Below are 56,181 nucleotides of genomic sequence, written 5' to 3'. Positions count from 1 at the left end.
ATGTGCTTTGTTATTTTCCGACATTGGAACGGATGAAGGCATTCACTGCATGGCTTTCAAAGAAAATGAAGAACGTGAACTTAAGCTCCCAACGTTTTTACGGCACGGCCCGCGAACTCCAGCAATATGTGAAAGAACAGGAGGGCATCTTTATTCCCGCCCATGTTTTCACTCCATTTAAAAGCCTTTATGGAAAAGGAGTGAAACAAACCTTAAAAGAAGTTCTCGATCCAGACAAAATCGATGCTATTGAACTTGGATTGAGCGCTGACACAGAGATGGCTGATGGGATCGATGAACTTGAACCGTACACCTATGTGACCAACTCGGATGCTCATTCCTTAGGAAAGCTTGCCCGGGAGTATCAGCGGATGGCATTGAGGGCATTGAACTTTGAAGAATTGCGGATGGCTCTACACAAGAGAGAGGGAAGAAAAGTCCTCACGAATTACGGGATGAGTCCAGCCATGGGAAAATACCATCAGACGGTTTGTGCTGAGTGTCTTTTCCCTGCAGAAGTTTCTGCATCCCAGTGTGAACAGTGTGGATCCAAAAAGATCGTCAAAGGGGTCAAGGATCGTGTGGAGGAGTTGAAATCTAGCAACCGAATGAAAGAAAGACCTCCGTATATCTATCAAGTGCCTCTATCATCTCTCCCTGGAGTAGGAACGCGTACCTATGAAAAGTTAATCGATGCTTTTGGTACCGAGATGGCAGTCATCCATGAAGTATCAAGGGAAGACTTGAAGACCGTCATTCCTGAACAAGTGTCTGAGCGGATCATGGCCATGAGGAACGGTACACTTACCATTGAGGCTGGCGGTGGAGGACGGTATGGAAGAATTCAATAGAAACTGAGCTGGATCTGGTCTACTTTTTCCATCTCTCTCATAGATTGGTCATAGACCGGTGAAGAGAAAGGTGGAGAAAAGATGCAGCAGGGAATGCGAATGGTTAAAAACGACGTTCAAACACATATGAACATTTTCGTGTTTATTTTCGTTCTATTTATTATGGGAATGATTTTCGGGGCTGTGATCGTAAACAGTATGAACTTTGTCCAGAAGCAGGATCTCTTCTTTTATCTGAAGCAGTTTTTTGAGCAGCAGACGATGATGGGGGGAACGGGAAAAGCTACCCTGTGGAAAGACAGCGTTCTTTACCATCTCAAGTATATGCTTCTCTTATTTTTGCTGGGGATCTCTGTCATCGGGATGCCGATCATTACGGTGTTATTATTTCTGAAAGGGTTGGTCATCGGATTTTCCGTGGGTTTCCTGGTCAATCAGATGGGCTGGTACGGATTGTTGATTTCCTCCGTTTCCATCGCTCCTCAAAATGTCATTATTATTCCTGTATATCTGATTGCCGGTTCCCTTGCTTTGATTTTTTCACTGACTCTGTGTAAGCAGCTTTTCATCCGCCGGGTTCACCAGCCAATCATGAAGGGCTTTGTAAGATATAGTGCGCTGTTCGGAGCGTTGATTGCGATTCTTATGGTTTCTTCGGTCGTAGAAGTCTTTCTAAGCAACACATTTTTGGAATATGTGTTGAAATGGATTTACAAGTAAATTATATTAAATAATAATGATTATCGTTAACAGATTAAAATAATTATAATTTGACACTCGTTCTGTCTCTGATTATAATGAAATTGGTATTACGAGGGAGGGACGAACGATATGGAACATCGTATAGATAAAATAAAAAAACAGCTGCATTCCCAGAGTTATAAGCTGACCCCGCAGCGTGAAGCCACAGTACGGGTACTTTTGGAAAATGAAGAAGACCACTTAAGTGCGGAAGATGTTTACCTCCTCGTAAAAGAGAAAGCACCAGAAATTGGTCTAGCAACCGTCTATCGAACATTAGAATTACTATCAGAACTAAAAGTTGTCGATAAAATTAATTTTGGAGATGGCGTCTCCCGATATGACTTGAGAAAAGAAGGTGCCGAACACTTTCACCATCATCTCGTATGTATCGAGTGTGGATCAGTGGAAGAAATCGATGAAGATCTCTTAGGGGATGTAGAAAAAATCGTTGAAAGTCAGTGGGGTTTTGAAGTGAAAGATCACCGCTTGACGTTCCATGGCATTTGCCGTGTGTGCCAGAAACAGGCTGTTACGACCTCATCTGCAAAATCAAACGAAGAATGAAAAGACCGCCGCTATGAAGGACATAGTGGCTTTTTATTTTGCGCACGTTGAAACATCCAAGGGGAAGCGTGGAGGAAGGACGGTACAGGCTCATTCTGTGTATACGTTTTCTAAAATCTCTGACTCTTGTATTTTTATTTACAAATGAACGAAAATCGTGTACGTTAAACCTAGATGGGGCTTGTGCTGTTTTTTAAAGCGCTTCGTCATCCGTTTCTCTCATCATTCTACGTATATTTGTAAGGAATTTAGGCATATCCTTTACAAAAAGGTACGGAAGTGAGGGGAGTGCCATGACTCGTTTAAAGCACAGTTTAAGAGATTTAATTAAAGTCCTGGTTGTATTCACCGTTTGTACATGTGTTTTTTATATGGCCTTACGAATGGTACATGAAGAATACGAGCGCCAGCATCGATACGACCCGCCAGGTGGTACGGCTATTAAAGTCTATCAACCCCTGGAACAACCATGGACGGATCGGCTGTCGATATTTTTTCGGTTAGGAGAGTAGATGGAAGATGCAGCATGCGCTGGAAGATTTTTTTCATTATTTGACCGTAGAGCGCGGGTTATCACCTAACACGATTCAGTCTTACAAGCGGGACCTTTCTCAGTACGATCGCTTCCTGCAGCAGGAATTAGGCGTGAAAAGTTGGGATGAAATGACCCGTTCGCATATTATGAAATACTTGCATCACCTCAATGACCAGGGGCGTTCATCCGCAACCATTGCCCGGTTGTTGTCTTCCATTCGTCTCTTTCACCAGTTCCTGATCCGGGAGAAGGTGACAGAGCAGGATCCGAGCTTACATATCGAGACTCCGAAGAAAGAAAGAAAGCTTCCGAAAGTGCTTTCTTCAGATGATGTGGACAAGCTTTTGAACATACACGCCAAAGACCCGCTTTCAGCGAGGAATAAAGCGATGTTTGAAATGCTGTATGCCACTGGCCTGAGGGTAACGGAGCTTGTTTCTCTTAAAGTGACGGACCTGCATTTGACGATGGGTTTTGTCCGTTGTCTGGGAAAAGGGTCAAAAGAGAGGATCATTCCACTTGGTGACATGGCTAAAGATGCGGTTGAAAACTATTTGGAAGTCGGTCGCGATGCACTCGTCAAGCAAAAACAGACCGAAGAGCTTTTTGTTAATCATCACGGGAATGCCCTATCACGGCAAGGTTTTTGGAAGATATTGAAAGCGGTTGCTCGGGGCATGGGTGTCAATAAAGAACTGACCCCGCATACCCTGCGCCATTCATTTGCTACACATCTTCTTGAAAACGGAGCCGATCTCAGGGCGGTCCAGGAAATGCTTGGACATGCAGACATCTCAACAACTCAAATTTATACCCATGTCTCGAAGACAAGGTTGAAAGACGTTTATCGCTCGTATCATCCACGGGCATAAACTCTTTTGTGTTTTTAGTTGTCTGACATCCTACATCTTAAGAATGTAGGGTAGTTTTTCACGAATTTGGGAAATTAAACATTAGGAGGGATCTTTGATGAATTCATTCAAACGTGTATTTTTAGTAGTTATGGACTCTGTAGGAATAGGTGAAGCACCAGATGCGGAAAAATTCGATGATAAAGGGGCAGACACCCTCGGGCACATCGCCGAACATATGAACGGCTTGGATATGCCGCACATGGGATCGCTTGGGCTCAGCAATATTCGTCAGATTCAGGGCATTGATAAGGCTGACAATCCGAAAGCGCACTATACAACGATGGTGGAAGCGTCGAACGGAAAAGATACGATGACCGGCCACTGGGAAATCATGGGCCTTTATATCGACCAGCCTTTCCGTACATTCCCGGATGGTTTTCCCGATGAGCTGCTGGATCAGATCAAAGAAAAGACCGGCCGCGGCATTGTCGGAAATAAGCCGGCATCAGGGACGGAAATCCTGAAGGAACTTGGGGAGCATCATATGGAAACGGGAGACTTGATCATTTATACGTCTGCCGATTCTGTTCTGCAGATTGCTGCCCATGAAGATGTGATTCCACCGGAAGAGCTTTATGAAATCTGTGAGTTCTGCCGTGAAATCACGAAAGATGAGAAATATATGGTCGGACGCGTTATCGCTCGTCCGTTCATCGGGGAGCCGGGAGCCTTTGAACGTACATCCAATCGTCATGATTATGCGTTGAAGCCATTCGGGCGCACAGTCATGAATGAGATGGCTGATGAAGGACTCGATGTGGTCGCCATCGGTAAAATTTCTGATATCTATGACGGAGAAGGTGTCACAGAAGCCATCCGCACGAAAGACAACATGGATGGGATGGACCAATTGGTGAACTCGCTGGATAAAGACTTTAACGGTATGAGCTTCTTGAACCTTGTCGATTTCGATGCGAAATTCGGTCACCGCCGTGACCCTCAAGGGTACGGGGAAGCCTTACAGGAATACGACGCGCGTCTGCCAGAAGTGCTGGAAAAAATGAACGATGACGATTTATTGATCATCACAGCAGACCACGGGAATGATCCCGTGCATCATGGGACAGATCACACACGGGAACTTGTTCCATTGATTGTCTATCATAATGGCATAAAAGAAGGACAGGAATTGGATCAGCGTCAAACGTTTGCGGATATCGGTGCGACCGTTTCTGAAAACTTCTCAATTCAAATGCCTGAACACGGCAAAAGCTTTTTGAAAGATATTCAATAAGGGAGGAGAAACAATCATGAACCAAACACAAGTGAAAGAAGCAGCTCAATTTATCCAAGGAAAATTAACGCATGAACCAAGTGTTGGACTGATTCTAGGATCAGGTCTTGGCGTACTTGCCGAGGAGATTCAAAATCCGACAACCATTCCCTATACGGAAATTCCTCACTTCCCTGAATCAACGGTTTCCGGCCATAAAGGGCAGCTGGTCGTTGGTGAATTGGAAGGGCGGCAAGTGATCGCGATGCAAGGACGCTTCCACTATTATGAAGGTTATGATATGAAACAGGTGACTTTCCCGGTCCGCGTCATGAAAGCGCTGGGTGTAGAAACCCTTTTCGTTACAAACGCTGCGGGCGGCATCAATGAAACCTTCAAGCCGGGCAACTTGATGATCATTACCGACCATATCAACAATATGGGAGACAGCCCGCTGATCGGACCGAATGATGAGGAGCTTGGACCACGTTTTCCTGACATGTCTGAAGCGTATGATCGTGCTTTGATCGATCACGCGAAGCAGTCTGCCGAGCGTTTGGACCTTCAGGTGCAGGAAGGAGTTTATGTTGGGAACACAGGACCTGCCTATGAGACAGGTGCAGAAGTACGTATGCTTCGTACACTCGGTGGAGATGCCGTCGGAATGTCCACGGTTCCAGAAGTGGTGGTCGCGAACCATGCAGGCATCCGAGTACTTGGGATTTCTTGTATTTCCAATATGGCTGCAGGAATTCTGGACCAGCCACTTACACACGATGAAGTTATCGAAACGACAGCTCAAGTGCGTGAAGATTTCCTAGGATTCGTTAAAGAGCTCCTAAAGACATTACCAGCATAAATAAGAGAGCGTCTCGCGGGACGCTTTCTCTCTTAAACTTAAGTAAAGGGTGATCGAGATGAGAATGTATGACATTATAGTAAAAAAACGTGATGGCGGGGAATTGACTAAGGAAGAAATCGAATTCTTCGTTGAAGGTTACACAAAAGGGGAGATTCCTGATTACCAGGCCTCTGCCTTTACGATGGCGATTTATTTTCAGGGCATGACTGCTGAAGAAACAGCGACGTTGACTCAAGCAATGGTTGACTCAGGTGAAACCATCGACCTCTCAGCGATTGAAGGGAAGAAAGTCGATAAGCACTCCACAGGCGGCGTCGGCGATAAAGTAACATTCATCGTAGGACCATTGGTCGCTTCTGTCGGCATCCCTGTCGCGAAAATGTCAGGTCGTGGACTTGGACATACAGGCGGAACGCTTGATAAATTAGAGTCCATCAAAGGTCTTGAGATCGAGATGACGAAAGAAAAGTTCATCGAGAATGTCAATACTCATAAACTTGCGGTAGCAGGCCAAACCGGAAACCTTGCACCTGCAGATAAAAAGCTTTATGCACTTAGAGACGTAACGGGTACCGTAAATTCCTTGCCATTGATCGCTGGTTCCATCATGAGTAAAAAGATAGCATCCGGAGCAGACAGTATTGTCCTTGATGTGAAAACAGGTTCTGGCGCGTTCATGAAAACGCTTGAAGACTCTGAAGCACTTGCTCGTGAGATGGTGAATATCGGAAACAACCTGGGACGTAATACCGTAGCTGTCATAAGTGACATGAATCAGCCGCTTGGTTATGAGGTCGGAAATGCCAATGAAATTAAAGAAGCAGCGGAAATCCTTCAAGGGAAGAACGTCGAAGACTTGCGTCTGCTTTCTCTTGAAATCGCTTCACATATGGCTGTTCTTGCTGAAAAGTTCTCTTCTTATGAAGAAGCGTATAAAGCCATCGAAGCGAATATCGAAAACGGAAAAGCCTTCCAGTCCCTTCGTACGCTCATTGAGGCGCAGGGTGGAGACGTTTCTATGATTGATGATCTTGATCGTCTACCTAGAGCGGCTCATGAAATTGAAGTCACGGCTGATCAGGATGGCTACGTATCTGCGATCGACGCAGAATCCATCGGCATAGCCGCTATGTATCTTGGCGCCGGTCGTGCGACGAAAGAGGATGAAATCAATCACGGCGTAGGAATCAGTCTGAAGAAGAAAATCGGCGATCCTGTCAAAGCAGGCGAAGCTCTGGTCGTATTGATCAGTGATGACGAGCAGCCGAACGACTCGATCCAGAAAGTGAAAGAAGCGTACACGATTTCTGGTGAAAAAGTCGAAAAACCAACATTGATCCACAACATCATTAAATAAAAATTTCTATTTAGGTTGAAAAGCGAACCGACCACACTCCGTGGGCGGTTCGTTTTTTTTATTTCACATCAGCGAGTGATATGGAGGGGAACAGAGGAATTTTAGAGTGTTTTGGATTGGATATTCATATGAGAATTGGTTCATGGTATCATTCTTGTAGAAGGAGGAATAAGGATGTTCCGGATTTTGGAGATCATGGTCGCCTCAGTTGCTCTTATTCTTTTATTTTCCCATTGGTTTTTCTCTTTCCATGTAAACTTTGATCTCATAGCACTCGTGTCTGCTTTTTTGTATGTCTTCATAGGCGTTCGTTTTTTAAAGGAGGATCGCGTTATCAGAGGAACAATCATTCTTGTGCTTTCCTCCATGATGGCGTTTATCTTTATTGAAAGTTTCATTCCAATTACATAGGAGGGAAAGCATGGACCCATGCATTTTGTGCTCACCAGAAGCGGATGAAGAACAGAAAATCATTTTTGAGAACGGCTCCTGCTACTTTGTTCAGAAAGACCAGCGGATCTTAAAAGGATCGGGCTTAATCGTTCCCAAATCGCACCGGACAACGGTATTCGACCTTTCCAAGGAGGAATGGATCGATACGCAGGAAATGATTCAGCAAGTGAAAAGCTGGCTCGATGAAACACTTCAACCGGATGGGTATAACATCGGATACAATTGTTACGAAACCGGTGGGCAGCATATCTTTCACGCTCACATGCACATCATCCCCCGCTTCCAAGACGAACCCCACGCAGGAAAAGGCATCCGCCACTGGCTCAAACAAGAAGAAAACAAACGCCATATCTAAAACACGGCCTCCCCAGGTTGTGTTTTTTTTATGATCGACCTCATACTGATAAAAGCAGCAAAGTCACCGATAAATGTATGAATTCCACCGATAACATGCTCCAACTCACCGATAAAACTCCAAAAGTCACTGATAAAAACCCTAAACCCACTGATAAAGAAGTTTTTGAAAAGATTCTTCTCCTTTCCGCCCAGCACCCGTGTCATGACCTTAGGTTATGTATAGAAGATGATGGTAAGGGAAAGATAGGGTCACTTAAAGCAATGGGAGGTTTAGGTTATGAAAAAAGTGATGGGTGTGTGTCTCGCTCTTTGTTTAGTTGTCTCACTACTTCCGTTAAACATGACTTTTGCAGAAGAAAGGGAGTCAACAGAGGTCATCAATTCGGCGAAATCAGCGATATTGATGGAAAAGAACAGCGGGATGACGCTTTATGATAAGGATTCAAATAAAAAGCTGCCCCCTGCGAGTATGACAAAGGTCATGACGCTGTTGTTGATCATGGAAGAGCTTGATAAAGGCGGCATCAAACTCGATGAAAAAGTCCGTATCAGTGAACATGCTGCTTCTATGGGCGGTTCTCAAATCTTCCTTGAAGCTGGAGAAGAAATGACCGTTGAAGATTTGCTCAAAGGAATAGCTGTGGCTTCTGGAAATGATGCGAGTGTCGCAATGGCAGAACGAATTGCCGGAAGTGAAAAAGAGTTTGTCGCTCAAATGAACCAAAAAGCAAAAGATCTGGGTTTGAAGAATACACAGTTCCAAAACCCGACAGGTCTGCCGGCTGAAGGACATTTTAGTACAGCTCATGATATGGCCGTCATGGCGAGGGAACTACTCCTTCACGATGAAGTGACGAAGTACACGAAGATTTATGAGGATTATTTGCGGAAGGGCCAGGATAATGAATTCTGGTTAGTCAATACGAACAAATTGATCAAAAATTATCCGGGAATGGATGGACTGAAAACCGGTTACACAAGTGAGGCGAAATACTGTCTTACGGCTTCTGCTAAACGGGATGATATGCATATGATTGCGGTTGTTATGGGTGCGGAAAATCCGAAAATGAGGAACTCGGATGTGACGAGTCTATTGGATTATGGGTTCAGTCAGTATGAGGGTGTGAAGCTTTATTCTAAAGATGACACCATGAAAACGATGAAAATGACAAGAGGGAACCCATTAGAGTTGAAGCTGTCCCCGGAAAAAGACGTCGTCGTTCTTAAAAAGAAAAATGACAAGAAGAGTGAATATGAAACGGAACTGAAGATTGCGAAGAATACCAACCTTCCATTGGAAAAAGGGGCCCATATGGGATGGGTGATCGTGAAGAATGGTGATCAGGAAGTCGCTAAAGTGCGTCTTGAAACGTCGGAGACTGTGGAGAAGGCGGGATTCCCTGCTCTATGGCAGCGCTCATGGAAGAATTTGACGAGCTTTCAGAGGTTTTAGCATTTTCTCACTAGTTATGTTTTTGAGCAGGAAATGACAGCGAAAAGTACGAAAAGACATAGTGACTCTTATAAAGTCAGAGGAGGTAATTCACTTGAGTCTTCAAGTTAATTTTGCTGTCAGAGAGAATGTTTTGCTCGTCCGTTTGAATGGGGAGCTGGATCATCATGAAGCTACAACGCTTCGGGAAGCTTGGCAGAAGGAGCTCGCGAACAACGCGGTCGAACATGTGATTGTCAATTTACAAAAATTGTCCTTCATGGATAGTTCAGGCCTTGGTGTGATGCTCGGTCGTTATAAAGAGGTACAAGCGAAAGGGAACGAAATGGTGCTTTGTTCGATTTCGCCTGAGGTTCGGAGATTGTTTGATATGTCGGGAATGTTCAAAATCATGAAACTCGTGGATGATGAGGCATCCGCGCTTGAGATGTTGGGGGTGGCATCATGCGAAATGAAATGACGCTGGAGTTTACGAGTGTGAGTGAAAATGAATCCCTTGCCCGTGTATCGGTGGCTGCTTTTGTCAGTCAAATCAATCCGACGATGGAAGAATTGACAGATATTAAAACCGTCGTCTCAGAAGCCGTCACGAATGCCATCATTCATGGTTACGAAGAGAAAAGTGATGAAAAAGTCATGCTTACGTGCGCCATTGATGACGGAGAAATCGAATTGATCATCCAGGATCGTGGTCAGGGTATTGAGAACATTGATATTGCAAAAGAACCACTGTACACATCGAAACCGGAATGGGAACGCTCGGGAATGGGTTTTACTATCATGGAGAATTTCATGGATCGCGTAGACATTACATCAGAGCCCGGGGTCGGAACGACGATCCGAATGACGAAGCAGTTGACGTCAACCCGCGCTTTGTGTAATTGAGGCGCCGCCTATGAGCGATACGACAAAAGAACGTCTGTCCGACAAAGATGTCAAAGAGCTGATCAAAAAGAGTCAGGCGGGCGATCAAGAGGCGAGGGACTACCTGGTGGAAAAAAACACCCGTCTCGTATGGTCGGTCGTCCAGCGATATCTCAGACGTGGATACGATCAGGATGATCTGTATCAGATCGGCTGTATCGGCCTGCTTAAATCGATCGACAAGTTCGATTTGAGCTATGATGTCCGTTTTTCTACGTATGCCGTCCCCATGATCATTGGTGAAATCCAGCGTTTCATTCGTGATGATGGCAGTGTGAAAGTGAGCCGCAGTTTGAAAGAACTGAATCATAAAGTTCGAGCCAAAAAAGAAGAGCTGTTAAAAGAATATGGACGCTCTCCCACAGTGAACGAGCTCGCAGATGCCTTAGGTCTTACGAGGGAGGAAATCGTCCAGGCGGAGGAAGTTGGACGAACCCCTCAGTCCATTTATGAAACGGTTTATGAGAACGAAGGCGATCCCATCACACTCGTCGATCAGATTGCCGAAGAGGAGAGCAACTGGTTCGACCATCTCACACTCCAGGATGTGATGAGTAAACTGGATAAGAGGGAAAGGCTCATTATTTACTTGCGCTATTACAAAGATCAAACGCAGACCGAAGTGGCGGAACGTTTAGGGATTTCGCAGGTACAAGTCTCACGTTTGGAGAAGAAAATCCTTGCTGACATGAAAGAAACCATGAATGATACAAGCTGATCGCTGTACCTAAAAAGGTACAGCTTTTTTTATGTTCATCGAAAAGTCGTAGGATGCTTGCTCGTGCACCTTTGGTTACACTGTTTCTTCCTGATCTTAATATCCGAGGACTCTTCGTATGATATTTCTGATCTCACACATAATAAGTCTAAGAAAATTTACACAGGGGAGGCGGTAGGGTTGGCGACTCCTGTCTACATTCGTACAAAACAATCGATTTATGTTCCACCTTTGTCAAAAATCCGTTTGCAGGATGTGGCTCGTGTGACAGGGCAAAAGCGTCATAAGCCTGTCTTGGAACAGATGGTGTTACATCAAGTGACCGAAGAGGATCAAAACATCGTGGTCATCGACTCTTTCATGATCATTGAACAAGTGATTGAGAAGTTTCCGGAGCTTGAGGTCGAACTGATCGGACCGAATCAATGTGTGGTTCATGTGGAGAAACATCAAAAACAGCCGTCCCCTCTTTTAATCAGCGGCATATGGGTCTTGCTTTTTATAGGAGCGGCGATGGCCATTATGAATTTTCACTACGATGTGAGCATGCAGGCCGTTCAACAGAAGTTACATTTCATGTTGACGGGGAAGGAAGAGGAACATCCTTTATGGATTCAGATTCCTTATTCCATCGGCCTTGGAATTGGAATGATATTATTTTTTAACCATTGGTTTCAGAAACGATTCAATGAAGAACCGAGTCCGATGGAGGTAGAGATATTCAATTATCAGGAAGACCTGGACCATTACGTGGCCATTAAAGAGAATAAGGTGGAAAAACAGGATGTGGATCGTTGAAGTACTCATAGGGCTTGCAGCCGGCATTGCTGTCGGAACCGGTTTCGTCGCATTCTTGACAGTCCTTGGTATTGTTCCGAGGCTCATGCAGTTGAGTCATTCGGAATCAAAACTTCGCAGTTACGAGATGGCCGTGATCTTAGGTGTTTTTGCCGGAATTTATCTTTCTTTCGGGGACGGACCAGTGAAGATGACGTTGATCGGTCTTGTTATATGGGGCCTTTTCCATGGGATTTTTGTAGGCATGTTAGCGGCTGCTCTTACAGAGGTCCTCAATGTTTTTCCGCTCTTATTTAAACGGATCGGGGTGGATGGTTTTCTATTCACCCTCTTAATGGCACTTGTGCTTGGTAAGATTGCGGGTTCTTTGTTTCAATGGATTATTTTTGTCAGGTGAATGATATGGGATTAGGAGGGAAACAGTGTGGATAAACAACCACTGAACGAAAAGAATTTTGATAAAGCGAGAAAATCGTACCAGCCGAAACCGCCTTATGTGATGAATTGTATCAAAGCATTTATCGTGGGTGGATTGATTTGCGTGTTTGGTGAACTTCTCACACAAATGTACATCCACTGGTTCGATTATAGCGAAAAGAATGCCATCAACCCGACGGTCGCAACGTTGATTCTTCTATCTGCGCTCGCTACAGGGTTTGGTGTTTATGATAAACTCGGACAGTTTGCCGGAGCTGGATCTGCGGTTCCTGTCACTGGATTTGCCAATTCAATTACCTCAGCTGCCCTAGAGCATAAATCCGAAGGTCTTGTGCTTGGGGTTGCGACCAATTTGTTCAAGTTGGCTGGGTCGGTCATTGTATTTGGTGTGGTTGCTGCTTATGTACTGGGTATCATTCGTTACGTGTGGGCGCTTATTTTTTAGGAGGAAATGCATATGGCTAAAACTGGAACACAATCATGGACATTTACGGAACCCGTTTACTTACAATCCACAGGGACAGCTGTCGGACCGATGGAGGGTGAAGGTCCCCTTAAAGATACGTTCGATGTCATTCATGAAGAACTTCATTGCGGGGAATCCAACTGGGAGCTTGCTGAACGCAAATTAATGACGGATGCGGTGTACACGTGTTTGCAAAAAGCAGGGGTCGACCAGTCCAATATCGATTTATTTTTAGCGGGGGATCTGTTAAACCAGAACGTCACAGGGAACTATGTGGCAAGACAGTTGGGCATTCCCGTACTAGGGATGTTCGGGGCGTGTTCGACCAGTATGGAAACTCTGGCAACAGGTGCTGCGCTTGTTTCATCTGGCTACGCAAAACAAGCTTTGGTAGCTGTTAGTTCTCACAACTGTACGGCTGAGCGTCAGTTTCGTTACCCAACGGAGTACGGAGGGCAAAAGCCGAAAACCGCAACATTTACTGTCACAGGAAGCGGAGCGGCCATCCTTTCGAAAACTCCTTCGAAAATCCAGGTGGAAGCGGCAACTATTGGGAAAGTCATGGATTACAGTGTCAAAGACCCGTTTGATATGGGCTCTGCGATGGCACCCGCCGCATGGGATACGATTAAAACACATCTGGAAGACATGGGTCGTGTGCCGGGCGATTATGATGTCATCGCTACGGGTGACTTGTCTGCAGTAGGTACGCCTATTCTCAAAGATTTGATGAAACAGGATGGCTATGACATTAGTGACGTGCACAAAGACTGTGGACTGCTTGTCTACCACAGTGATCAACCAGTGTTCGCAGGCGGAAGCGGATGCGCATGCTCAGCGGTCGTCACTTATGGGAAAATTGTGCAGGATTTGATTAGTGGAAAATACAAGCGTGTGTTAATCGTTGCCACAGGTGCCCTGATGAGTCCGATGATGCTTCAACAGAAGGAATCGATTCCAGGGATCGCTCATGCCGTTGTTCTTACCAGAGGGGAGGGGGAAGCATGACCTTTTTATGGGCATTTATCGTCGGAGGAAGCATTTGTGTAGTCGGACAGATTTTATTGGATGTCTTCAAATTGACTCCAGCCCATGTGATGTCCTCCTTCGTTGTCGCTGGAGCGGTACTGGACGCGTTCGACCTCTATGACAACCTTATTGAATTTGCCGGGGCAGGAGCGACGGTCCCTATTACAAGTTTCGGGCATTCCCTTTTGCATGGGGCGATGGAACAAGCGGATGAACATGGTTTTATCGGAGTAGCTGTCGGGATTTTTGAATTAACATCTGCAGGTATTGCATCGGCGATATTGTTTGGCTTTATCGTGGCTGTGATTTTCAAGCCTAAAGGATAAATCGAGATCAAGGAGTGGAGGTTTATGCCTGAGAATGAGAAGAAAAAAGAAACACCCATCGTCATGAAACTCGAGCAAAACCGGAAGACGATGAATGAACGCATTGGCGTAGACCAATCATTTGATACCGGTTTCCGTACGCTGACCTTATTGGGTGTTGAAGTGAACTTCTATTATGTCACGGGTTTGGTAGAGACACCCATCGTTGTAGAAGTGATGCGACAATTGATGGAAATGAATGAAACAGAAGACCACGTCGATTCTGTATTTAAATCCATAAAAGATGAAATCCCTCATCAACAAGTAGAGACGACTTCCGACCTTGATAAGTGTATCACCCAGATGCTATCCGGGTTGATGGTCATTTTCGTCGATGGAGAAACAGAGGCCTTCATCGTCGATGTGCGGACCTATCCCGGGAGGACTCCGGAGGAACCGGATACGGAAAAGGTCATTCGTGGGTCGAGGGACGGTTATACAGAAAATATCATAGAGAATACGGCCCTCACACGACGCCGTATCAGAGATGAACGTTTGAGAAATGAGATCATGCAGGTGGGTAATCGTTCGAAAACAGATGTTTGTATTACTTACATTAAAGACGTTGCTGATCCAGGTCTCGTACAGTTATTAAAAGAAGAAATCCAAAAAATCGATATCGACGGCCTTTCCATGGCGGATAAAAGCCTGGAAGAGTACATTGTCAAGCAGGGAAGGAACCCGTTTCCTCTTGTAAGATATACGGAACGTCCGGATGTCGTCGCTTCTCATTTGTTTGAAGGCCATGTGGTCATCATGACGGACACGTCACCGAGCACGATCATTACGCCTACCACTTATTTTCATCATGTTCAACATGCGGAGGAATTCCGACAATCTCCTCCAGTCGGGACTTTTGTACGGTGGGTTCGTTTTTTTGGGATTTTTGCATCTGTCTTTCTTCTGCCATTATGGATGCTGTTTGTTATGCAACCGGATTTGCTCCCAGAACCTTTTGCTTTTATTGGACCCAATGAGGAAAGCTCCATCCCTATCATCTATCAAATTTTAATTGCTGATTTAGGTTTGGAGATGTTAAGAATCGCAGCCATCCATACGCCAACGCCATTATCGACGGCTATGGGACTTATTGCCGCAGTGCTTATAGGCCAAATAGCCATTGACGTAGGAATGTTTGTACCAGAAGTCATCCTTTACGTAGCTGTTGCAGCTATTGGGTCTTATTCCACGCCAAGTTATGAATTATCGGTGGCCAATAAAATGGCACGTATTTTGTTTGTGATTTTAGTGGCATTATTCGGAATCAAAGGGTTGATGTTCGGATTTTTGGCTTATGTTCTGCTTTTAGCCAATACAAAGTCATTGAATACGCCTTATTTGTGGCCGTTCCTTCCGTTCAACGGAAAAGCGGCAGTCCAAATCATCCTCCGTCTCAGTATGCCATCGTTGAAAGTGCGTCCGAGTGTTGTTCATCCTCAAAACAATACACGTCAGAAATAATCGTATTGCCCGTTCTTTAGCAATGTGATAAATTAAAATAAATCTTAATGTCCTTTGACTTCCAAAGGGCATTTTCTTTTTATCATTTCTCCGTTTGAAGAAAAGGTGGGTTACGATGAATCATGATGTTAATGAAAGCGGGCAATTGTTGATCGGACAAGTTCCTGCACAGGAACTTGCCGAACAATATGGCACCCCTCTTTATGTATATGATGTAGGTGAAATCAGACAAAAGGCTCGGGCATTCGTGCAGACTTTCAAAGAAAATCAGGTGGCGGCTCAAGTCGCGTATGCCAGTAAAGCTTTTTCTTCTGTCGCTATGCTCCAGGTTGCGAACCAGGAGGGTCTTAGTTTAGACGTCGTTTCGGAAGGAGAGTTACATACAGCTCTTGAAGCGGGTTTTCCAGTAGAGAAGATCCATATGCACGGAAACAACAAAAGTATCCGTGAATTGGAAATGGCCGTCGAACATGGAATCGGCTGTGTCGTCGTCGATAACTTTTATGAAATCGAACTTCTTCATGCGATTCTTAAAGAACAGAAGAAAGAGATGGATGTATTATTGAGGGTAACACCGGGGATAGAAGCCCATACCCACGATTATATATTGACCGGGCAGGAAGACTCCAAATTCGGCTTCGATTTGGCCAGTGGCCAGGCTGAGGAGGCATTCATGAAAGTCCGTGAAGATGCCAATATCCGCTTAATCGGACTTCACTGCCATATCGGCTCACAAATCTTCGAGACGAGTGGTTTCGAGATGGCGACAAGAAAGCTCTTTACTACTTTGATCGATTGGCGGGACCGCTACGGATATGAAGCGACCGTACTGAATTTAGGTGGCGGTTTTGGTATTCAATATACGAAAGAAGACGAACCGCTTGATCTCGATCAATATGCCCACGCCCTCATCCGTGAAGTAAAAACTCTTTCTTCTCAGTACCATTATCCTATGCCCGAGATTTGGATCGAGCCGGGGCGAGCGATTGTTGGGGAAGCAGGTACAACGATCTACACCATCGGTTCCATCAAAGAAGTCCCTGATGTAAGGACCTATGTATCTGTAGATGGTGGGATGACTGATAATATCCGTCCCGCCCTTTACCAGGCGAAATATGAAGCAGCGCTGGTAGAAAAAATGGATCAAGATCCGGAAAAAGAGTACTCCATAGCTGGAAAGTGCTGTGAATCCGGAGATATGCTAATATGGGACGTGGCGCTTCCTACAGTTGAGCATGGAGACAGACTTGCAGTTTTCAGCACAGGAGCGTATGGTTATGCTATGGCTAATAATTATAACCGCTTTCAAAAAGCGGCCGTCGTGTTTGTCGAAGACGGAAAGCATCAGCTTGTCGTCAGAAGAGAGAGCTATCAGGAGATGACACGACTTGACTTATCTTATGAAAAATGAAAAGGGGTATGAGAAATGAAACAAGCAACGATTGAATTTGAAAATGGAGAAAAAATGCTGATTGAACTATACGAGGAAGCAGCACCCAATACGGTTGCGAATTTTGAGAAACTTGCCAATGATGAATTTTACGATGGTTTGACTTTCCACCGTGTCATCCCTGACTTCGTCATCCAGGGAGGATGTCCGAATGGAACAGGCGCAGGTGGTCCAGGCTATACAATCAAATGCGAAACAGAAGGCAATCCTCATAAGCATGAACGGGGAACCCTTTCTATGGCCCACGCTGGTAAAGATACAGGAGGAAGCCAATTCTTCGTGTGTCATTCTCCTCAGCCGCACTTAGACGGGCGTCACACCGTATTTGGAAAAGTGGTCGAAGGTGTGGACACGGTTGATCGTGTTCGTGTCGGAGATGTGATGCAGAAGGTCCGCGTCGAGGACAAATAATCACTAGAAGAGCCCTTCATGATTGTCACATTACTGTTATTGATTTTTCTAGTGGCCCCTATAAGTCTATTCATCCATGAGCTTGGTCACCTCTTCCCCGGTCGGTACTTTCGGGCAGATCAAAGTGTTCTTCACCTTGGCCGTGGGAAAGTGATCGGGCGGTGGAGGAAAAGTGGGGTCCACGTATATATTCACCTTTTTTTCTTCCAGGGAGCTTACTCGTTGAACGAACGGAAACCTCCGTTCAAGGATCGGGAGAAAGCTTGGATCAGTATGGGCGGTCCTATATTCAATACCATTACAGCGTTTATTTTGTTCCTATGGTTCAAGGACCAGGGCGGTGACCTGCTCCGTATCGCTTTTCTTTTCAATACTTATCTTGCCATCATGAATCTTATTCCCTTTTCTATCAAAGGAAAAGATTCTGATGGATATCGGCTCTGGTCAATTGTGAAACGTCGGTTTTTAAACAGGCTTGAATAATCACAGGCTTTGCTATATTCTATGTAGCGGGGCAAATCACAAAAAAACCGGGGGCCACGTATAATGAAAATGAAAAATTGGATGCTGTTTACGTTTTTAACGGTGTTCAGCATCGGTTGGGGTTTATACTACTGGTTCGTAATCGTCATGTAAGCTTGACATATCAGGAGAATTGGACAATGATTGAAAGTAACCATTTTCTTTTTTCGATCCAACGGTCGGACATCTGGAACTCTAGGAAAGTTATTTTCATAATTGAGGGGTTAATATGTTAATTCGATATAAAAAATCATTTGAAAAGATTGCGATGGGTTTGCTTTCTTTCATGCCTGAAGTTACAGACGTGAAGACACTTCAGGAAATTATAAGGGAATACGATTCCAATCCGGATTGGAATCTATTTTTGTGGAAAGAGGAAGATATCCTCGGAGCGGTCGGAGTCCGTTTGGAAGATGGCAGGGCCGTCATCCAGCACGTATCCGTCAACCCTTCCCACCGTAACACAGGGATTGGAAGACAGATGATTCATCGTGTCCGTGATCACTTTAAAGATGTATGTGACGTGTGTGCTGATGTGGCAACAGAATCATTCATCGAGAAATGTGATGAAGAAAGTGCCTCTTCACAGTTATAAATAAGAAGGAGGTGTCGATTCACGACACCTCCTTTGTTTCGTTTTATTATTGAATTCATAATGACTTTTTTCTTTTTTTGTGTTTGAGTACAAGGTGTTCGTCAGACATGTCACTTGGAGATCCATAAGCAACGCCCCACTGTTGGCACAACAGATGGACCTCTTTCAGAAGTTCCATATCAATGATAGGCATATTCCAGCTGCGATAGGGAACCTCTTCGTCCAAACGCGCATTGAATTCTTCCAGCTGTTTTACGAGGCGTTCTCCATCCAGGCCGAGGAGCGGGAGCTCTTTTTCGTGTTCTGATTTGTTTTTTAAACAGCGTTTAACTAGAGTCCTTGCCCCATTCGGATTGCCTCGGCGATCATGATACATAGCTACAGCGATTTGGATCAGCCATACCCAGATGGAAGACCGGTTTCGAGGATCTACTTCTTTCCAGTACTCCTCGAGGACCTCATGACACTCAAAATAATCTCTTGTACCGTGGAAGTGAGCAAGGAATTCAATATAGGCTTTCGGATACATATAAACCATCCATTCCTTTGAGTCAACCATGAGAATCATGGTTGTTTATTAAAATAGTTCCTGACTTATAACTATAGTATAACGTAACCGAAGACAGAAGACATGCATCGTTATGAAATACATGCTGTCACAGCAGTATATTTTTTGATACCATTATAGAAAGAACATTGGAACGTAAAGGAAGAATGATATGAAAAAAAGCTACCAAGTGAAAGTGGAAGGTTTTGAAGGACCTCTTGATCTTCTTTTACACCTGATCAATCGATATGAAATCGACATCTATAATATACCCGTTTCTCAAATTACGGATCAATACATGAACTATATCCATACAATGCAGGAGCTTGAGCTGGACCTGGCGAGCGAATACCTGGTGATGGCAGCTACTTTACTGGCTATGAAAAGTCAGATGCTCCTTCCCAATCAAAACATGGAAGATGAATATGAAGATGGAGAGCTTGAGGATGATCCGCGCGAAGATTTGATGCGGCGGTTGATTGAATACCGTAAATATAAACAGGCAGCAGAGGAACTTAAGGAAAAAGAACTCGATGCCAACCGGATCTATACCCGACCTCCTTTGAATATGGAAGGCTGGGAAGAAGAGATGCCGGAAGTCCGCCCTGGCGAAGCTTCTGTTTACGATATGATTCAAGCGATGGGCAATCTATTAAAACGGGCCAAAACAGAAAAACCACAGGAAGCGAAAGTCCGGAGAGATGAGATTCCTATCCAAATGAGAATGGAAGAAATACTCGGTAAAATTGATGTGCAAGCAGGTGGCACTCCTTTTCATCAATTATTTGAAAAAAGAACCCGACCGCATATCGTCGTAACCTTCATCGCTTTGCTGGAACTGATGAAGAGTAACGACATCGTGTGTGTCCAACAACAACACTTTGATGAACTAATCGTATATAAGATGGAGGATGCACCATGGAGTTAGAAGAATACAAAGCCATAACCGAAGGCCTGCTTTTTGCTGCCGGAGAAGAAGGAATCACCAAAAAGAAACTGACGAACCTGCTGGAATTGGATACTAAAACGTTCCAGTCCTTGTTGGAAAAAATGATAAAAGACTATCAATCCAAGAATAGAGGTCTCACCATCATGGATTCACAAGGAACCTTGCACTTGACTACGAAACCGGAGCATGCTTCCTATTACAAGCGTCTTCTGGATTCACCAGGTTCAACAAGGCTTTCCCAGGCGGCTCTTGAAACGCTCGCTATCATTGCCTATCAACAACCTATTACCAGAATAGAAGTGGATGACTTGAGAGGGGTCAAAAGCGACCGTGCCATCCAGACCCTGGTCAATCGCAGTTTGATTGAAGAAAAAGGCCGGAAAGATGCCATCGGACGACCAATCCTATATGGAACGACCAAGGATTTTCTTATCTATTTCGGTTTGACGTCAATTGAAGAGCTCCCGCCACTTTCTGAACTCAAGCAGGGCGAGGGGGAAGAAGAAGGCGATGCCGACCTCTTTTTCGAAAAATTCAACGAAGATCCCTTCGGTGACGACTAAAAAGCTGTTCCTCACCAGGAACAGCTTTTTTTCTATATAACCATTCGAATGTGGAAGACTTGATTTATAGATAAGCGCTCCCGCGGAAAGCGATTCATTCTCCGCAGCCCCATCCATTCATCAAACTCATCACTAACTTAGTTTTCTACCGCAATCCTCTTGTATTGGGATTTTTCTATTACTCATAAGCTTGTACGTTTTTGCATAAGTTGAAGCAAATGATGTGAATAGGAGGAAGTCCTCTTGAGAAGGTTCTTTTATGTAGCTGTGGCAATGACTTTACTACTCCCAACCTTTATGGTGGAGAAGGTAAAAGCGAATCCTAATATATCGGTATCTGCTGAGCGTGCTGTTCTGATGGATGCAGAATCGGGACGGGTCTTATACGAAAAGAATGCCTATGATCCTACACTGATTGCCAGCACCACAAAAATCATGACTGCGATCATAGCGATAGAATCAGGAATGTTGGAAGAAAAAGTGAAAGTGAGTAAAAGGGCCGTTTATACAGAAGGGTCCTCCATTTATTTGACAGAGAAAGAAAAAATTCCTCTGAAGGATTTGGTATATGGATTGATGCTTAGGTCTGGAAATGATTCAGCTGTAGCGATTGCTGAACATGTAGGCGGAAGCGTCGAAGGTTTTGTACAGATGATGAACGAAAAAGCGGCTTGGCTTGGAATGAACAACAGCCATTTTGAGAACCCTCATGGCCTGGATGGAGAAACCCATTATTCCAGTGCGTATGATTTGGGGCTGCTCATGGCTTACTCCATGAAAAACGATACGTTCCGCGAAGTGACAGGCAGTGAAATGTATCGTTCTGAGAATCGGGAATACTCCTGGAAGAATAAAAATAAGATGCTGACCCAGTATTATGAGCCTACAAACGGTGGGAAAACAGGATTCACTAAAGCCGCTGGACGGACGTTGGTGACAAGTGCCCAAAAAGATGGCATGGAGCTGATTGCTGTAACTTTAAATGCTCCTGATGATTGGAATGATCATACGAGGATGTTCGAGTGGGGATTCGATAATTTTGAAACGGTAAAACTTCAAAGTGAAGGTACCGTGGAAGTGAACGGTCAATCGTTATACATTCCTAGAGATATCTATTATCCTCTGACTTTATCTGAAAAAGATGATCTTCAAGCGACGTTTTATCGCTATGAACAAGAAGGGGATTCGAATTTAGCAGGTGTGACATACTTCATGGTCGGAAAAACACCAGTAGTAGAAGCGCCTGTGTGGAATGAGCGTCCTTCTCAATCCTTCTTTTCAGAAGTGAAGAACTTTCTGAATAGGATGATGGGGGTTGCGCCATGGTCAACTTGATTTGGGCGTTTCTTGCGGTGACGGGCATCATCTTTGCCATGTTTAATGGTACGATGGACGAAGTGAACAAGGCGATTTTTTCTACTTTGGATGAAGCGATTATGATTACGCTGAGCCTTGCAGGGGTTCTTATCTTTTGGTTGGGACTGATGAAAATCGCTGAAGAGGCAGGACTCCTTGCCGGCCTTGCGAAAATCTTCCGGCCCTTTGTGAAACGGATCTTTCCTGAAATTCCGGATGACCACCCGGCGCTCGGTTACATCCTGTCTAATATGACGGCAAACATGTTCGGTCTTGGAAATGCTGCCACACCAATGGGATTAAAAGCGATGAAGGAATTGAAAGAGTTATCAGGCTCCGATAAAGCGAGCCGGTCGATGATTACACTACTTGCCATCAACACTTCCTCCCTGACGCTCGTCCCGACCACCGTCATTGCCATTCGGATGAAGTATGGCTCTCAGGATCCGACTTCCATCGTCGGAGCTACCATTCTGGCAACTATTATTTCTACCATTGCCGCTTTATTGATCGACCGTTATTTCCATTATAAAAGGGAGAGGGCGATGCGCTTATGATCAGCATATGGCTCATCCCATCCATCATCCTGCTTGTATTGGTGACGGCAACCCTCAAAAAGGTTCCTTCGTATGAAGTTTTCGTGGAAGGAAGTAAAGAAGGAATCCAAATAGCGATCAGTCTGCTTCCTTTTTTGCTGGGGATGATGGTGTCGATTGCTGTGTTCCAAGCCTCAGGTGCCATGGGTGCGATTGTAAAACTGTTCGAACCTCTCATGTCCTTGTTTGGAGCCCCGGCTGAAATTCTCCCTTTGGCCTTCATACGACCCATTTCAGGCACGGCCGCCCTCAGTATGACGACAGAGCTGATCCGTACGTTCGGTCCTGACTCATTCATAGGCCAGCTCGCCTCTGTCATGCAGGGAAGTACGGATACAACGCTGTATATTATCACCGTCTATTTTGGTGCTGTAGGTATTAAAAGAATGGGAGATGCTTTGAAAGTTGGACTCCTGGCCGATTTGGTTGGTATAATAGCATCAATTATCATTGTCATCATCCTATTTAGTTAATAGGATGATTTTTTGTTCAAAACTTTATAGAATGTGTATAATGTAGATGAACGGAAGAGCCGCGCTTTGTGAGCGTGGCTCCGTTTCATGAAAAAAAGTGATTTCAAAGAAAGTTGGTGACGGTCGTATGGCAGATATGGAACGACTACAAAAGGTGATCGCCCACGCAGGTGTCGCATCACGAAGAAAAGCAGAAAAGTTGATTGTTGACGGCAAGGTTACGGTCAATGGAGAAGTTGTAACAGAATTAGGAACAAAGGTTGGTAAAAACGATGATATAGAAGTAGAAGGAGTACCGATTGATAAAGAAGCGCCTGTCTACTATTTGCTATATAAACCACGCGGAGTCATCTCAAGCGTCAGTGATGATAAGGGACGTAAAGTAGTCACAGACTTTTTACCTGAAGTTCAAGAGCGGATTTTCCCAATCGGCAGACTGGACTATGATACATCTGGATTGATTTTGTTAACAAACGATGGGGAGTTTGCGAATTTACTTATGCATCCAAGTCATGAAGTGGACAAAGTGTACATCGCAAAGACGAAAGGCATTCCTACCAAAGATCAATTGAAACAGTTGAAGAAAGGGATGACTGTAGACGGGGAATACCTGAAGGCCGTTCACGCGAAAGTCACATCCACCGATTCGAAGAAGAATACGGCGATTGTGCAGATCGTTCTTCATGAAGGAAAGAACCGTCAAGTACGCCGGATGTTTGAAGCCCTTGGCTACCCTGTCGACAAATTGAAGCGTGAGCGTTACGGGACACTGGACTTACATGGAATGAATGCTGGTGATTCTCGACCTTTAAAACCGTTTGAAGTGAAACAGCTTCGTGCACTTGCTGAAAAAACTGTTGAATAACGTTCAAATTTACAGCCTTCAATCAATGTTATAATGGGTTGGGAGTGAGTCAATATGAAGGAATCAACCATTAGAAAAAAAAGAAAGCGCCTTATTTTCAGAACAGCTATGCTTGCCGTCATGGTCGGGCTTGTCGTGTTCGCTCTCGTCGCTAACGGCAAGGATGAACAGGCGGTGATCGCCAAAGGGGAAAAAGCCCCCGATTTTCAATTGAAAAAGTTCGGTACAGATGAGACGGTTCAATTGAGTGATTTGCGAGGAAAAGGCGTCATGGTCAATTTTTGGGCGACGTATTGTAAGCCATGTAAAGATGAAATGCCTTATATGGAAGAATTGTATCCCGAGTATAAAGAGAAAGGTGTCGAAATTCTGGCTGTCAATTTGGATTCAACCGAACTTGTGGTGAAGAATTTTGTGAACGAATACAATCTGACCTTTCCAATTCTCCAGGACAAAAATGGAGAAGTGATGGATCTTTATAACATCGGTCCGATTCCTTCTACGCTGTTCATCAATCCTGAAGGTGAAATTGAAGAGCAAGTCATCGGCCCTCTGACCTTGGACAAACTCGAAGGCCACTTGCAAAAGATTGCACCGGCGGAATAGAGTCTACTTGACATTGTGAGGTTTTACTATGAAAGAGATTACCTGTGAATGTGGTCATGTGAATCCTGAAGGCACGGTTCTTTGTGAAGCTTGCGGAAAGCCGGTCGAGCAGAACCAGCATATTGATGGGAATGAGGATAAAAAACTCCTCAACATGCGTTACGATGGAAGTGCCCGTCGCTCCCAAACGTATAATCGTACGATCGTTGATAAGATATGGAACTTCTTTTCTTCCGTGAAGGTCGGGGTCACCCTGATCTTTATCACCGTCGTGGCATCTGCGATCGGAACGATCTTCCCTCAATCCGTGTTTATTGGCGGGGCAGATCCTGCCACCCACTACAAGGATCAATACGGGATAGCCGGACAGATTTATTATCAACTCGGATTTCATGACCTTTTCAGTTCGTGGTGGTACATGCTATTAATCGCGATGATTGGCATATCCATTGTCATTGCATCCATCGATCGTTTCTTCCCGCTATATAAAACTTTGAAAAGGCAGAAGCCGAAGCGTCATGAACTGTTCATGAAAAAACAGCGGGTGTTCGGAGAGACGAAATCGGATTCTATCGCTTATGAAACATTCAAAAGCAACTTAAAGAAAAGACGCTTCAACGTTTATGAACAAGATGGACATATACTGGCAGAGAAGAACCGTTTTGCGAGATGGGGACCTTATGTCAATCATATCGGTCTTATTATTTTCCTATTAGGTGCAATTCTCCGGTTTATCCCTGCTTTTTATGTCGATGAACACGTCTGGGTGAGGGAAGGGGAGACTACCCTGATCCCTGGAACAGAAGGCGAGTACTATATTAAAAATGAGGCATTCACTCTAGAAACCTATGATAAAGACAATCCTGAAGATGCGAAGTTTAAGGAAGCCATTGAAAATCAGGATGGAGCGATTCCGAAAACCTTCCGGACAGACGCTGTTATTTATGAGCGGACCAATCAGGGAGTCGCCGGCGCAGATCCTGAGCTTGAGACGATCAAGGAAGGGGCTGCTACATTAAACAATCCATTAAAGTTTGAGGACTTTGCTCTTTATCAGGCGAGCTATCAGTTGGATGAGTTCAGTGAAATGTCTTTCAAAATCCATGACAAGGATGATGAAGAGACCAACTACGGCGAATTTACAGTCGATTTGACGGACCCCCAATCTACATATGAGCTGGACGGAGGGTTCCGGGTAGAGGTCGTCAACTATTTTCCAGAGTATGAAATGCAGGATGGCCAGCCGGCTTCCGTATCCAAGTATCCGAAAAACCCAGCTTTCGTATTCAATTTATATGCACCAGATAAAGAAACGCCTGAAACTAGTTTCCTGGGGATAGGCGCGAATATCGATGCCGGAGAGAATAACCAATACAAACTAGGCCTTACAGGTTTCGATACCCGGGATGTCACAGGTTTGACTGTGAAAAAGGATCATACACTAGGGATCATTTCTCTTGGTGGCGCGATTTTCATGATCGGTGTGATCCAGGGGATGTATTGGAACCATCGTCGAATCTGGCTGCAACCTAGGTCAGACGGAGTATGGATTGCAGGACATACGAATAAAAACTGGTATGCCTTGAGAATGGAAATTGAGAAATCCATTGAAGGCACTCAAATCGAGGCCCCTCAGGACCAGTATGAAATGAAATCATAGAGTCAGGAGGATGAAACAATGGGAGATTGGACAACCATAAGCGGCAATCTGCTCTATGCTGCTTTTTTCATCTATTTAATAGCGACCTTTTTCTTCGGAGGCACGATCCGCGATAAAAAGAGAGGGAAGAGCCGCATTGCAGGGAATATTGGAATTTCGCTTGCGATCATCGGGTTTCTCACTCAAGTCGGGTATTTTATTACGAGGTGGTTCGCCAGTGGTCATGCCCCGATCAGTAACTTGTTTGAGTACACGACATTTTTTGGAATGATGCTTGTATTCGCATTCATCGTTCTCTACTTTATTTACAGAGTGGATCTCTTAGGATTATTCGCTTTGCCGATTGCATTATTGCTCATTGCTTTCGCAAGCATGTTTCCAACGGAAATATCACCACTTGTACCATCTTTGCAGTCGCACTGGTTGTACATCCACGTAACGACAGCATCCCTTGGCCAAGGGATTTTATCGGTTAGTTTTGTGGCAGGATTGATTTTCCTGATCAGCCAGGTGGACCAGAGCAAACGTTCCAAACATACGGTTTGGCTAGAGTTTGTCATCTATATCATTGCTGTGACACTCGCTTTCATTATCGTTTCTTCATCATTCAGCGCGATGAATTACGAAGCGACTTTCGAAGCTCCGATTGAAGGACAACAAGCAGAGATCACTTATAACATGCCGGCCATTACGGGACCTTATAATGGGGAATTGATGAATGATGAAGCCATGTCTCCATTGTTCCAGGCACCAGAATGGATGCGCGGGGAGGATGCGGCTAAGAAATTCAACACCTTCCTCTGGGCTCTTCTAGGCGGGGTAATCCTGTACTGGGGGACAAGACTTATTTTAAGAAAGCGGATAGCTGCGGCTATTCAACCACTTCTTAACAAAAAAGTGAACCCTGAACTTGTAGATGAGGTATCCTACCGCGCCGTGGCCATCGGGTTCCCGGTATTTACTTTGGGAGCGCTCATTTTTGCGATGATATGGGCACAGCAAGCGTGGGATAGGTTCTGGGGTTGGGACCCGAAAGAAGTTTGGGCCCTGATTACTTTCTTCTTCTATGCAGCCTACCTTCATTTGCGACTGTCCAGAGGCTGGCAGGGAATGAAATCCGCGTGGCTTGCCGTTGGTGGTTTCGGGATCATCATGTTCAATTTAATTGCGGTCAACTTAATTATTTCAGGCTTACATTCTTATGCATAAAAACAAAAGGCAGGCGAGAATTTTTAAAACTCCGCCTGCCCTTTGTGTAAAGGATACGATGTAATGAAACCATAGGAGTAGAATTCTATGATTTGGAGGTTTTTAAATGGATCAAGAAGCCAAAGTGTTAGTAGTAGATGATGAAGAACGCATTCGACGACTGATTCGCATGTATCTGGAAAGGGAAGATTATGTCATTGATGAAGCAGAAGATGGGGAAGAAGCTTTGCAAAAAGCGCTTCACAATGAATATGATGTGATTTTGCTTGATTTGATGCTCCCGGGAAAAGACGGGATTGAAGTGTGTAAAGAGTTGCGTGAGAAGAAAGCCACTCCTGTAATCATGCTTACAGCAAAAGGGGAAGAAGCTAATCGCGTGCAAGGGTTTGAAGTAGGCACGGACGACTATATCGTGAAACCCTTCAGTCCAAGGGAAGTTGTTTTGCGTGTGAAGGCACTCCTGCGCCGCTCTTCTTCAACGAAGTTCTTAGAAACGGAAACATCTGCCCGTAACGTCCTTGTTTTCCCTCATATGACAATTGACAATGATGCTCACCGTGTAACGGCGGCTGGGAAAGAAGTAGCGTTGACACCAAAAGAGTACGAGCTCCTTCACTATATGGCTCAGTCTCCAGATAAAGTTTTTGACAGGGAACAACTGCTTAAGGAAGTCTGGCAGTATGAATTTTTCGGCGATCTTCGGACGGTGGATACGCATGTCAAACGACTCCGCGAAAAATTAAGCAAAGTTTCTGCAGAGGCAGCAGGGATGATTGTGACGGTATGGGGCATCGGCTATAAATTCGAGGTCTCTGGTGACTGATGTTCTGGCGTAGTGTAGTCGGGAAGTTATGGTTCACCATCTTACTATTGGTTTGCTTTGTCCTCTTTATTTTAACTGTTCTTCTTCTTGAGTTCTTTCAAAACTATCACGTAGTGGAAGCAGAACGGCATCTTTTGCAGACGGCGGACCGGATTTCAGATGTCGTAGACCGCTATGAACAAGAGGAAGACCTCTTACTTTCAACAACAGCCCTTGTCAAAGATCCGGCAAGTCGTGCGGTCATCGTATTGAGTGAAGAGGAGCAGTTGGTTTCTGAGAGTGATTCCGATTCTCTGCCCGTGCTTGATTATGCGTGGTTTGAAAATGATGAGGACACAAAAACCGTTTTGAATGAGGGGTCAGATGTTAAAAAAGTTGCCGATCTAGGAAATGGCGAGACAGGAGTAATGGTTGTCGGCACCCCTCTTGATAACCGTGACGGAGCTGTTTTTGTCTATCAATCACTGGATACGATTGAAGAAACGTCCGAGCAGACAACGAAAATCATCTTCCTGGGTGCTGGAATTGCCATCGTCCTGACAACCATTTTCGCTTTCTTCCTGTCCACTAGAATCACAGCTCCTTTAATTAAAATGAGAGAAGGGGCATTGGAACTTGCTAAAGGCGAGTTCAACACGAAAATCCCCATACGTACCCATGATGAAATCGGAGAATTGGCGATGGCGTTTAATCGGATGGGACGGGAGTTGAAGTTTCATATCAACGCCTTGAATCAGGAAAAAGAACAGCTTTCAGGCATTTTGAGGTCGATGGCGGATGGCGTTATTACGTTTAACCGTGAAGGGGCTGTGCTCATTTCCAATCCTCCGGCCCAACAATATTTAGAGGCCTACGAGTTTGAAAGGAATGCTGCCTCTGCTTCTGCTGATCAAACGTCCCTTCCAGAACCACTGATGGATCTGTTTAATGATGTCATTACAGATGAGAATGAATCCATGATCGAGATGACACTGCAAGGCAGGTCCTGGGTCATCATCATGACACCTTTGTATGACAAAGAAAAAGTACGGGGAGCTGTCGCTGTCCTTCGGGATATGACAGAGGAAAGAAGACTGAATAAGCTCCGTAAAGACTTTATCGCAAATGTGTCCCATGAACTGCGAACCCCCATATCCATGCTCCAAGGGTATAGTGAAGCCATCGTGGATGATATTGCAGAGTCAAAAGAAGACAAAAATGAACTCGCTCAAATTATCCATGATGAATCTCTCAGGATTGGCCGGCTTGTCAACGAGTTGCTGGATATCGCGCGCATGGAAGCAGGGCATATTCAGTTAAACGAAGAATCCGTTGAAATGGAGCCGTTTTTAAACAGAATCATCAGGAAGTTCAGTGGAATCGCCAATGAAAAATCTGTAGATCTTAACTTGAAGGTAGAGGGAGAGTTCGGGCTTATCGAATTCGACCCTGATCGTATTGAACAAGTATTTACGAATCTGATTGATAATGCGATCCGCCATTCTGATCCAGGCAGTGAGGTCCAGGTGATTCTGGAAAAAGAAGAAAATGAATGGATAGCAAGTGTCAAAGACTCCGGTTACGGAATCGCTGAGGAAGACCTTCCTTTTGTATTTGAGCGTTTTTATAAAGCTGACAAATCAAGAAAACGTGAGAATAAAAATTATAAAAAAGGCACAGGTCTCGGACTAGCCATCGCGAAAAATATTGTAGAAGCTCACGAAGGGACCATCAGCGTTCATAGCAAGTTGAGAGAAGGAACAACCTTCACTTTCAAAATCCCTTTTTCCCATAAGGAAAAATAAAGTTGCTATATTCGAAAAATTGATGTAATCTTGTTTATGGAAACTTCATATGAAGAGGATTCAGGTGTCTGAAAAGACTTGATAGGGAATCTGGTGCGAAACCAGAACTGTCCTCGCAACTGTAAGTGTAGACGAAAGGGAAATTCCACTGTACCTATTGGTATGGGAAGGATCCTGATTAGGATGACGCACGAGTCAGTAGACCTGCCTGATCCAATGTTTCAAAGCTTCGGGGATTGAGCATTTGAGACAACCGATCGGTATGACGTGTAACGTAAATCTTATCCTTTCGTTTGTCTTAAGCTTACCCTTGTAGAAGGGTAAGCTTTTTTTGGTAGGAAAGATTATTGGATTTCTACAGACACGTCACTTGGTTGTCTTTGCTTTTCTCTCCTCCTGGCCGTGAAATAATAAGAAAAAAGGGAGAGATTGTCATGAAAAAGTGGAGCACGTTTTTTACAGCCATGATTCTTGCTGTTGCCGTACTGGCAGGGTGTGGGACACAAGAGGAAAAGGAAACATCAGCGACTCAGGAAGAACAAGTACAGGAAGTCACTGTAGAGGTGCAGGTTTCTAAAAACAATGGCGAAGAAATGATGGCAGAAGATGAAATAACGGTAGAAGAAGGTACCACGCTTATGGAAGTCATGGAAGAGAACTATGAAGTTGAACAATCAGAAGGCTTTATCAACAGCATAGAAGGAATTGCTGGTAACCAAGAGGAAAAAATGGCTTGGATGTACACCATAAATGGAGACGAAGCAATGGTTGGAGCCAATGAGTACGAAGTAGAGGATGGAGACGAAATCGTTTTTGACTATCAATCTTGGGAATGATGAATGATGAACACATATAAGCTTACACTGATTGCCATGCTCGCATCTTTAGCCGTAGCAGGAAGAATGGCATTAGCTCATCTACCGAACATCCAGCCGGTGACTGCGATCATCATTATTGCTGGTTTCTGGCTTGGACCTAGTGCCGGCATTCTCATTGCTCTGCTCACGACTTTTGTATCGAATGTGCTGCTGGGCATGGGCATATGGACAATCTGGCAGGTAATCGCCTGGTCAATCATAGGAATCGTTGCTGGTCTATTAGGGAAGTATTGGTCGAACATGCCATCATGGGGTCTTTCCATCTATGGATTCATCAGTGGGCTTATGTTCGGTGTCATTCTATCATTGACCATGCGGGCAGCGGGACAACCCTTTTGGGCCTATTATTTAGCCGGCCTCCCGATGGATTTCAATCATGCAGTATCTAGTACTGTGTTCATATTGGCTCTTTCTCCAATACTCGGAACACTTTTCCAACGCTACGAAAAAAGAAACGCCATATCAAAAGTATCTTAGCTACCCGAACCAAGGGTAGCTTTTTTGTTACTGCTACCTCTATATTTTGTTAAAGATAATGGCAGGATTGTGGAAGACTCAGTTTCGAGGCTTTCCCGGGTTCGTTGCCCGGGTTGAGCGTCAGGGGTGGCTGGGAAGCTACTCGTCTAGCTCCATCGCCCAGACACTCGCGTCATAAGCAGAACAGCAAAGGAATGAAAAGCACATTCCGTTGCTGTTCTGCTTATGCAAGTCGTGTCTACCAGGGCGATTCCGCATTTGGACACTTTCCTATGGGGGAGTGGCGAGCTTCCTCGGGCTACGCCCTGCGGGATCTCGCCGATCTCCTTTCTCCCACGGGAGTCTCCCAGCTTCCCAACCACCCCATACGATTATTGTTAGAAACGAATCCCTTTGCCCAGTATGAGTGTCTTTCACAAATCCTGAATCAATAGTGATAAAGCGCTCTATAACAGGCTTTATCATTCATAATGAGGTTGGAGGATCCAGATTGCTTCACTTTCCTTAGGAGTAAAAGCTTCCTTTTCCGGAAGTTCTTTCGAGATACTTATATGGCAAAGGGGCGGAGGGGAATGGCGAGACTCCTATCTTAAGTGTGCAGGCGCCTTGGTCAGCGGCGTATGGACTGGACTGAGCTGGCGTAGATAAAGGAAACACGGAGAGCGTAGCGATTCGATGTTGACTTATCGTACAGAAGCGAGGGAAGTCTCACTAGCCGCTAGGTGCCGGAACCGGATATCTAGGAGGAAAAAAGTGCATGGTGAGACCCCACAGGACGCAGTCCGAGGAGGCTCACCGCGCTCCCACGGAAAGCGAGCTATTCCCCGCAGCCCCCATCCACACAACAAAAGTCTCGAAACTTAGTCTTCAACTAAAGGCAGCATTAGTTAAAGGTGGGATGGAGGGAGCTGCTGGTGATTTTGTTTGGAAAACGAGGTTCCTTTTTCTTTTTTTGCATATTAAGATAGATAGTGTAACTTTTTCATACATAAGACGACTATTAAAGTGACCCAGGAGGTACCACCATTGCGAACGTTCTTTGATGAACTATACGACAACTATCACCATGACCTGTTTCAGTTCCTGGTCTATATGGTCAAGGACAGAAGTCTTGCCGAGGACCTGGTTCAGGATGTCTATGTAAGGGTCATGAAATCCTATGAATCATTTAATGGTAAAAGCTCAGAGAAAACATGGTTGTTTTCAATAGCCAGGCACGTAGCCATTGATTATTTCCGTAAACAGAAAAGAAAAAGAAACCGCTTCATGGAATTCTTTGATTGGACGGAAAAAGGGGAACAAATCAAAGATCAGAATAAAATGCCGGAAGAGATAGCCGTGCAGAATGATGAAATTCAACGAGTATATCAAGCATTGGATCAATGTACGGTCGATCAGCGAAGTGTGCTGATTTTCCGTTTTATTCAAGGGATGTCCATAAAAGAAACAGCAGAAATCTTAAGCTGGAGTGAGAGTAAAGTGAAGACGACTCAACATCGAGCTATGAAAGCTCTGAAGATGATACTTGAAGACATGGAAGAGGGGAGGGGAAACCGTGAAGAAGCATAGTGATGAAGATATCAAAAAAGCATTAAGCAAACTTCCTGCTATGGAAGATCGTCAATCGAAAGAAAGGCTCTATCAAAAGGTTTCTTCACGCGTAAATAAACCACAAAGAAAAGTAGCTCCATGGCTTTTTCCAGGATTGGCTACGGTTGCTGTTTTACTCGTCCTTGCCGTGTTCGTACCTGTCTTCTTCAGTAACAGTGGAATGCTTACCGTAGAAGAGTCCGCTGATCGGGCAGATCAAAGTGCAGAGTCTTCTACTGCAAATGAAGAAACGTCGCCTTCACTCGATTCATCATCTTCAGAAAATGGAGAGGAAGCACCCCAAGCAGGCGAATCGAAGGTCGCAGAGGACCGGAAAGCTCAAGAAACAGAGCTTGATTCATTGATTTTGGCCAGTGAGGAGAGCGGCTTGACTACACTTTCTTATCCAGGGAAAAATGCCGAAATCATCCTGCCTACAGTACAGAAACAGCAGGAGTCCGAAGAATTTTCACCAGAAAGATATGGGTTAGCTGACAGAGTGGTAGACGAATTGAAATATGAGGTAAATGAAACAGAAGGGTCAGCTGTCGTTACGTTTCCTGATGGTTTTAGTGTTAATGGCACAGCGTGGGCAAGCGCAATCATCGAAAGCATTCGCTGGGACTTGGAGAACTTTCAACTACAGGAAATTTCTGTGCAAACCGATTCTGGTGATCCTGTCAACTTAGGAAGTTACGGTGAAATTTCTGAAGTTCCTGTCATTCAACAAGGAGAGTACATTTTTCAATTGTATCAGTATGAAGCATCATCTGAACGATTCCTTGCTCCGATATCTGTGGAAGATTCTCTGACGTTTCGCGAAGCACTTTCTTTGATGAAAGAAAAGGGAAAAGGTCTCTATGTCAGCCCTGCCGTGCCGGAACATGTTCAGTTTACTTCAACAACAATAGATCAAGGAATCATGAATATACAGGTTGAACATGAATCATGGGCAAGTGAGCAGCAGCTTTTGACGATGGTGGAAGCTATTCTTGTAACCGCTGGGCAGTTTGGTTTTGAAAGGGTCAAGTTCAATGGTATGAATGTCAGCGAATTTTCCACCTATGACCTTAAAGAACCGATTGATGTACCTGAAATAATGAATCCTGTCATGGACCAATGATTGAGAATCCTCTGCGGTATTTGCAGGGGGTTCTTTTTACTGGTTGAGGAAAGACGGTCCATCAGCGCCCTTCTTGTTTCAAACTATGAAACCCGTCCTCAATACTTGACTTCGACGATGTTGTGTTTAACCGAAAGCTTTAAAGCCTTTGTTCTAGGATTGGCCCTCCTGCTCATGTTAAAATAAAGGAACGTAGAAAAGGGGACGATGAGTCATGGATAAACACGATGTGCGGAAACAGGTGTCTGAAAAAATAAAATTGATCCGTGTCGAGCATGGATATACCCAGGACAGGATGGCAGAAATCCTCGGATTATCCAAAAAGACGCTTGTCCAAATTGAAAAACAAAGAACGTTGGCAGGCTGGACGACGGTCGTGGCCGTATGTGCTCTTTTTCAAGAGAGCGATGTTCTCAAAGGCGTATTAGGGGATGCTCCTGTAGAAATCGTGGAAACTATTGCTCATGAACAAGTGGAGCCTCAAGGGAAGAAAACACTTGGTGGCAAAGTATGGTGGCAGACCATTGCAGAAGGTGAAAACTACATCCTTCAGCAAAACCTGATCAGTCAACATTATAGAATCATTGATTCTGAAGATTTTCGTATGTTCTCTACCATCAATCGGACGGAGGCGGAAATACGTTTTGAAGAACTAGTCAAATAAAAAAAGCCCCTTGAAAAAGGGGCTTTGGTCACGAAAAGAGGTACATCACTCTTCGTATTTCAGAGGGTCTCCGTGAAATGGAGCTGAGGAGATCTTTATAGAATCTGTCGGACATCCTTCCCATGCATCTTCCATATCCTCTTCGTAAAGCTCTGGCACTTCATCCGTACCCTCGTTATCATCAAGGACGACATAAGCAATTCCTTCATCGTCGTAGTCATATAAATCAGGGGCAGCAGCACCACAGGCCCCGCACGCAATGCAGGTCTCTTTATCTACGATTGTATATTTGGCCATAGAACGACCTCCTTCATGGAACTTCTCTATGATCGAGGTATTGATTACATAAGTACAACGTTTATTGTAAATCGCATGGGAATGGTTTTCAACTAAACCATGCTGAATAAGGAAGAAAAAGGGGGGGGAGAAGATGTTCGTTCATTTGGTTTTAACTTGTGTGGATCGACTCCGGGGAGAGCGTACAGTCTCAGGCATTTATCATTTACTGACAGGAAAACGTTCTTCACAAACCTTACAGGATGCGAAAGGGTACGAGCTTGATCCACTGTTTGGTGTCTATCCATCATTGAAGCGTGAGTCATTGGAGAAACAGATTAACATACTGGTTCATAACGGGTTTATCCAGTTAAATGAACAATCTTTTCCTTCCATAACTTCTGAAGGGACTCGGCAATTGTCATCTTTCCCGGTTCATGAGCTTCAATACTTTGAAGGAATGGTTTGGCATGACGTGGTTCCTACTTTTGTCAAAAGAGTCTATCTACTGCTGCAAGCGATGGCGAACTCCAATGCCGGCATTCACCACTATGTACCCATCGTTGATGACTTTGGTACACAAAATTGGGTGCGGAAAGTCCATCAGCAATTTCAAGATAAACTGCCAAAGATGGGGGAATCGTTGTATGAAGAAATTCATCACCTCCTAAAAAAGCACCCGTCTCTTCAAGCAGAATTGTTCGTCCATCGTTTGACGGGCGGGGGTGTGATTGGCATGACAATCGAACAACTCACAAGGGAGTTTGAATTATATAGAGAAGATGTTGAGATCATGCTGCAACACACCTATTATTATCTATTTCTTGAATCTAAAAGGGACAAGGCTCGCTATCCTGTGCTGCACCTCTGTACAAAAGGACTCGATGCGACCCACCTGATTACAAGATCGGCAAGGAAGACATACCAGTATATTGAACAAGGGTTGAGCATGCAGGAAATTATGAATATACGGCGATTGAAAAAGAGCACGATCCAGGACCACATTGTAGAATCCGCTTTAATTATCCCCGATTTTTCGATTGCTTCTTTTTTGAGTGAGGTTGATGTACGTGAGATTAATAAAATGGGGAGTCAATTAGATACAAAAAAGCTGAAGCAAATACATGAAGCATTGGATGGAAAGTATGATTATTTCGAACTGCGCCTCGCATTAGCAAAAGGCCAGCACGCAATAAGGGAAGGTATGACAAAGGATGAGTCATGATCTAGGTTTGATACTAAAAGAGAATTTTGGCTTTGACGAATTCAGGGAAGGTCAGAAAGAAGTCATTACAGATGTTCTGGAGGGGGAAGATGTATTAGGAATCCTACCGACTGGAACAGGCAAATCGCTATGTTATCAACTTCCTGCCAAGGTCCTTGGTGGCACGACCCTTGTCGTATCTCCCCTGATCTCACTGATGGTGGATCAGGTGAAGCAGTTGAAGGCTTCTGGATATAAAGCCGTGACGGCTGTGAACAGTTTCATGGATCAGCCTGAAAGAAATGCTGTATGGAAGAACCTTCATAAATACTCGCTTGTCTACATTTCACCAGAAATGCTGCAGAATGATTGGCTGCAGCAACGCCTGAACCGCATGCATGTCCCTCTCTTTGTTATTGACGAAGCCCACTGTATATCTCAGTGGGGACATGAGTTCAGAACGGATTATCTCAAGCTTCATCAGACCATTGAAAATCTTTGCCACCCTACCGTAATGGCCTTAAGTGCAACCGCGACCCCTGATGTGCAGCAGGATATCATGGAAAAGCTGAGACTTCCCCATATGAAAAAGAGAATCTATCCGATGGATAAACAAAACATAAGTTTTGCTGTGGAAGAATGCACGAGTCCAGAAGAAAAAACGGAACGAATCGTTGAAGTGCTCAAGCAAAACCAAGCTCCTACCATGATCTATTTTTCAAGCCGCCAGTGGGCAGAAAAAGTCAGTTTTGAACTGAGGGACCGTTTGGACCAGAGAGTTGCCTTTTACCATGGTGGAATGGAACAAACAGATCGTATGCTTGTGCAGCAGCAATTCATGAATCATCAATTGGATGTCATTTGCTGTACGAGTGCCTTCGGTATGGGGGTAGACAAAAAAGACATACGCATGGTGATCCATTTCCATCTGCCCCCTCAACTGGAATCCTTTATCCAGGAGGTTGGCAGGGCAGGACGGGACGGTGAAGCGGCGGTCAGTCTACTGCTTTTCACACGTCAGGACCATTATCTTCCTCAGAGACTTATACAGAGTGAACTTCCTGAGAAAAATGATCTTCACCGAGTCTTCTCTTTTTTAATGAAGAAGCAGGGAGAAGATGTGCCATCAGATGATATCATGATTGAACGCTTTGAGTTATCCGAATCCCAATGGAATTTTATCAAGTTTCAGTTAGAAGAAGAGGGTGCTTTACAAAACGGAAAACTAGTAGGGGTGACCGCGAACCTCTTTCAGGAAATTCACCGCTTTTTAGAGGAGAGGTGGATGTATAAGCACAATAAATTGAATGAAATGTTGAAATGGATCCACTCATCTGATTGTCGCAGAGAAGCGTTATATAAACCGTTTCAGGACATGGTCCGAAAGCCAACCGTTCCATGCTGTGACCAATGTGATTTCAGCATGGATGACCTATCTTTCCAGGAGGAGCGACGTACGTATGATACGTTCAGCTGGGAGGATCGTTTAAAGTTTATTTTCAAACAAGGAGCCGGTTTATGAAACGAAAGAGTCAATCAGAACTGATTATGGAAATGAACGACCGGGAAATTACACTACAATTGGTTCTTACTCAGTTGAGTATACTGATTCTCGCAATTATTGGCAGCGTATTCCTTTTTGATGCTTTCTGGGCTGATTGGAGCAGTCAAGTGGGTTTCCATTTGAACGAGCTGTTGCTTTACGGATTGATACCAGGACTTATGGTGCTTCTCATCGACCTTTTTCTCGTGTATCGTTTACCACAAAGGATGTACGATGATGGCGGCATTAATGTCAAAGTTTTTAAGAATCGTTCGAGTTTAAGTATTATTGGCATTACTTTGCTGGTTGCGGTAAGTGAAGAAATGCTATTCCGCGGTGTTCTGCATGCGGAGTTTGGGTATGTGGTGGCAAGTGTACTCTTTGCCGTTATGCATATTCGTTATTTAACAAAAATCGTGTTATTGATTTCCGTATTATTCGTCAGTTTCTTTATCGGGTATATGTATGAGATGACGGGTAATTTACTTGTGACCATCCTGGCACATTTTCTAATTGATGTTGTATTAGCCTTTTGGATCCGTTTCGGAAAATGGGGGGAAGCCGATGAGTGAACAGCATTCATCAAAAGAGCAAACAGAGCAGATGAGGAATGACAAAGAAGATGGCGGGTATGAAGAGGAAGAGTTTGATATTCTGGATCTGCCACCAAGAAAAGATGTTCATGAAGGTAGGAAAGAAAAAACGAGCTGGAAGGTAAATGCGATTTGGATGCGCTTCCTCTTTGTCGTTCTTCTTATCTTGATTATCGTGATGCTTTCGTTTCCTTATTGGGATGTGTGGTTCGGACAAACCTTTCCTAAGCCAGGCTTCATAGAAGAATCGCCCTACCATGAACACATCACGGTAGAGCGTTGACTTTTAGAAAAATTGTTTGCGATCCCTTTCAAACTTAAGTATTTCAACCGCTTCCCTGAACCTTTGGGAATGAACCACTTCCCGTTCACGCAAAAATTTCAAACTGTCATTCAAGCATGGGTCATCCGACATATTAATGATCCACTGATAGGTGGCTCTGGCTTTCTCCTCAGCAGCTATGTCCTCATATAGATCAGCAATCGGATCTCCTTTCGCCTGAATATAAGTGGCGGTCCACGGGCTTCCTGCTGCGTTATTGTAATACAAAGCGTGGTCGTGGTTTGCGTAATGGGCCCCAAGACCTGCCGCCTTCATTTGTTCCGGTGTCGCATCTTTCGTGAGTTTATAGATCATCGTGGCGATCATTTCTAAATGGGCGAATTCCTCTGTCCCGATATCCGTCAAAAGACCAATCACTTTATCCGGAATACTGTACCGTTGATTCAAGTAGCGAAGGGCTGCGGATAATTCGCCGTCCGCTCCTCCATACTGTTCAATTAAATATTTTGCAAGCCTCGGGTTGCATTCGGTTACTTTTACAGGATATTGTAATTTCTTTTCGTAATACCACATAAGCGCCCTCCTATGTCCTTCATCCTTGAAGGTTTATAACTGCCATGGCCATGGACTATCTCCCCAATTCCATGGATAACCTGAAAAGCTGGCACCATACTGCCTTAAAGGCCCAAACTGCTGCTCATAGGCAGATTTCAGATCTCTGCTTTCAACGGCAAGCTGATTGAACTGCTGGATAGCCTGGGTGTCCTGCGGATGGGTATCCAGGTAAAGAGTAAGTTCTACCAAAGCGAAATCCACCATTTGAATCTTTTCCATTAAAGCATATCGCTCTTTAGCAGGATTAGCCCCTTGCTTCATCGTTTTGCTCCTTTCTCTAGAGGTGTAGGGTAGGGATCATACAAAGCCGGCCAAAGAGTTCCTTTATACAACGCGTCTTGTATCGGGAACTGCTGCAAGTTTGGGGGCTGAAATCCAAGATAGAGATTAGGCGGTGTCTGATAACAAGCCGTCCCTCGTGGCGGACATGGATCAAAAGGGCCGTGGTAAGGCTGGTAGCATTTAATTGGTGTGTACATCCTACATCACATCCTTTTCCTAGGAATTTTATGTGGGCCCTTCTTGTCCTATGCGATGCAGGCAGGATATTCGCAGGTGGATGGCGAAATTATTACCGTGCAAATTAAAAAGAAGAGGTGAGTGTATGTTTGTTAAAGGAATTATGAAACCCGCCCACAAATCCTTCACGGCGGAATCATCCGCTTCACTTTCAGAAGTTCTGAAAGTGCTTGATGATAAAGATATTGAAGCCATGCCTGTTTTAAGATCAGGTCAATTCACAGGAATGATCTCTAAAGAAATCATATTCCGGGCTTATTTTAATTCTGAAGAAGGAATAGATCGGAAGACGTTTCTTCGTGAAACCACTGCTGGTGATGTTGCCATGTATGAGGGGTTTTATATTCATGATGAAGAGGTTTTTGAACATACGCTGCCGTTGTTCAAAGGTTTTTCCGTGCTGGCTGTCGTCAACGAATCAAAGAAATTTCTTGGTCTCGTGACAAGATTTGATGTCATCGAACAGTTCGAAAGTGCGTTCGGGGTCAACAAAAAAGGAGTCAGAATTGCTTTCACTTCTGAAGAGTCATCAGGAAGAATTGAAAGACTCGGGGATATTATTAAAAGTTATCACGAAAACGTGATTTCACTTGCTACGTTTGATGAAACCGATAAGCTTGCCAGAAGAATTGTCTTGAAGATTGAAGACAATGATAATATTGAAGCATTTACGAAGAAGCTTGAAAAGACAGGTTTTAGAATTCTAAGCGTAAAGAATGTGTGAGGAAGTTCATTCATTTTTCTTGGGTTTATAATGGTGACTAACTGTAGAAAAAACCGCTCAGGATGTGTAATCTTGAGCGGTTTTTTCTGGTATTTATGATTCATGTTGTATCACATTCTCTATAAATTTGAGGGATCAGGTGAAATGCTTCCTTGCGAGTCCGTTTTATCAAGCTTACACGTTTGTGATAATATAAGAGTTCTATAAAGATAACGTGGGGGTGTTCAAATGGTATGGATCCTGCTAATGGTACTCATTGTTGGCGTTATGCTGTTGGGTTTTATGTACGTTTTGTCAGAGAACGATCACTTGCAAGAAAAACAATTGGATTGTAAAGGGCTGGATACTCACCAGAGGATTCAGCTGCTGTTCATTAGTGACATACATAATCGAAAATTAAATGAGACGACGTTCTCAAAAATAAGCACTGTCGATCTTGTCATCATCGGTGGTGATTTCGTAGATAAAAGGACATCTTATGAGCGTTTTATGCACAACCTATCCCTATTGAAGCAATGGGGAGCTCCCGTTTATTTCATTCCCGGTAATAATGATCATGAGTGGAGGTACGGATCATTTTTGGATGAATTGATGAAAGAAGAAGTCATCCCCCTTTCAAACGAGGATGAGTTTGTGGAGTTACCAAACGGAACTCCGGTCGTATTGAGTGCCTTAGATCCATATTTTATGAAACCTAACCGAAATGCTTCCTATTTAGAAGATGAAAAAGGACTGCAGATTCTTTGTGTACATGATCCTTATGTGTTCAACCGGATGACTCAAGAGGCCAAGGATAGGTTTGATATCGTCTTGAGTGGACATACCCATGGTGGACAGATTCGGATTTTCGGCTTCGGACCTTATGAGCGGGGCGGGTGGCAGATCAGTGAAAACCAGGCTATGCTTGTAAGTGAGGGATATGGTACATCCTTAATGCCTCTGCGTCTAGGAACCAAAGCGGAATGTCACTGGATAGAATTAACATCCAAAAAATAAAATCTACCTCGAAAACATATAGGGAGAATATTGAAATTTTACACATATTCTTGACATCTTATATAATAAAGGAAAATGGACGGGTGGAGGCAGACTTATGGCAACAACGAAAGCAAAATACAATATAAAAGCTGTGTCACAGTTATTAGGAATTCAGCCGGGTACACTCCGTGCCTGGGAAAGAAGATATAAAATGATTCGCCCTTCAAGGAATGAGGCTGGCCATCGTCTGTACACCGATGAGCATGTACGAATTCTAAAATGGTTGATGGAAAAAGTGAACAAAGGATTCACCATATCGCAAGCGGTTTCCTTGTTAGAAAGTAATGAAGAAGCGGTGACGAGTACCAATCATGATTCTGAACATAAAACGGAACTGGATAAAATTGGCGATGAATTGTTGAACAGCCTACTATCCTTTAATGAAAACGATGCGCAGCGTCATCTTGATCATGCGTTCAGTTTATTCACGCCAGAAACCGTGGCTATTGATATTATTGGACCTATCCTTGTGAAAGTCGGTGACTTGTGGGAGGAAAACCGGATTACGAGTGCCCATGAGCATTTCGCGAGTCACTTCATCCGTTCCAGGATCGGCATGATGCTTCTGTCTATTCCAGTCGATGGAATGCTTCCGAAAGCCCTGCTTGTCTGTGGTCCTAACGAAAGGCATGAATTAGGGTTGTTGATCTTTGCTCTCTTTTTGAAACGGAAAGGTTACGATGTCATTTATCTCGGTCAGAGTATTGCAGGCGGAGATATTGATATTGTCATTGATGAAATTGAACCCACGTATATGTTCATGTCCTGTACGCTTAAAAAGAATATCCCCATAACGGTAAGGCTTGCAGAATCATTGCAAAAACAATACCCTGACCTGAAAATTGGTCTTGGTGGATATGCTTATGACCGCCTTTCTGAACTGGACAAAAAACGAATCCAGCCGTTTATTGTAGGAAACTCTAAAAAAGCATGGGAACGCTGGTTGCAGGCGACATAATGGTCAGTATTTACAACAGAAACTGAATGCAGGCTTAATAATGGAACGGTACCTTGTTAAAAGGGGCCGTTCCATTATTAACGTGGGAAAACGCGTGTTCTGTCGTCGTTCTAAGCCTACCCTCATAACAGAAGAAGCCATTATGACTGCATTTACAAGAGTTGTTAGTTAACTATATGAGCCTTTTGAGAGGAGGGTTCATTACATAATGATTGATTTGGCGGCGGAAAATGTTTGCCCACGCCCAAATCGTTAGATATAATTTGAAAAAAGGTGCCATAATCGCATCAGTCATCATAAGATATAGATAACACATCGTGACAGGGGGGCGATCATGTGCGAGTGGAAAGAATGACGAATGAGAAATTTAAGATCTTCCTTACGTTTGATGATCTGATGGACCGGGGGTTGTCTCGTGAGGAGCTTTGGAGTGATTTACCTAGAGTGCATCGTATTTTCAGTGATATGATGTATGATGCAGGAATCGAACTGGGTGTCGAACTGTCAGGTGTCCTGTTGGTGCAGGTATATCTCCTGCAAGCGCAAGGCATGTTAGTCGTCGTAACGAAAACAGAGCCCGCCGATATAGAAGACGATGAAGATTACATTGAAATGAAGGTCACTTTGGATGAAAGTAAAGAAATGATGTTCTCCTTTGAAGACTTCGAACATGTCATCCGGGCAGGGCACCAGCTGTATCAGCTTGATGTAACCGGAGGCAGTGTTTTCTTCTATCATGATTCTTATTATATGCTTCTTGAAGATGAAGATATCTTCCATTTAGATCAAGATCAAGTGATTGCGCTATTATCTGAGTTCGCTTCCGCTACAGCAGCGACCTCTCACCGCTTGATTGAATATGGAAAACAAATCATGGACAAAGATGCATGTCGAACCATCTATAAACATTTTTCATAAACTGCAAGAGCGACGCTTCATAAGAGTCGTTCTTTTTTTATGGCATATCGTTGTCACTGGTACGTTTTTTTCGCTATCCGGACATCCGTTTCCAGGGACTCCGGAAAACCGTTTGCTTTCCAACCACCCCTGATCCTAACTTTAGCAATAAACCTAAAAACGCATCTACTTTCATTGGAGCGAATGTTGGAGTTGGAGGCTTAGGGATATAAAATAATTCAGTGTATTTTTAAATAGAAGCTTGTAAGGGAACATGTTAAGATAAGAGTTGGTGTAAGTTAATTATTATTTAGTGGTCTATGAAATGGAGTGTAACAAATGAAGATTGCGGTTTTATATGGTGGTACATCAGGGGAACGAGAAGTTTCTCTCTCAACTGGAAAGGGAATCATTAAAGCGTTAGAGAACAAGGGACACGAGGTTACGCCGATCGACTTTTCTCCTGAAAAAATGGAAGAAGTACTGAAGTTGGATGTGGACTTGGTTTTCATCGGGCTGCATGGACGTTTTGGTGAAGACGGAAAGATTCAAGGGCTTCTAGATATGCTCGGCATACCGTATGTCGGTTCAGGAGTTTTAGCGTCAGCCCTGGCCATGGACAAAGCGAAATCCAAGCAGATCTTTTCCTTGAATGGTTTACACACAGCGAAAAGTGAAGTGTTTGATGTTACAGACCACGGTCAATTTTCCGTGATTGAAGATGAAATCAAACGGACGTTCACTCTCCCATTCGTCATAAAACCGAATCAAGAAGGTTCTACTTTAGGTTTAACTATCGTCAAAAAAGAACAGGATATACGCCAGGCGATCGAAATGGCTGCACATTCTGACTCTATGATTCTAGTTGAAGATTATGTTAAAGGCAGAGAAGTAACCGTACCTGTGATGGGGTATAAAGGAAAAGAACAGGCCCTTCCTGTAATAGAGATCATTCCTAAGAATGATTATTATGATTTTGATTCAAAATATAAACCTGGAGGCAGTGAACATATCGTACCAGCCAAAGTGAGTGAAACGTTGACCGCTCAACTGCAACAAGACGCCGTCTTGGCTCATCAGCTGCTTGGTTGTGATGTTTATTCGCGTGTTGACTTCATTATTAATGAGAATGAAGAGCCGGTCATTTTAGAAGTGAATACGTTGCCGGGAATGACACCAACGAGCCTTTTCCCTGATTCTGCTCAGGCAATCGGCTTAAGTTATGACGACCTTATCCAAAAATTCGTAGAGCTATCGTAATAGAAGAAAGCCACACAAGTGTAAACGTTTACAATATTTCTTTGAAAACGGTTAGAAAAAGCCGCATTCAGCTTTCCTAATTAGTAGTGAACGTGTATACTAATCACTGAAGAACGAGCCCTAATCGAATGGATTGATATAGGAGGTAAATGGATGGTAGCCGATAAGCCAACAGATTCTGCAAACCAAAATAACGATAAACTTGATGTGTTAAAGTCCACTCAGACGGTGGTTAAAAAAGCACTAGATAAACTAGGTTATCCTAATGAAGTATATGAGTTGATGAAAGAACCTGTAAGAATGATGACGGTAAGAATTCCTGTTCGTATGGATAATGATCAGATTAAAATCTTCACAGGCTATCGTTCCCAGCATAATGATGCGGTTGGTCCAACTAAAGGAGGCGTCCGTTTCCACCCGAACGTTTCTGAAAAAGAAGTAAAAGCGCTCTCTATTTGGATGAGTCTGAAAGCAGGAATCGTTGATCTTCCTTATGGAGGAGGTAAAGGGGGAATCGTATGTGACCCGCGCGAAATGTCCTTCCGTGAGCTTGAAGGAGTCAGCCGTGGGTATGTGCGTGCCATCAGTCAGATTGTAGGCCCTACAAAAGACATCCCTGCACCAGACGTGTTTACAAACTCTCAAATCATGGCCTGGATGATGGATGAATACAGCCGGATTGACGAATTCAACAATCCTGGATTCATTACAGGAAAGCCCCTGGTTCTTGGTGGTTCACATGGCCGTGAAACAGCGACAGCCAAAGGTGTGACCATATGTATTGAAGAAGCAGCCAAGAAAAAAGGAATCAACGTAGAAGGGGCCAGAGTCGTAGTCCAGGGCTTCGGTAATGCAGGAAGTTTCCTTGCGAAATTCATGCATGACCGCGGAGCGAAAGTGATAGGAATTTCAGACGCCTACGGTGGGCTTCACGATCCAGATGGACTTGACATTGACTACTTATTAGATCGCCGTGACAGCTTTGGAACAGTCACCAATCTATTCAAAAATACCATTACAAATGAACAGTTATTGGAGCTTGATTGTGACATTCTCGTACCTGCAGCGATCGAGAATCAGATTACGGAAGATAATGCCCATAACATAAAAGCAACCATCGTCGTAGAAGCAGCCAATGGTCCGACGACATTGGACGCTACAAGAATCCTTTCTGAACGTGGAATTTTACTTGTCCCTGACGTGTTAGCTTCCTCAGGTGGGGTGACTGTATCCTATTTCGAATGGGTCCAAAACAACCAGGGTTATTATTGGACAGAAGAAGAAGTGGAAGAAAAGCTTCATAAAGTCATTGTTAAAGGCTTTGATAACGTTTATCGTACGGCTGAGACGCGTCGTGTAGATATGCGACTTGCCGCTTATATGGTCGGAGTTAGAAAAATGGCGGAAGCCTCAAGGTTCCGAGGATGGATCTAACTTGATTCTACGAATGCAATCTCCTATCATGGTTATGGTAGGAGATTCATTTTTTATGAAAGAACAGGCGCCATATATGGACACGTTGAGAATATGAGTGCCCCGGATTGTAACCTTTGCATGAAAGCTTACGAAGTATAGTGGGAAATTGTATGTGGAAACCATACCAGATGGATAAAGTGGTATTAAAGGATTGACCTGTATCGGGAATGGAAGAGGAGTGTTGGTCGTGCAAGAAGAAAAAGTCATCATTATCGGTGGTGGGCCATGTGGAATGAGTGCAGCCATCGAATTGCAAAAAGAAGGAATAGAGCCGCTTATTATTGAAAAAGGAAACATCGTCAATTCGATTTATCATTACCCTACACATCAGACGTTTTTCAGTTCGAGTGAAAAGCTTGAGATCGGTAACATCCCATTCATTACAGAACGTCAAAAGCCTGTCCGCAATGAAGCATTGGCCTATTACCGAGCGGTCGCAGGAAGAGAAGATTTACGAGTGAATACGTATGAAAAAGTAACAAAAGTGGAACGGAACGACCACGGGTTTATCGTCCACTCAGAGAGAGTAGAAGGCGAAGCCAAGAGTTACCGGGCGAGTCAAATCGTCATCGCTACTGGATATTATGATCAACCCAATTATATGAATATTAAAGGTGAAGATCTACCAAAAGTGAAGCACTATTTCAAAGAGGGACATCCCTATTATAAGAAGAACGTCGTCATCATTGGCGGCAAAAATTCCGCGGCCGATGCTGCCCTGGAATTAGAAAAATCTGGAGCGTGCATTACTGTTCTTTACCGTGGAGAAGATTATTCGAAAAGTATCAAACCGTGGATATTGCCACAATTCGAAGCATTGGTCAATAAAGGCATCATTGATATGGAGTTCTGTGCGAATGTCAAAGAAATTACCACAGATGAGGTTATCTATGAATGTCAGGGGCAGGAAAAACGAATTGAAAATGATTTCGTTTTTGCTATGACTGGGTACCGCCCGGACCATGCGTTCCTCACTAAAATGGGAGTAGAGATGGATGAAGAAACCGGAAGGCCTGCGTTTAATGAGGATACGATGGAGACGAACATTCAGGGCATCTATATTGCAGGTGTCATCGCAGCTGGATATAACAACAATGAAATCTTCATTGAAAATGGCCGTCACCATGGTGGAAAGATAGCCCAAGCACTTACTGCTAAATAAATGTAAAGAAAAAGCCTGGAGTTCTTTTTTTGACTCCAGGCTTTCTTGTATAATCCATTGATTTTTCATCGGTTTTAGCTGAACATATGTTCCAGTTCCGTCATATTTGTGGTCATTTCAAGTGCAACCATAAGTTTGATACGGGCTTTTGGTCCAGTAAGTCCATTAGCAAAGATGATTCCCATTTCCTTCAGTTGACGACCCCCACCTGGATAACCATATGTATCCTGCACAATTCCTTGATAGCAGCGGGAGACCAGAACAATCGGAATGCCATCATGAAGGGTCCGTTTTAAAGCATCTACCGTTTCTGGTGGTAAATTCCCTTGCCCTAAAGCCTCGATGACAAGACCATCTACCTTGCTTTCGCGAACGGCATCAATCAAAGTGCCATCCATACCTGCGTAAGCTTTGATAAGGGCCACTTGCTTTCCAATGTCTTGAATGGGATAAGAATCACGGCGTGTCATTTTATGGTGGAAAAACACTTCCGTTTTAGTTGTAATTCCGATTGGACCATACTGAGGGCTTTGAAATGTTGCTACATTACTCGTACTGGTTTTAGTCACGTTTTTAGCCGTATGAATTTCATCGTTCATGACAACGAGCACACCCTTGTCCTGTGCTTCATCACAGTTGGCTACCCTGATCGCACTGAGAAGGTTATACAGACCATCAGATCCGATTTCATTACTGGAACGCATAGCGCCGGTAACGACTACAGGTTTCCTCGTCTGCAAAAACAAGTCTAGAAAATAAGCGGTTTCTTCCAATGTATCTGTACCATGAGTGATAACAATGCCATCATAGTTTTTTCTGGACATTTTTTCATGGATGGATCGACCCAGTTTCAACATGTGATCCGGCCGGATATGTGGGGAAGGGAGGTAAAACAAAATCTCATCTTCAATGACCGTGTTCCCTTTTAACATAGTGGAGATCTCATCCAAAGGATGCTTGGACGAAGTGTTCACTTCTCCTGTTTCTTTGTTTTCCTTCATAGATATTGTGCCACCTGTGTGAATGACTAGTATACGCTTCATATTTACACCATCTTCCATTCAAATGTTCCTTTTCTCATACCTTCATGATACGATGAAACGTAGGTGAATGAAAGAGAGAGGGTTGAGAAACATGGCCATATTGACTGCCGCTATATCTCCTGCCGTGGCCATCATGACATTTATATACTTAAGTAAACGGATCGAATTAGAGCCCCTTCCTTTAATTATCCGTATGTTCATCATAGGCGTAATCATGGTTTTTCCTATCATGTTCATTCAGTATGCTTTCGAAGTTGAAAATGTATTTCACTCGTCATTGATGAAATCATTTTTTCTTGCTGGTTTACTGGAAGAATTCTTTAAATGGTTCTTTATGTTATTTGTAGCCTATCGTCATTCTGATTTTGATCATCATTACGATGGGATCATTTACGGAGTGGCTGTCAGTTTAGGTTTTGCAACAATTGAGAACATCATCTATATTTTTCAAAACGGTATTGAAATCGCCATTCTGCGTGCTGTTTTCCCCGTCTCCTCACATGCTCTTTTTGGAGTCATTATGGGATATTACATGGGGAAAGCTAAGTTCAGGACAAATCGTTCAAACTGGTGTTTAACGATAGGGTTGGTCATTCCCGTAGGATTGCACGTCATTTATGACTATATTATTACTGTGAAAGAAATGACATGGATGTATTGGATTACTCCGTTTATGATTATTTTATGGCTTATCGGCCTTCGTAAGATTAAAATAGCGAATCAGCATCATGAAAAATTATTAAAAACATGAACAGCCAGAGGGCTGTTCTTTTTTTATGCGCTGAAGACCAGAATCATAAGGCTTAGGATATGTAGCTGAGTGCAGAGATGAAAATATGCATAATCTTTTGGTTCTGTTAAAAACTACCCCTATAACTAAACTATTGGGTCAGGGGTGGATATTGGATGGTGTGGAAGAAGACGATGGTCGTTTTTATGGGTCTAGCCTTGTTGCTTTTCCCTTTATCAGAGTTGACCTATGTCAAACCTGTCCTAGGTTTCTCAAATCAGGTCATTCAGCAAGGGGCCACAGGTGATGATGTCATTGAACTTCAATCCAGGTTGCAATACTTAGGTTTTTACAACGGTGAAATTGATGGAGTTTTCGGTTGGGGAACCTACTGGGCGGTTCGTAATTTCCAATATGAATTTGGACTGGAAATTGACGGACTCGTCGGTCAGGAAGTAAAAAATAAGCTGAATAAAGCCAGCAACTACGATGAAGGTTACGTAAAAGAACAGATCAGAAAAGGCAATGATTTTACACATTACGGGGGGACTCCCAAATCCCAGCAAACCAAACAAGGGAATCAACAGAAACAGCAAAATCAGCAACAGCAACAACAACAACAAAACCAGCAGCAACAACAGCCAAAGGAACCGACAGCTGTTAATGTTCCAAGTGGCTATTCACAAAACGACATTCAATTAATGGCAAATGCTGTTTACGGCGAAGCCCGCGGAGAGCCATATGTCGGTCAGGTGGCAGTAGCCGCTGTCATTTTAAACAGGATCCAGAGTGCTTCATTCCCTAACAATGCTTCTGGTGTCATTTTTGAACCACGTGCTTTCACTGCCGTGGCTGATGGCCAAATCTGGCTCGAGCCTAATGATCAGGCAAAAGAGGCGGTCATGGATGCGATTAATGGATGGGATCCTTCGGGGCAGGCTCTGTACTATTTCAATCCAAACACAGCCACATCGGACTGGATCTGGACAAGACCACAAATCAAGCAAATCGGCAAACATATTTTCTGTAAATAGGAGGTGGGCGTATGGGTAAATGGATTGCCATCATATTACTAAGTTTAACTACGGTTGGTGCAGGCATTTGGGGCTATAAAGAAAATCAGGACAAAAATGCTGTCTTGATCCAGGCTGAAAACAGTTATCAAAGGGCATTTCATGAACTGACTTACAATGTCGATCTTCTCCATGACAAAATCGGTTCAAGCTTAGCGATGAACTCTCGAAACCGGTTATCCCCTCAACTCGCTGAAATATGGAAGATTTCTTCTGATGCAAGTTCAGATGTAGGCCAGCTGCCACTGACACTTCTTCCTTTCAATAAGACGGAAGAATTCTTACACGACATCGGTGAGTTTACTTATCGGACAGCTGTTCGAGACCTGGAAAAGAAACCCCTCAGTGAAGAAGAAATCCAAATGCTTGAGGAGCTTCACAAAAAGTCGGGTGAAATTGAAGGGGAACTTAGAAAAGTACAAAATGTCGTCATGAAAGATAATCTAAGGTGGATGGATGTGGAACTTGCTTTAGCCACGAATGATGAAGTTGGAGATAATACCATCGTCAATGGATTCAAGACCGTAGAGAAATCTGTGGATGGTTTCGAGGGATCAGTAACGAATACAAGCCTTGGTTCTTCCGGTCCGCAGAAGAGCTTCCGAAACCTTGAAGGTGAAAAAATTGATGAAAAGCAAGCAAAAGAAATCGCCAGTCAATGGCTCGAAAAAGTACCAACAGATAAACTCACAGTTACTAAATCAGGAAAAGGTGCAGATGTACCAATGTACACGGCTTCCTTTCAAAACGGTGACAAAAATGGGTACATCGACTTGACGGAAAAAGGAGGACATCCTTTGACCATCATGATCAGCCGTAAAGTCGCTGAGCCGAAAATTTCCCTTTATGAAGCGTCTGAAAAAGCGAAAAAATATGCCAAACGCTTGAAAATATCTAACTTAGAGCTCGTCGAAAGTAATCAATACGACAACATGGGTGTTTTCCGTTTTCTTTACACTCAGAATGACGTCAGATTCTTCCCTGATTCTGTCGTAGTAAAAGTGGCGCTTGATAATGGAGAAGTCCTCGGGATGAGTTCGCGTGATTACTATAATTTCCATAGTGAGCGAGAGCTTAACGAACCTGAAATTTCATTGGAAGAAGCAAGAGCAAAAGTGAATCCAAATGTCAAAGTACAGGAGAATCATCTTTCTGTGATAGAAAATGATGTCAATGAACAAGTGCTTTGTTATGAATTCCTTGCTACGATGGAAAATACGACTTATCGTATCTTTATTAATGCGACCAATGGACAGGAAGAAAAAGTGGAAACGTTGAAAAAAGCAGAGATGAAGTTCAATCAGGAAGTTTAAAAAAAGAACCCTTTGATCAGGGTTCTTTTTCTCTGTCTTTATACCTATTATCTTCCTTTTTTTAGAGAGGCATGAGATAATGTAATCATGTATATAGAGGGGGAGCATGATGCAGAATTTGAAGGTGGGGACACCTCTTACGCTAGAGTTAAGAAAACCAGAAGTGGAGGAAGTCGATCAATACAAGTGTAAATTGGTGGACTTTGAAGGTAGTAAAATTTACATTGATTATCCTGTACATACAAAGACTGGCCGGACCGGATTTTTTCTGGACGGCACACAATTTCAAGCAAGTTTTGTTGGTCAAGACGAATCGGTTTATTGGTTTAAGACAGAGGTGATGGCACGGGAAAAAAGAAACATTCCAGTTATAGGTTTGTTTTTTCCCGGCATGGAAGAATTGAATAGGGTTCAAAGACGCAAATATGTACGTGTTGATGCCTCTGTGGATGTAGCTGTAGAAAGCAACACGCTATCTTTTCCTACGATTACGAGCGATATTAGTGGTGGAGGGGTCATGTTAAGACAGTCGCCCTCCAATAAATTAGAAGAAGAGGAAAAGATCAGCTTGACGCTTGTTCTGCCCATGAATACAGGGGAGATCCATTATGTGTTTGCCGACGGTAAAGTAATTCGGGTTATCCCTGCGAAAGATTCCCAGCATGAGAGGGTTTCTATTGAATTTATTGATATTCATGAAAAGGACAGACAGTTGATTATCAAATATTGTTTTGAACAACAGATGCAGTCACGAGTGAGAGCACTCAAATAAAATGGATTTTCATAGTAGATTTATGTTATTCTTGACTGTGATCATTAAGCGAAAATTTTAGAGAAAACGCGCTGTACCAGTGCGTTTTCTCTTTGATAAGACAGATGGAGGATACGGATCGTATGAACACAATGACAATTGCCATTGACGGCCCAGCGGCAGCCGGAAAAAGTACTGTAGCAAAAAAAGTCGCAGAAAAGCTATCTTTTATTTATGTGGATACAGGTGCAATGTATCGAGCATTAACATGGAAGGCGTTAAAACAAGGCGTTTCACTCGAAGATGAGGATGGTCTGGCTCAGCTCCTGAGTCAATCTGAATTGAACCTTATTCAAAGTGATTCCGGTCAGAGAGTTATTCTCGACCAACAAGATGTGTCAGATGAAATCAGGACAGCAGAAGTTACTAATCAAGTATCGATTGTAGCTAAACACAAAAACGTCCGTGAAGAAATGGTGCAAAGACAGCAGGAACTCGTCAAGGACAAGGGTGTGGTCATGGATGGTCGTGACATTGGAACCCACGTGCTTCCAGACGCCGAAGTGAAGATCTTTATGATTGCTTCTGTTGAAGAAAGAGCGGAGAGGCGTCATAAAGAAAATATTGAAAAGGGTTTTTCTTCTGATCTGCAACAATTGAAAGAGGAGATTAGAAAAAGAGATGAAATCGACTCTAATCGGGAAATTGCCCCGTTGGTTAAAGCAGAGGATGCCATTGAGATCGATACAACGTCCATGAATATTGATCAAGTGGTCGAGGGCATTTTAAACATCGTAAATGATAGAAGGAAGAAAGGGGACCAGGGATGAACTTATATAAATTAGGAAAAGCTTTGTGCAGCATCATCTTATATCCGATGTACAGAATAAAGATTGTCGGAAAGAAGAACATTCCTGCAGAAGGCCCCGTCATTATTTGTTCCAATCACATTTCCAACATCGACCCACCGGTTGTAGGTATAACAAGCAGCCGGAATATTTACTTCCTAGCGAAAGAAGAGTTGTTTAAAAACCCAGTAATTGGGGGTATATTGAAAAAAGTCCATGCTTTTCCGATCAAGCGTGGCATGAGGGACAGAAACGCCTTACGAAAAGGTCTGGATATTTTGAAAGAAGGGCACGCGCTTGGACTATTTCCTGAAGGCACAAGGCAGAAAAACGGCGAAATCGGCAAAGGTCTTGCCGGGGCTGGTTTCTTTGCATTAAGGTCCGAAGCTGCGATTGTTCCCTGCGCCATCATCGGTCCATATAAAAGGTTTAAGAGATTAAAAGTGGTTTATGGTGAACCGATTGATATGACGGAATATCGTGAACAGAAAGCTTCTGCCCAGGTTGTTACGGATCGGATCATGGAAGAAATCAGACAATTGCATAAAATTCATCAATGATGAGGCGTAATCACTTGACAAAATGCTCTAAATATTAGAAGTTAGACAAAAGGGCATTTCTGTATTATTAGGTTGTGTCGGAATTTGAAGGAGGTAGCTTGGTATGGATGAAATGAATCAAGAAGTATCTGGAATGAAAGAATTCTCTGCAGGGGACATCGTGACTGGTAAAGTCGTGAAGATTGAAGAAAAACAGGTCCTCGTAGATGTTGGATATAAAGTCGAAGGTATTGTACCTATCAGTGAATTATCCAGCCTTCATGTAGAAAAAGCTTCAGATGCAGTGAGTGAAGGAGACGAGCTCACTCTGCAAGTGAAGAAAGTGGAAGATGATGAAATCGTACTTTCTAAGCGTGCCGTTGATGCAGATCAGGCATGGGAAGATTTGGAAGCTAAGTTCGAGAGCGGAGAAATCTTTGAAGCTGAAGTTAAAGATGTAGTTAAAGGCGGGCTTGTTGTAGATATCGGTCTGCGTGGATTCATTCCAGCTTCTTTGGTTGAAACGTATTACGTTGAAGATTTTGAAGACTATAAAGGAAAAACACTTTCCTTAAAAGTCGTGGAATTGGATCGTGAGCAAAATCGTGTAATCCTTTCCCACCGTGCAGTCGTTGAACAAGAAGAATCAGCGAAGAAGCATGAAGTGCTACAATCTCTAGAAGAAGGACAAGTCATCGAAGGTACTGTACAACGTTTGACAGACTTTGGTGCTTTCGTAAATCTTGGAGGTATTGACGGGCTAGTACATATCTCCCAGTTATCTCATCAGCATGTGGAAAAAGCATCTGATGTTGTAGAAGAAGGCCAAGAAGTCAAAGTCAAAGTGCTTTCTGTCGATCGTGACAATGAAAGAATTTCTCTTTCTTTGAAAGCTACTCAGCCAGGACCATGGCATGACATCACTTCAAAAGTGAACCCTGGTGAAACTCTTGAAGGAACGGTACGTCGTCTCGTAAGCTTCGGTGCTTTCGTAGAAGTGTTCCCTGGAGTAGAAGGTCTTGTCCACATTTCTCAAATTTCCAACCGCCACATCGGTACACCTGATGAAGTCTTAGAAGAAGGACAAACGGTGGAAGTGAAAGTTCTGGATGTTGACGAAGACGCTAAACGCCTTTCATTAAGCATGAAAGAGTTGGAGCGTGACGAAACTCGTGCTGAAATTCAACAGTATGAGAAAGAAGATGACAATTCCGGATTCTCTTTAAGTGATATGATTGGCGACAAGCTCGATAAATACAAAAAATAAGCTCCTGAACCATTAAGTGATGGTTCTTGGAACCATCAACAATGGTGATGTGCTTAAAAGAAGTAGGGATGGATATGAGCAGATCTGAAAGAAAGATTGACCATATCCGCCACGCCATCAGTCACGAACGGGAAATTCATAATCATTTTGATGACATCGAAATTGTTCATCAAAGTCTTGCCCGTCTCAATTTCGAGGAAATACAGATGAATATACAAGTGGGGGAACTTTATTTAAGTTCCCCTCTTTTTGTTAATGCGATGACTGGCGGTGGCGGAGAAGAGACCATGGCTATCAACCGTGACTTGGCTATAGCAGCAAAAGAAACGGGGATTGGGATGGCTGTCGGTTCTCAAATGTCGGCATTAAAAAATACCGAAGAGCGAAGAACATATGAAATTGTCAGAGAAGCGAATCCTGAAGGTGTCATTTTTGCTAATGTTGGTAGTGAAGCAACATTAGAGCAGGCAAGGGAAGCGGTTCGTATGCTAGATGCCAATGCTCTGCAAATTCATATCAATACGCTTCAAGAAATGATCATGCCTGAAGGAGATCGTGATTTTTCACATCGTATGCACAGAATTCAGAGCATCATTGACCACATGGACGTTCCGGTGATTGTAAAAGAAGTGGGTTATGGAATGTCGAAAGAAACTGCGGATATTCTCTATCAAATGGGAGTTCGTCACTTGGACGTAGGTGGAAGAGGGGGGACTAACTTCTCTAAAGTCGAAAACATGAGGCGAGAGCGTGCATATACTTCCTTTAATAATTGGGGCATTCCCACTCCGGTTTCAGTACTTGAAGCGTCAATTCGAGATGATTTGCATGTTTTCGCATCAGGAGGCGTTCGTCATGGCCTTGATGGAGCAAAGGCTATGGTGCTTGGGGCAAAAGGGTTCGGAATGGCCGGATCATTGTTAAAGATATTAGTGAATGAAGGACGGGAAGAGTTAATTCAGGAGATCCATCATATTCTACATGAATTCAAAATAGCTATGATGCTTCAGAATGCTCTCCACCCTAAGGAACTGAATGGAAAAGCACATGTGAAGTTCGGTTATACGAAACAATGGTATGACCAAAGAATGAAATAAGCCTATGACAAATTTGTCATAGGTTTTTTTATGCTTCTTAAACATAAGCTCCCTATTCTTGAAGACTCAGTTTCGATACTTTTGTTAGGTGGATGAGGGCTGCGGGGAATAGCTCGCTTTCCGCGGGAGCGCGGTGAGCCTCCTCGGACTTCGTCCTGTGGGGTCTCACCAAGCACTTTTTTCCCGCAGGAGTCTCGCCATTCCCCTCCGCCCCTTTGCTATATAACTATCTCGAAACCACTTTCAGGAAAGGGAAGCTTTTACTCCTAAGGAAAGTGAAGCAACATGGATTCTCCTACAACATTTTGAATGATAAAGCCTGTTATAGA

66 protein-coding genes and 1 riboswitch (1 of these 67 only partly in view) are annotated in these 56,181 nt (G+C 43.7%); of the genes, 60 read left to right on the top strand and 6 right to left on the bottom strand.

Features of this window, described 5'->3' with window-relative positions:
- From VKA52_RS13470 to VKA52_RS13355, 24 genes are all read left to right on the top strand, one after another.
- Positions 1-851 carry the 3' portion of an endonuclease Q family protein gene (locus VKA52_RS13470; protein ID WP_326316013.1) on the top strand. The gene continues 307 nt to the left of window position 1, outside the view, so the window shows 851 of its 1,158 coding nt (coding positions 308-1,158); its start codon lies beyond the left edge, outside the window; the stop codon is at positions 849-851.
- A gap of 81 nt (positions 852-932) precedes the next feature.
- Positions 933-1,571 (top strand): stage II sporulation protein M, encoded by a 639-nt coding sequence (gene spoIIM, locus VKA52_RS13465; RefSeq protein WP_206945259.1) that lies wholly within the window; start codon positions 933-935, stop codon positions 1,569-1,571.
- A 111-nt stretch (positions 1,572-1,682) separates the two neighbouring features.
- Positions 1,683-2,159, top strand: coding sequence for a ferric iron uptake transcriptional regulator (gene fur / locus VKA52_RS13460; protein WP_160913690.1), 477 nt, complete (start codon positions 1,683-1,685; stop codon positions 2,157-2,159).
- Between the two features lie 293 nt (positions 2,160-2,452).
- Positions 2,453-2,671 (top strand): DUF4227 family protein, encoded by a 219-nt coding sequence (locus VKA52_RS13455; protein WP_326316012.1) that lies wholly within the window; start codon positions 2,453-2,455, stop codon positions 2,669-2,671.
- Between the two features lie 7 nt (positions 2,672-2,678).
- Positions 2,679-3,566, top strand: a complete 888-nt coding sequence (gene xerD, locus VKA52_RS13450) for a site-specific tyrosine recombinase XerD (protein WP_326316011.1) — start codon at positions 2,679-2,681, stop codon at positions 3,564-3,566.
- A 97-nt stretch (positions 3,567-3,663) separates the two neighbouring features.
- Entirely contained in the window at positions 3,664-4,842 is a 1,179-nt protein-coding gene (gene deoB / locus VKA52_RS13445) for a phosphopentomutase (protein WP_326316010.1), read from the top strand.
- A 16-nt stretch (positions 4,843-4,858) separates the two neighbouring features.
- Entirely contained in the window at positions 4,859-5,680 is an 822-nt protein-coding gene (locus VKA52_RS13440; protein WP_326316009.1) for a purine-nucleoside phosphorylase, read from the top strand.
- Between the two features lie 58 nt (positions 5,681-5,738).
- The gene (locus VKA52_RS13435) at positions 5,739-7,040 is read left to right on the top strand and encodes a pyrimidine-nucleoside phosphorylase (RefSeq protein ID WP_326316008.1); all 1,302 of its coding nucleotides are present in this window, start codon (positions 5,739-5,741) and stop codon (positions 7,038-7,040) included.
- Positions 7,041-7,214: 174 nt separating this feature from the next.
- Complete coding sequence (locus tag VKA52_RS13430) at positions 7,215-7,451, top strand: hypothetical protein (RefSeq protein WP_326316007.1); 237 nt, start codon at positions 7,215-7,217, stop codon at positions 7,449-7,451.
- Positions 7,452-7,461: 10 nt separating this feature from the next.
- On the top strand, positions 7,462-7,848 hold the full coding sequence (locus VKA52_RS13425; RefSeq protein WP_326316006.1) for an HIT family protein: 387 nt from the start codon (positions 7,462-7,464) through the stop codon (positions 7,846-7,848).
- Between the two features lie 279 nt (positions 7,849-8,127).
- On the top strand, positions 8,128-9,303 hold the full coding sequence (locus tag VKA52_RS13420) for a D-alanyl-D-alanine carboxypeptidase family protein (RefSeq protein ID WP_326316005.1): 1,176 nt from the start codon (positions 8,128-8,130) through the stop codon (positions 9,301-9,303).
- 94 nt (positions 9,304-9,397) lie between these two features.
- Positions 9,398-9,763, top strand: coding sequence for an anti-sigma F factor antagonist (gene spoIIAA, locus VKA52_RS13415; RefSeq protein WP_160913673.1), 366 nt, complete (start codon positions 9,398-9,400; stop codon positions 9,761-9,763).
- Positions 9,748-10,188, top strand: a complete 441-nt coding sequence (spoIIAB, locus tag VKA52_RS13410) for an anti-sigma F factor (RefSeq protein ID WP_160911906.1) — start codon at positions 9,748-9,750, stop codon at positions 10,186-10,188. The genes spoIIAA and spoIIAB overlap by 16 nt, the downstream gene beginning before the upstream one ends.
- Before the next feature lie 10 nt (positions 10,189-10,198).
- On the top strand, positions 10,199-10,945 hold the full coding sequence (gene sigF / locus VKA52_RS13405) for an RNA polymerase sporulation sigma factor SigF (RefSeq protein ID WP_160913670.1): 747 nt from the start codon (positions 10,199-10,201) through the stop codon (positions 10,943-10,945).
- Positions 10,946-11,125: 180 nt separating this feature from the next.
- Complete coding sequence (locus VKA52_RS13400; RefSeq protein ID WP_206945889.1) at positions 11,126-11,743, top strand: stage V sporulation protein AA; 618 nt, start codon at positions 11,126-11,128, stop codon at positions 11,741-11,743.
- Positions 11,730-12,140 carry a stage V sporulation protein AB gene (locus VKA52_RS13395; RefSeq protein WP_160913667.1) on the top strand — a complete coding sequence of 137 codons (411 nt, stop codon included), beginning with the start codon at positions 11,730-11,732 and terminating at the stop codon, positions 12,138-12,140. The genes VKA52_RS13400 and VKA52_RS13395 overlap by 14 nt, the downstream gene beginning before the upstream one ends.
- A gap of 42 nt (positions 12,141-12,182) precedes the next feature.
- A complete protein-coding gene (gene spoVAC, locus VKA52_RS13390; protein WP_237417484.1) occupies positions 12,183-12,626 on the top strand; it encodes a stage V sporulation protein AC in 444 nt (147 codons plus the stop codon).
- Positions 12,627-12,638: 12 nt separating this feature from the next.
- A complete protein-coding gene (gene spoVAD, locus VKA52_RS13385) occupies positions 12,639-13,655 on the top strand; it encodes a stage V sporulation protein AD (RefSeq protein WP_160913663.1) in 1,017 nt (338 codons plus the stop codon).
- Positions 13,652-14,002 carry a stage V sporulation protein AE gene (gene spoVAE / locus VKA52_RS13380; RefSeq protein ID WP_160913661.1) on the top strand — a complete coding sequence of 117 codons (351 nt, stop codon included), beginning with the start codon at positions 13,652-13,654 and terminating at the stop codon, positions 14,000-14,002. Before spoVAD ends, spoVAE begins: the two co-directional genes overlap by 4 nt.
- 24 nt (positions 14,003-14,026) lie before the next feature.
- Complete coding sequence (locus VKA52_RS13375; protein WP_326316003.1) at positions 14,027-15,502, top strand: spore germination protein; 1,476 nt, start codon at positions 14,027-14,029, stop codon at positions 15,500-15,502.
- 115 nt (positions 15,503-15,617) lie between these two features.
- The gene (lysA, locus tag VKA52_RS13370; protein ID WP_326316002.1) at positions 15,618-16,913 is read left to right on the top strand and encodes a diaminopimelate decarboxylase; all 1,296 of its coding nucleotides are present in this window, start codon (positions 15,618-15,620) and stop codon (positions 16,911-16,913) included.
- Between the two features lie 15 nt (positions 16,914-16,928).
- Complete coding sequence (locus VKA52_RS13365; protein WP_160913655.1) at positions 16,929-17,363, top strand: peptidylprolyl isomerase; 435 nt, start codon at positions 16,929-16,931, stop codon at positions 17,361-17,363.
- An 18-nt stretch (positions 17,364-17,381) separates the two neighbouring features.
- Complete coding sequence (locus VKA52_RS13360; RefSeq protein WP_160913653.1) at positions 17,382-17,846, top strand: site-2 protease family protein; 465 nt, start codon at positions 17,382-17,384, stop codon at positions 17,844-17,846.
- 268 nt (positions 17,847-18,114) lie between these two features.
- Positions 18,115-18,480 (top strand): GNAT family N-acetyltransferase, encoded by a 366-nt coding sequence (locus VKA52_RS13355; RefSeq protein WP_160913651.1) that lies wholly within the window; start codon positions 18,115-18,117, stop codon positions 18,478-18,480.
- 55 nt (positions 18,481-18,535) lie between these two features.
- On the opposite strand, the gene VKA52_RS13350 is transcribed toward VKA52_RS13355, so the two are convergent.
- Entirely contained in the window at positions 18,536-19,039 is a 504-nt protein-coding gene (locus tag VKA52_RS13350; RefSeq protein ID WP_326316001.1) for a DUF309 domain-containing protein, read from the bottom strand.
- A 160-nt stretch (positions 19,040-19,199) separates the two neighbouring features.
- Between VKA52_RS13350 and VKA52_RS13345 the strand changes: the two genes are divergently transcribed.
- The 17 genes from VKA52_RS13345 to VKA52_RS13265 all read left to right on the top strand — a co-directional run bounded on the left by VKA52_RS13345 (position 19,200) and on the right by VKA52_RS13265 (position 34,643).
- Complete coding sequence (locus tag VKA52_RS13345; RefSeq protein ID WP_326316000.1) at positions 19,200-19,955, top strand: segregation/condensation protein A; 756 nt, start codon at positions 19,200-19,202, stop codon at positions 19,953-19,955.
- Positions 19,946-20,539 (top strand): SMC-Scp complex subunit ScpB, encoded by a 594-nt coding sequence (scpB, locus tag VKA52_RS13340; protein ID WP_326315999.1) that lies wholly within the window; start codon positions 19,946-19,948, stop codon positions 20,537-20,539. Before VKA52_RS13345 ends, scpB begins: the two co-directional genes overlap by 10 nt.
- Before the next feature lie 273 nt (positions 20,540-20,812).
- The gene (locus VKA52_RS13335; RefSeq protein WP_326316216.1) at positions 20,813-21,874 is read left to right on the top strand and encodes a D-alanyl-D-alanine carboxypeptidase family protein; all 1,062 of its coding nucleotides are present in this window, start codon (positions 20,813-20,815) and stop codon (positions 21,872-21,874) included.
- Positions 21,862-22,452 carry a nucleoside recognition domain-containing protein gene (locus tag VKA52_RS13330; RefSeq protein WP_326315998.1) on the top strand — a complete coding sequence of 197 codons (591 nt, stop codon included), beginning with the start codon at positions 21,862-21,864 and terminating at the stop codon, positions 22,450-22,452. Before VKA52_RS13335 ends, VKA52_RS13330 begins: the two co-directional genes overlap by 13 nt.
- Positions 22,449-22,964 (top strand): spore maturation protein, encoded by a 516-nt coding sequence (locus VKA52_RS13325; RefSeq protein WP_160913641.1) that lies wholly within the window; start codon positions 22,449-22,451, stop codon positions 22,962-22,964. Before VKA52_RS13330 ends, VKA52_RS13325 begins: the two co-directional genes overlap by 4 nt.
- Positions 22,965-23,100: 136 nt before the next feature.
- Positions 23,101-23,829, top strand: a complete 729-nt coding sequence (locus tag VKA52_RS13320; protein ID WP_160913823.1) for a pseudouridine synthase — start codon at positions 23,101-23,103, stop codon at positions 23,827-23,829.
- A 54-nt stretch (positions 23,830-23,883) separates the two neighbouring features.
- Positions 23,884-24,435, top strand: a complete 552-nt coding sequence (resA, locus tag VKA52_RS13315; RefSeq protein ID WP_160913639.1) for a thiol-disulfide oxidoreductase ResA — start codon at positions 23,884-23,886, stop codon at positions 24,433-24,435.
- Positions 24,436-24,463: 28 nt separating this feature from the next.
- On the top strand, positions 24,464-26,095 hold the full coding sequence (resB, locus tag VKA52_RS13310; RefSeq protein ID WP_326315997.1) for a cytochrome c biogenesis protein ResB: 1,632 nt from the start codon (positions 24,464-24,466) through the stop codon (positions 26,093-26,095).
- Positions 26,096-26,113: 18 nt separating this feature from the next.
- Positions 26,114-27,304: a c-type cytochrome biogenesis protein CcsB gene (gene ccsB / locus VKA52_RS13305; protein ID WP_326315996.1), complete on the top strand. Its 1,191-nt coding sequence runs from the start codon at positions 26,114-26,116 to the stop codon at positions 27,302-27,304.
- 106 nt (positions 27,305-27,410) lie between these two features.
- Entirely contained in the window at positions 27,411-28,127 is a 717-nt protein-coding gene (locus tag VKA52_RS13300) for a response regulator transcription factor (protein ID WP_160913634.1), read from the top strand.
- Positions 28,127-29,911 carry an ATP-binding protein gene (locus VKA52_RS13295; protein WP_326315995.1) on the top strand — a complete coding sequence of 595 codons (1,785 nt, stop codon included), beginning with the start codon at positions 28,127-28,129 and terminating at the stop codon, positions 29,909-29,911. Before VKA52_RS13300 ends, VKA52_RS13295 begins: the two co-directional genes overlap by 1 nt.
- 45 nt (positions 29,912-29,956) lie before the next feature.
- A riboswitch (cobalamin riboswitch) is annotated at positions 29,957-30,137 on the top strand.
- Positions 30,138-30,345: 208 nt separating this feature from the next.
- Entirely contained in the window at positions 30,346-30,747 is a 402-nt protein-coding gene (locus tag VKA52_RS13290) for a DUF4430 domain-containing protein (protein ID WP_160913632.1), read from the top strand.
- 6 nt (positions 30,748-30,753) lie between these two features.
- Positions 30,754-31,266 carry an ECF transporter S component gene (locus VKA52_RS13285; RefSeq protein ID WP_326315994.1) on the top strand — a complete coding sequence of 171 codons (513 nt, stop codon included), beginning with the start codon at positions 30,754-30,756 and terminating at the stop codon, positions 31,264-31,266.
- A gap of 194 nt (positions 31,267-31,460) precedes the next feature.
- A complete protein-coding gene (locus tag VKA52_RS13280) occupies positions 31,461-31,700 on the top strand; it encodes a hypothetical protein (RefSeq protein ID WP_326315993.1) in 240 nt (79 codons plus the stop codon).
- 592 nt (positions 31,701-32,292) lie between these two features.
- Positions 32,293-32,835, top strand: coding sequence for an RNA polymerase sigma factor SigX (gene sigX, locus VKA52_RS13275; RefSeq protein ID WP_160913628.1), 543 nt, complete (start codon positions 32,293-32,295; stop codon positions 32,833-32,835).
- Positions 32,822-33,979 (top strand): hypothetical protein, encoded by a 1,158-nt coding sequence (locus VKA52_RS13270; protein WP_326315992.1) that lies wholly within the window; start codon positions 32,822-32,824, stop codon positions 33,977-33,979. The genes sigX and VKA52_RS13270 overlap by 14 nt, the downstream gene beginning before the upstream one ends.
- Positions 33,980-34,193: 214 nt before the next feature.
- Positions 34,194-34,643 (top strand): helix-turn-helix transcriptional regulator, encoded by a 450-nt coding sequence (locus tag VKA52_RS13265; RefSeq protein WP_326315991.1) that lies wholly within the window; start codon positions 34,194-34,196, stop codon positions 34,641-34,643.
- 45 nt (positions 34,644-34,688) lie between these two features.
- On the opposite strand, the gene VKA52_RS13260 is transcribed toward VKA52_RS13265, so the two are convergent.
- Positions 34,689-34,940, bottom strand: a complete 252-nt coding sequence (locus VKA52_RS13260) for a ferredoxin (RefSeq protein WP_206945231.1) — start codon at positions 34,938-34,940, stop codon at positions 34,689-34,691.
- A gap of 133 nt (positions 34,941-35,073) precedes the next feature.
- Between VKA52_RS13260 and VKA52_RS13255 the strand changes: the two genes are divergently transcribed.
- The 4 genes from VKA52_RS13255 to VKA52_RS13240 are packed head-to-tail and all read left to right on the top strand — an operon-like array spanning position 35,074 to position 38,542.
- Complete coding sequence (locus VKA52_RS13255; protein WP_326315990.1) at positions 35,074-36,144, top strand: helix-turn-helix domain-containing protein; 1,071 nt, start codon at positions 35,074-35,076, stop codon at positions 36,142-36,144.
- Positions 36,134-37,645, top strand: a complete 1,512-nt coding sequence (locus VKA52_RS13250) for a RecQ family ATP-dependent DNA helicase (RefSeq protein WP_326315989.1) — start codon at positions 36,134-36,136, stop codon at positions 37,643-37,645. Before VKA52_RS13255 ends, VKA52_RS13250 begins: the two co-directional genes overlap by 11 nt.
- Entirely contained in the window at positions 37,642-38,238 is a 597-nt protein-coding gene (locus VKA52_RS13245; RefSeq protein WP_160913616.1) for a CPBP family intramembrane glutamic endopeptidase, read from the top strand. The genes VKA52_RS13250 and VKA52_RS13245 overlap by 4 nt, the downstream gene beginning before the upstream one ends.
- Complete coding sequence (locus tag VKA52_RS13240) at positions 38,231-38,542, top strand: hypothetical protein (RefSeq protein ID WP_326315988.1); 312 nt, start codon at positions 38,231-38,233, stop codon at positions 38,540-38,542. Before VKA52_RS13245 ends, VKA52_RS13240 begins: the two co-directional genes overlap by 8 nt.
- A 3-nt stretch (positions 38,543-38,545) precedes the next feature.
- On the opposite strand, the gene VKA52_RS13235 is transcribed toward VKA52_RS13240, so the two are convergent.
- From VKA52_RS13235 to VKA52_RS13225, 3 genes are read right to left on the bottom strand one after another with little or no spacing between them, the layout of a single operon-like run.
- Positions 38,546-39,115: a manganese catalase family protein gene (locus tag VKA52_RS13235; protein ID WP_146815984.1), complete on the bottom strand. Its 570-nt coding sequence runs from the start codon at positions 39,113-39,115 to the stop codon at positions 38,546-38,548.
- 33 nt (positions 39,116-39,148) lie between these two features.
- A complete protein-coding gene (locus VKA52_RS13230) occupies positions 39,149-39,418 on the bottom strand; it encodes a spore coat protein CotJB (protein WP_160913613.1) in 270 nt (89 codons plus the stop codon).
- Entirely contained in the window at positions 39,415-39,636 is a 222-nt protein-coding gene (locus VKA52_RS13225) for a spore coat associated protein CotJA (protein ID WP_160913611.1), read from the bottom strand. Before VKA52_RS13225 ends, VKA52_RS13230 begins: the two co-directional genes overlap by 4 nt.
- Before the next feature lie 125 nt (positions 39,637-39,761).
- Here VKA52_RS13225 and VKA52_RS13220 point away from each other — a divergent pair, with 125 nt between their 5' ends.
- From VKA52_RS13220 to VKA52_RS13190, 7 genes are all read left to right on the top strand, one after another.
- Positions 39,762-40,400, top strand: a complete 639-nt coding sequence (locus VKA52_RS13220; protein WP_160913609.1) for a CBS domain-containing protein — start codon at positions 39,762-39,764, stop codon at positions 40,398-40,400.
- Between the two features lie 228 nt (positions 40,401-40,628).
- On the top strand, positions 40,629-41,396 hold the full coding sequence (locus tag VKA52_RS13215) for a metallophosphoesterase (protein WP_326315987.1): 768 nt from the start codon (positions 40,629-40,631) through the stop codon (positions 41,394-41,396).
- Between the two features lie 97 nt (positions 41,397-41,493).
- Positions 41,494-42,396, top strand: coding sequence for a MerR family transcriptional regulator (locus VKA52_RS13210; RefSeq protein ID WP_326315986.1), 903 nt, complete (start codon positions 41,494-41,496; stop codon positions 42,394-42,396).
- Positions 42,397-42,747: 351 nt separating this feature from the next.
- Entirely contained in the window at positions 42,748-43,314 is a 567-nt protein-coding gene (locus VKA52_RS13205; protein ID WP_202412461.1) for a genetic competence negative regulator, read from the top strand.
- 318 nt (positions 43,315-43,632) lie between these two features.
- Complete coding sequence (locus VKA52_RS13200) at positions 43,633-44,553, top strand: D-alanine--D-alanine ligase (RefSeq protein ID WP_326315985.1); 921 nt, start codon at positions 43,633-43,635, stop codon at positions 44,551-44,553.
- Between the two features lie 153 nt (positions 44,554-44,706).
- The gene (locus VKA52_RS13195; RefSeq protein ID WP_326315984.1) at positions 44,707-45,987 is read left to right on the top strand and encodes a Glu/Leu/Phe/Val family dehydrogenase; all 1,281 of its coding nucleotides are present in this window, start codon (positions 44,707-44,709) and stop codon (positions 45,985-45,987) included.
- 229 nt (positions 45,988-46,216) lie between these two features.
- A complete protein-coding gene (locus tag VKA52_RS13190; RefSeq protein ID WP_326315983.1) occupies positions 46,217-47,191 on the top strand; it encodes a YpdA family putative bacillithiol disulfide reductase in 975 nt (324 codons plus the stop codon).
- 74 nt (positions 47,192-47,265) lie between these two features.
- Here the strand turns inward: VKA52_RS13190 and VKA52_RS13185 are convergent, their stop codons facing one another.
- Positions 47,266-48,234: an asparaginase gene (locus VKA52_RS13185; protein WP_206945218.1), complete on the bottom strand. Its 969-nt coding sequence runs from the start codon at positions 48,232-48,234 to the stop codon at positions 47,266-47,268.
- Between the two features lie 91 nt (positions 48,235-48,325).
- Between VKA52_RS13185 and prsW the strand changes: the two genes are divergently transcribed.
- The 8 genes from prsW (at position 48,326) to fni (ending at position 55,852) form a co-directional block, all read left to right on the top strand.
- Entirely contained in the window at positions 48,326-48,985 is a 660-nt protein-coding gene (prsW, locus tag VKA52_RS13180) for a glutamic-type intramembrane protease PrsW (RefSeq protein WP_326315982.1), read from the top strand.
- A gap of 155 nt (positions 48,986-49,140) precedes the next feature.
- Positions 49,141-49,998, top strand: a complete 858-nt coding sequence (gene sleB / locus VKA52_RS13175; RefSeq protein WP_160913592.1) for a spore cortex-lytic enzyme — start codon at positions 49,141-49,143, stop codon at positions 49,996-49,998.
- Between the two features lie 11 nt (positions 49,999-50,009).
- On the top strand, positions 50,010-51,350 hold the full coding sequence (ypeB, locus tag VKA52_RS13170; protein ID WP_326315981.1) for a germination protein YpeB: 1,341 nt from the start codon (positions 50,010-50,012) through the stop codon (positions 51,348-51,350).
- Positions 51,351-51,459: 109 nt separating this feature from the next.
- Positions 51,460-52,122: a flagellar brake protein gene (locus VKA52_RS13165; protein ID WP_326315980.1), complete on the top strand. Its 663-nt coding sequence runs from the start codon at positions 51,460-51,462 to the stop codon at positions 52,120-52,122.
- Between the two features lie 122 nt (positions 52,123-52,244).
- Positions 52,245-52,931 (top strand): (d)CMP kinase, encoded by a 687-nt coding sequence (gene cmk, locus VKA52_RS13160; RefSeq protein ID WP_160913587.1) that lies wholly within the window; start codon positions 52,245-52,247, stop codon positions 52,929-52,931.
- A complete protein-coding gene (locus VKA52_RS13155; protein WP_326315979.1) occupies positions 52,928-53,509 on the top strand; it encodes a lysophospholipid acyltransferase family protein in 582 nt (193 codons plus the stop codon). The genes cmk and VKA52_RS13155 overlap by 4 nt, the downstream gene beginning before the upstream one ends.
- Before the next feature lie 103 nt (positions 53,510-53,612).
- Positions 53,613-54,755, top strand: a complete 1,143-nt coding sequence (gene rpsA, locus VKA52_RS13150; protein ID WP_089652592.1) for a 30S ribosomal protein S1 — start codon at positions 53,613-53,615, stop codon at positions 54,753-54,755.
- Positions 54,756-54,829: 74 nt separating this feature from the next.
- The gene (gene fni / locus VKA52_RS13145) at positions 54,830-55,852 is read left to right on the top strand and encodes a type 2 isopentenyl-diphosphate Delta-isomerase (protein ID WP_326315978.1); all 1,023 of its coding nucleotides are present in this window, start codon (positions 54,830-54,832) and stop codon (positions 55,850-55,852) included.
- Positions 55,853-56,181 lie beyond the last annotated feature (329 nt).

The sequence above is a fragment of the Halobacillus sp. HZG1 genome (genome assembly GCF_035818575.1).
In the GTDB taxonomy this organism is placed as follows: Bacteria; Bacillota; Bacilli; order Bacillales; family Halobacillaceae; genus Halobacillus; species Halobacillus litoralis.
Note: the sequence above shows the minus strand (reverse complement) of the source record. Positions and strands in the feature narration are given on the sequence as shown.

Coding starts and splice junctions, on each gene's coding strand:
- VKA52_RS13210 (WP_326315986.1), top strand. CDS start 41,494: ATGGCAACAACGAAAGCAAAATACAATATAAAAGCTGTGTCACAGTTA.
- VKA52_RS13435 (WP_326316008.1), top strand. CDS start 5,739: ATGAGAATGTATGACATTATAGTAAAAAAACGTGATGGCGGGGAATTG.
- VKA52_RS13425 (WP_326316006.1), top strand. CDS start 7,462: ATGGACCCATGCATTTTGTGCTCACCAGAAGCGGATGAAGAACAGAAA.
- VKA52_RS13200 (WP_326315985.1), top strand. CDS start 43,633: ATGAAGATTGCGGTTTTATATGGTGGTACATCAGGGGAACGAGAAGTT.
- fur (WP_160913690.1), top strand. CDS start 1,683: ATGGAACATCGTATAGATAAAATAAAAAAACAGCTGCATTCCCAGAGT.
- VKA52_RS13375 (WP_326316003.1), top strand. CDS start 14,027: ATGCCTGAGAATGAGAAGAAAAAAGAAACACCCATCGTCATGAAACTC.
- VKA52_RS13155 (WP_326315979.1), top strand. CDS start 52,928: ATGAACTTATATAAATTAGGAAAAGCTTTGTGCAGCATCATCTTATAT.
- deoB (WP_326316010.1), top strand. CDS start 3,664: ATGAATTCATTCAAACGTGTATTTTTAGTAGTTATGGACTCTGTAGGA.
- VKA52_RS13215 (WP_326315987.1), top strand. CDS start 40,629: ATGGTATGGATCCTGCTAATGGTACTCATTGTTGGCGTTATGCTGTTG.
- spoVAE (WP_160913661.1), top strand. CDS start 13,652: ATGACCTTTTTATGGGCATTTATCGTCGGAGGAAGCATTTGTGTAGTC.
- VKA52_RS13205 (WP_202412461.1), top strand. CDS start 42,748: ATGACGAATGAGAAATTTAAGATCTTCCTTACGTTTGATGATCTGATG.
- VKA52_RS13345 (WP_326316000.1), top strand. CDS start 19,200: ATGAAAAAAAGCTACCAAGTGAAAGTGGAAGGTTTTGAAGGACCTCTT.
- VKA52_RS13430 (WP_326316007.1), top strand. CDS start 7,215: ATGTTCCGGATTTTGGAGATCATGGTCGCCTCAGTTGCTCTTATTCTT.
- VKA52_RS13165 (WP_326315980.1), top strand. CDS start 51,460: ATGCAGAATTTGAAGGTGGGGACACCTCTTACGCTAGAGTTAAGAAAA.
- xerD (WP_326316011.1), top strand. CDS start 2,679: ATGCAGCATGCGCTGGAAGATTTTTTTCATTATTTGACCGTAGAGCGC.
- VKA52_RS13195 (WP_326315984.1), top strand. CDS start 44,707: ATGGTAGCCGATAAGCCAACAGATTCTGCAAACCAAAATAACGATAAA.
- VKA52_RS13250 (WP_326315989.1), top strand. CDS start 36,134: ATGAGTCATGATCTAGGTTTGATACTAAAAGAGAATTTTGGCTTTGAC.
- VKA52_RS13355 (WP_160913651.1), top strand. CDS start 18,115: ATGTTAATTCGATATAAAAAATCATTTGAAAAGATTGCGATGGGTTTG.
- VKA52_RS13290 (WP_160913632.1), top strand. CDS start 30,346: ATGAAAAAGTGGAGCACGTTTTTTACAGCCATGATTCTTGCTGTTGCC.
- spoVAD (WP_160913663.1), top strand. CDS start 12,639: ATGGCTAAAACTGGAACACAATCATGGACATTTACGGAACCCGTTTAC.
- VKA52_RS13440 (WP_326316009.1), top strand. CDS start 4,859: ATGAACCAAACACAAGTGAAAGAAGCAGCTCAATTTATCCAAGGAAAA.
- VKA52_RS13280 (WP_326315993.1), top strand. CDS start 31,461: ATGAAAAGCACATTCCGTTGCTGTTCTGCTTATGCAAGTCGTGTCTAC.
- VKA52_RS13365 (WP_160913655.1), top strand. CDS start 16,929: ATGAAACAAGCAACGATTGAATTTGAAAATGGAGAAAAAATGCTGATT.
- spoIIM (WP_206945259.1), top strand. CDS start 933: ATGCAGCAGGGAATGCGAATGGTTAAAAACGACGTTCAAACACATATG.
- VKA52_RS13260 (WP_206945231.1), bottom strand. CDS start 34,940: ATGGCCAAATATACAATCGTAGATAAAGAGACCTGCATTGCGTGCGGG.
- fni (WP_326315978.1), top strand. CDS start 54,830: ATGAGCAGATCTGAAAGAAAGATTGACCATATCCGCCACGCCATCAGT.
- VKA52_RS13235 (WP_146815984.1), bottom strand. CDS start 39,115: ATGTGGTATTACGAAAAGAAATTACAATATCCTGTAAAAGTAACCGAA.
- rpsA (WP_089652592.1), top strand. CDS start 53,613: ATGGATGAAATGAATCAAGAAGTATCTGGAATGAAAGAATTCTCTGCA.
- spoIIAB (WP_160911906.1), top strand. CDS start 9,748: ATGCGAAATGAAATGACGCTGGAGTTTACGAGTGTGAGTGAAAATGAA.
- sleB (WP_160913592.1), top strand. CDS start 49,141: ATGGTGTGGAAGAAGACGATGGTCGTTTTTATGGGTCTAGCCTTGTTG.
- VKA52_RS13185 (WP_206945218.1), bottom strand. CDS start 48,234: ATGAAGCGTATACTAGTCATTCACACAGGTGGCACAATATCTATGAAG.
- VKA52_RS13300 (WP_160913634.1), top strand. CDS start 27,411: ATGGATCAAGAAGCCAAAGTGTTAGTAGTAGATGATGAAGAACGCATT.
- VKA52_RS13360 (WP_160913653.1), top strand. CDS start 17,382: ATGATTGTCACATTACTGTTATTGATTTTTCTAGTGGCCCCTATAAGT.
- VKA52_RS13255 (WP_326315990.1), top strand. CDS start 35,074: ATGTTCGTTCATTTGGTTTTAACTTGTGTGGATCGACTCCGGGGAGAG.
- VKA52_RS13320 (WP_160913823.1), top strand. CDS start 23,101: ATGGAACGACTACAAAAGGTGATCGCCCACGCAGGTGTCGCATCACGA.
- scpB (WP_326315999.1), top strand. CDS start 19,946: ATGGAGTTAGAAGAATACAAAGCCATAACCGAAGGCCTGCTTTTTGCT.
- VKA52_RS13245 (WP_160913616.1), top strand. CDS start 37,642: ATGAAACGAAAGAGTCAATCAGAACTGATTATGGAAATGAACGACCGG.
- VKA52_RS13420 (WP_326316005.1), top strand. CDS start 8,128: ATGAAAAAAGTGATGGGTGTGTGTCTCGCTCTTTGTTTAGTTGTCTCA.
- VKA52_RS13230 (WP_160913613.1), bottom strand. CDS start 39,418: ATGAAGCAAGGGGCTAATCCTGCTAAAGAGCGATATGCTTTAATGGAA.
- VKA52_RS13265 (WP_326315991.1), top strand. CDS start 34,194: ATGGATAAACACGATGTGCGGAAACAGGTGTCTGAAAAAATAAAATTG.
- ypeB (WP_326315981.1), top strand. CDS start 50,010: ATGGGTAAATGGATTGCCATCATATTACTAAGTTTAACTACGGTTGGT.
- VKA52_RS13395 (WP_160913667.1), top strand. CDS start 11,730: ATGTGGATCGTTGAAGTACTCATAGGGCTTGCAGCCGGCATTGCTGTC.
- VKA52_RS13455 (WP_326316012.1), top strand. CDS start 2,453: ATGACTCGTTTAAAGCACAGTTTAAGAGATTTAATTAAAGTCCTGGTT.
- resB (WP_326315997.1), top strand. CDS start 24,464: ATGAAAGAGATTACCTGTGAATGTGGTCATGTGAATCCTGAAGGCACG.
- VKA52_RS13285 (WP_326315994.1), top strand. CDS start 30,754: ATGAACACATATAAGCTTACACTGATTGCCATGCTCGCATCTTTAGCC.
- cmk (WP_160913587.1), top strand. CDS start 52,245: ATGAACACAATGACAATTGCCATTGACGGCCCAGCGGCAGCCGGAAAA.
- prsW (WP_326315982.1), top strand. CDS start 48,326: ATGGCCATATTGACTGCCGCTATATCTCCTGCCGTGGCCATCATGACA.
- VKA52_RS13325 (WP_160913641.1), top strand. CDS start 22,449: ATGATCAGCATATGGCTCATCCCATCCATCATCCTGCTTGTATTGGTG.
- VKA52_RS13225 (WP_160913611.1), bottom strand. CDS start 39,636: ATGTACACACCAATTAAATGCTACCAGCCTTACCACGGCCCTTTTGAT.
- sigF (WP_160913670.1), top strand. CDS start 10,199: ATGAGCGATACGACAAAAGAACGTCTGTCCGACAAAGATGTCAAAGAG.
- VKA52_RS13350 (WP_326316001.1), bottom strand. CDS start 19,039: ATGGTTGACTCAAAGGAATGGATGGTTTATATGTATCCGAAAGCCTAT.
- VKA52_RS13240 (WP_326315988.1), top strand. CDS start 38,231: ATGAGTGAACAGCATTCATCAAAAGAGCAAACAGAGCAGATGAGGAAT.
- lysA (WP_326316002.1), top strand. CDS start 15,618: ATGAATCATGATGTTAATGAAAGCGGGCAATTGTTGATCGGACAAGTT.
- ccsB (WP_326315996.1), top strand. CDS start 26,114: ATGGGAGATTGGACAACCATAAGCGGCAATCTGCTCTATGCTGCTTTT.
- VKA52_RS13335 (WP_326316216.1), top strand. CDS start 20,813: ATGACTTTACTACTCCCAACCTTTATGGTGGAGAAGGTAAAAGCGAAT.
- VKA52_RS13295 (WP_326315995.1), top strand. CDS start 28,127: ATGTTCTGGCGTAGTGTAGTCGGGAAGTTATGGTTCACCATCTTACTA.
- resA (WP_160913639.1), top strand. CDS start 23,884: ATGAAGGAATCAACCATTAGAAAAAAAAGAAAGCGCCTTATTTTCAGA.
- VKA52_RS13330 (WP_326315998.1), top strand. CDS start 21,862: ATGGTCAACTTGATTTGGGCGTTTCTTGCGGTGACGGGCATCATCTTT.
- VKA52_RS13220 (WP_160913609.1), top strand. CDS start 39,762: ATGTTTGTTAAAGGAATTATGAAACCCGCCCACAAATCCTTCACGGCG.